The organism is Desulfobaculum xiamenense (genome assembly GCF_011927665.1).
In the GTDB taxonomy this organism is placed as follows: Bacteria; Desulfobacterota; Desulfovibrionia; order Desulfovibrionales; family Desulfovibrionaceae; genus Desulfobaculum; species Desulfobaculum xiamenense.
This window is the reverse complement of sequence record NZ_JAATJA010000002.1, coordinates 632,212-689,454: the sequence shown is the minus strand read 5'-3', so window position 1 is coordinate 689,454 and position 57,243 is coordinate 632,212. Positions and strand designations below refer to the sequence as shown.

Here is a 57,243-nt window from a genome sequence, read left to right as displayed (position 1 = left end):
TCGCCCGCCTCCACGGGATGACCGCCGGACACGCGGCACAGGGTGCCGAGGGGCCGATAGTCGCCATCCTCGCCGTGCATAAGTGTCACCACCAGTTCGGTCCCCTGTGCGAGGCCCAACTCGGCGGCGACCTCGGCCACCACCTCCACGCCGCCGAGGGTGCCGGAAAGCTGCTGGGGAGCGCCGTTGCCGTCGGCCTGCGCCTTGCGCGGCAGGGCCATGCCCCGCGCGAGATACTGCCCGTGAACCTTGAGAGTGCGTCCGTACATGGAATCCTCCTAGCGTTTGACGGCCACGCTCTTCTCCGTGGCGTCGAGGAAGTTGTAGCTAGTGACGATGGGCACGCCGTTCCACTCGGCGATGCGGCGGTCGACGTTACGGTCGCCGGGGGCCATCTGGAAGGCCGCGCCCTTGCCCGACTCGGCGAGGATGGACAGCACCTTGCGGTGGCAGAAGAGGTAGGTGTCCTTCTGCGCGCGGACCATGTCGAGCAGGTTATCCACCATCACCGGGGTGGGATGCGCGTCCGGCGTCACGTTGACCAGCGCTGCAACGGTGTGGGGATTGGCGATCTGCATGCCGAAGTAGCCCTTGAAGCGGATGCCGTAGCCCAGCACACCCTGCTCGTTCTCGTAGAGACCGCCGCCGTTGATGGCGCTGACGTTGAGCAGCCCGCCCTGCGTGAAGCCGCCGGGGCTGTACAGGCCGATGGTCTCGCCGGGCACGAAGCGCACCGCGAGAATGGACCAGCAGCCGTCGTCATGGCCGCCCGCGTCGATGACCGCGTCGCCGTCGAGGGCGTACTGGCGCAGGTTGCGGTACAGGATGGCCTTCTCGGCGTCGGCACCCAGCTTGCGCAGTGCCTTGGGGGTCTTCTTCGCGAAGTACTTGTCGCGCCCGCCAAAGGCGCGTGCCTTGTCCTCCGGGCAGAACATCCGCGCGCCCATGATCGAGAGGTCCACCTTGCGCAAGCGGGAATCCACGTCGATGGCGTCCAGCGGGGCGTCCATGTCCACGAAACCGCCGCCCGAGACCTCGGAAATCTCCTCGTAGACGTTCCACAGCGCGTGGGACGCCTCCTCGAAGGGAATCACGTCGAGGACCGGGGTCTCGCCCGTCAGCCAATCCACCTGCTGCGGCTGCTTCTTCGCGTAAGCCGCCGAAATCTCCCTCAGTGTGCCAGTGATGCTCATGCTCAAGCTCCTTTGCCGCCGAAGACCTCTTCGGCGAAGAACCGTTCGGTGGACATGCCGTCGCGAGCGGAACGGGGACCGCCGTCCCCACCCGCAAGGCTGTCCTCACGAAATGCCATTCCCACCTTGTGGAAGATGCGCAGCACCTCCACCTCGTCGCCGTGACGGTCGAGGAACGCGCAGGTCGCCTCGGCGTCGAGCCCGGCGGCCTGCGCGCTGCGCTCGAAGCCCCGCCGCGCGATGGCCGCGTTCTCCTCGGCGCGTGCGCCCCACAGCGCGGTCAACCGCTCGCGCCCCTTGGCGCGGCGCTCGTCCTCACGCCGTGCTTCGGCGTCGAGATGCCCGCCGACCAGCGCGTTGTAGCGGTCGGCCAGCCCCTGCGCCTGTGCCGGGGAAAGCCCCAGCTCGTGCGCCGCGCCACGGAACCACCCCACGAATTCGGGGTCGGGTTCCGTGCCCTCGGGCATGGTCAACTCGTAGCCGTCTGGCGTGTCGGGCACGCCGACCACCCGGCGCAACTCCGCATCGAAGCCCAGACGATCCTCGTCGGTGGCGTCCTCGGAGAGCGGGATCAGGCCGATGGTCTTGCGCCCCACCAAAGCGCGCGCATGCAGCAGGGACCGCGCCATGTCGGCGGGGGACCTGAACTCGCGCAGGCCGGGATGATCGCGCAGGGCGATGCGCTCGCCGCCGATCTCGCAGACGGCGTCCTCGGGAATGGCGTCCTCGATCCAATGGGAAGGTGTCTCGATGCCGTGTCCGTCGCCGGGGGCGGGGGAGGCTTCCATATTCATGGTCCATCAACTCCTTGCGTTGGAAAATTCTCGGGATCGTCGAAATACTCCACCAGTTGGAACAGGGTCATCCGCCCGTAGCGGAAGGCCACCTGCTCCGCGCTGCGCCACTCGCCGGGTCCGCGCGCCGGGGTCATGAAGCAGTGCGTGCGCAGGAAATCGCGCAGCACCCGGCCCGATGGCGTGGAAAGCGCCGTGCGGATGTGGGCATGCAATTCCCTCTCGGTCATGTTCGAACGCGCCATGGGCTAGCCTCCTAGCGTCTCCATGATGATTCTCGCCGGGCTGCCCGGTTCCGCGGCCCGCGACAGGGCCGGATAGACCGCAGCGGCGTCCAGTAGCTCCCTGCCGCGCTCATCCTGCGTCGCCTGCGCCTCGGCCTGCGCGCGCTCCTCCCGCAGGCGGCGCACCGCCGCGCGCGAGCGCATGCCACGTTGGGGAAATCCCCGGCTCTCCATGATCCGCCGCAGGTTCTCGTCGTGATCGAAGTTGTCGAGCACGGACGGAGCGAGGGCCGCCATGGCTCCGGCATCGCGGTAGGTCTGGAGCACAGACTGGGACCGCGCCTCCTTCTGGGCGAGCATGAGCGGACTCACGTACTCGGCCCGAAGCCGCATGCCGTCGAGTTCCGCCGGTGCGGGCGGCAGTTCGCCCCGTCGCAGGAGCAGGCGATGCAGCCTGTCGAAGAGCCGCGCGAAGTTCTCCTGCTGCTGATTGACCAGAAGCGGCCCCAAGAGGAACATCCGTTCACTGGCCAATTCCGCCACCTCCAGCGCGGTGGGGGCAGCGCCCTCGCGAACGCGGCTGCGGATGGTCATGAACAGGTCCACAAAGAACGCGGCGTTGATGTCCTGCCGCGTGGACTGCATGAGTTCCCACGAGAAGCGCGGGTCGCCGCCCACGGACAGCGGGCCGAAGTCCGCAAGGCTGTTACCCTCGGCGCGGCGGTAGTAGTTCATGGCCCGAGGCTCGAAGGAAAAACGCCCCACGAAGCCGTCGTCCGGCACGAGATAGGGCGGGGCCACCGCCAGTTGCCCGGCCTCAAGGATGAGCCGCTTCATCTCGTTGAGCATCTTCACGTCGGCCAGCGCCTCCGTGCCGGGGCTGGCCGAGTACGGCGTGCCGGGGAGTCTGCGAAAACGCGCCACCACGTACGGGAGTTCGTCGTATCCACCCTCGGAGACGAGATGCGCGTCGCCCAGCTCCACATAGTACGAGGCAAAGGGCAGGCAGTTTCCGGGCATGCGGGCGCTCCCCTGCGGCCTCGGAAACACGGCATGCAGCAGCGTGAATTCCTCGTTCTGCCGTTTCGTATCGGCCAGCGCCCGGCGCATGGCCTCGGACAGTGCGTCCGCGCCCCAGCGCCGCGCGGCGTCCGTCGCCCGCATCCGAAAACGTCGGAAGACCGTATCCACCTCGCCCTGCGCGTTCTCGGCGATGAACACCTCCGAGAGCGGCAGCGCCCGAAAGCGCACCCCGCCCGTGGGCGATTCGTCCACGTACAGGCACTGCCAGCCGAACAGTCCGGACTGGTGATAGGCCAGCGCCTGCTCGCGGTAGAATCCGCCCTCGGCCAGCACGGCGTAGAAGATGTCCTCCACGTCCTGAAGCCACGCGCGCACCGCCGGGCGGTCCGCGAGGTCCGCATCGTCAAGGGCGAGGGCGAACCAGCGCTGCGAGGGTGAACACGCCCCGGACAGCATGCCCGCGGCGAAGATGTCCGCCGCGCGCCGCGCCGTGGCGTCGAGGACGTCGGGCCGCCGCACGTCGCCCGAGCGGGCTTCGGCGAAGCCCACGTCCCCCTGCCCCATATACAGCGCCACGTCGTCCCACATGGCCTCGAAAGGCTGGCGCACGCGACGCACGTCCCCAAAGCGCCTGACGACCTCACGGGCGACGGCCGTGTCGTCCCCAACCGGAAAATCCGCCTGATGCTGCATGTGTCACCTATCCCAGCGTGGTCCTGCGCACGGCGACCCTGCTTGAATCGCCGAGAGGACTGGTTCTGATATTCACACCCTGCGCGCGACGCCGACGTTCGGCCTCCCTGCGGCGGGCCTCCTCCATGCGCCGTCTGGCCTCCTCTCCGGCGGCATCGGACATGGGAGCCGGTGCAGGCAGATCCGGCGAGGACGGCTTGGAAAACAACACTCCGCTCATGATTTCCTCCTTGTCGTTATGTGCGGGCGGGCGGCTTTCAGCGCGAGCGAGGGCCGAATCCGTCGCCCCTGCGCATGCCCCCGCCCTCCGCGAACTCCTGCCGTGCATGCAGCCCACGCACCGGCAACGCGAAGGTCAGCGCCAGCGCGTCCGCGAGGTCGGGGCTGCGTAGCCCGCGCCCGCGCATATCGTCTTTGGATTCGAGGATGAGCCGCCCCGAACTGTCGTAGGAATACGACGGGGCGACGAGGTCCGCGTGCAGGGCGTCGTCGTCTGGAATGTCGGCCTGTGTCGGCTCCAGCAGCCAGTCGCGCATCAGCGCCCACATCTCGGCCCTGCGGTTGGCGTAGCGGTCCGGGCGGCTCGCCGCGCTCCCGAAATTCACGGCCGTGATCCGCTGGCCGAAGCCCATTTCGCGCAGGCGATCCACAACGCCCGCCCCAAGCCCCCCGGCATCGACGAACATTCTGACCACGTACGGCTCGCCGCCTTCGAGGATGCGCACGCACTCCCCGGCCACCTGCATGGTGTCGCGCCGCACGAGTCGCCGCGCGCCGAAGGCCCTGCGTCCCTGCCGGAACATGACGCCCGTGGCGTCCGCACCGAACCTCGCGGGATCGACGCCGCACACCACCGGACCGCACGGCTCCGCGCAGGCCTTGCGGGCCAGCATCACCGCCTCGGGCGCGATGAAGGGATCAATGCCCGTGAAGCTGAAGGCCTCGGCCGCCGTGGCCGGATACTCGCGCCGAAACAGCTCCGGATCGCGCAGTTCGGCGATCTTGTTCCTGCGCCAGGCCACCTGCGCCACGTCCAGCCCGTGCAGGCGCATGTACTCGCACTCATCGGGCGTGGGCGCGAAGTCCGGCCCCGGCTCGCGTCGGTATTCCTCCTGCCAGAACCACGGGATGAACACCGGCCGAAACGGGCTTTCCCCGGCCTCGGCCCGCTGCCACTCGCAGTGGAAGAAGTCCCCCATGCCGTTGGCCGTGGATTCGAGGATGACCTCGGTTCCCGGCGCGTCGGGCACGGTCTGGAGCATTCCGGCGGCGTGCTCGGCGGCGTCGCGCCAGAAGGCGACCTCGGAACCATGCAGGAACTGCACGGTCTGCGAGCGTCCGGCTCCACGCGCGCCAGCCGTGGCCACGCGGTATCCGGAATCCAGCGCCGGAAAGTCGATCTCCCGGGCGTTGTCCTTGCCGCACACAGGGCGCACGGCCTCGGGGCAGTGCTCATAGAACCTGCGGGCCATATCCAACAGCCCGCGCGAGGCCTCCATCTCGTGAGCCATGACCAGCGCCCGCGCCCCGCGCCTGTGCGTCACCTTCCAAAAAAAGCGCGCGGCCACATAGGTAGAGCACCCCTGCTGACGTCCCTTGAGGACCAACGCGCGCACGCATCCCGTGGTCCTGCGCTGGTCCTCAAGGCAGCCATGCAGATAGGTCTGGGCGCGATTGAGCACCATGGGCGCAAGACCGTCGGCCTTGGTCCTGATCCACAGGCAACGCCCCGCGTAATGCGCGAGATCGCTCTTCAGCCGCCGCCGTATGTTTCGTTCACGCTCGGTCATTCCAGATCATCCAGACTTTCTTCGTGGGTTCCGCCCTTGGCGTCGGTCTTGTCGGAGAACATCTGCAGGTACTTGCCAAGCAGGCTAAGCGCCCGGTTGGCGTTCGAGGCGTCGAAGCGGAACTCGCCGCCCTCCTCGCCGCGTCCCTTTCCGGGCGTTGCGGGGACCACCTGCATGCAGCGTTCGGCAACCTCCTTGAGCCGCGCCGTGACCCACTGCCGGGTCACCATGTCGTGCGACGCCGCATCCTCGCGCAGGACATTGACGGCCTCGGCCACCGCCTCGTTGCGCAACAGCCGCCGCCCCGTGCTCCGGGCCGTACGCTCCCCGTATCCGGCCCTGATGGCGGCCAGCTCCTCGTCGCCGCTCACGGCGTATTCCGCCGCGAAGCGTTCCTGTCTCGTCGTGAGCATGCGTTCCCCCATCACATTCATTTTCTTCGATTTTCCCGTTTCCAGCCGCTTTTCGAGCATTGCCCCTTGCTAAAAGGAGAAAAATGATTAATTCTTTAAGTGCCTGGGACACAGGCGTTGCACGACGATCTTGAGAATGAACACATGCAGTACGCGACGTCCCCACCGTTCGGCATGGCCGACACGGGGGGAGTACGCAGGGGGCGACCCCATTAAACAAAAGTGCGTTCTTGATCGCGTCATCCGCGGTGCTCCCGGGCTTTCCCATGTCCGCACTACAACGCCAGCATGGCCGTTACGTTCAGTGCAGCATCTCGAACACAGCCCTCCCCACCAATCCAGCCAGCGCGGCCATGAGGCCAAAGACCACCCTTTCGAGGTTGCGGAGCTTTTCCGCATGCGTATGGCAGCGCCTCGTGCATTTAATCTCCGCCACATCCTCGGCGATGGCGCGCACGCGCTCGTCAATGCGGGCCAGCATGGTTCTGGCCTCGGCGTCCGTCGTCGTCACCGCTTCCCCCAGTTCATGCGCACGGCCCCCTTGTCGAAGGCCGAACGGCCGATGAAGTAATAGCCATAAATGCCGTAGCCCAGATCCGTCAGCGCCCCGAGCTTCTCCATGGGCACCTCGCTCATGAAGGTCCCGCCGACGATGGCCGCCGTGAACACCAACAGGCACAGCGGCCGCACATTCTTGGCGAGGACGGAATCGCTCGCCATGTCCGCCTGATGGCGGCGGGTGCGCTCGGCCTCCTGCCGCTCCTCGGCGTCGAGCTGACGTGTGCGCCAGTCGAGCAGCCGCTCGCGCTGGCGGTCCTCCAACTCACGAAGCCGCAAAAGCGTTTGCGGATCGGCCGTTGCGGCCAGTACCGCATCAGGCTCCGGCTCCACCCCGAGAAACGAGGCCACAAGCTGCCCAGCGGCACCGGCCACAGCCCCCATGGGCCCGCCAAGCGCCCCGCCCAGAATTGGTGCAGCCCCGGCGATAAATCGTCCCACATCCTTCCAGTCCGCCATGACACCCTCCTTGCGCGATGCGGCGCCGCGCTCCGGCTCGTCCAGTGCGCAAGAGCGCGGCGCCAAGCCGCCCTGGACGCGGCCCCCACGCCGCGTCGCAATACAGGGCTTGTATCAGCCCGGAATTTCAGGCTGTGGCAGGGATGCAGACTGTCTACCACTGTTCGTCGCCATCGCGCCCGTGCCTCCTGCCGGATGCCGTTCCAGGCTCGGCGGAGCGCACGGCGCGCTCGCGGGTGCGAAACACGTATTCGCAGGCCTCGCAGATGCGGATGCGCTCGACCTCGTCGTCTCCGCGATGGCGGCTACGGACCACTCTTGTGCGTTCGGTGCAGCGTGGGCAGTACATCACGACCTCCCCTGTTCGTTGTTGTTGAGCATGTGTGCCCCAAGGCTTCCCGGCAGCGCAGCCACATCCAGCGTGAAAGCAATGACGCCCGTCAGCATGTGACGAAACGCCGCGACGGACCGGCGCGACCCGATGATGCCGCGCACCCCGCCCACCACGCCCATCCGCTCGCCAAGCAGGATGCACCCGTGGGTGTCGGCCAGCGTGTTCCCGGCGTGGAAGAGAATGTCCGACCGCCCCGGAACGTCCAGCACCTCGAAGGTTTCGCCGAAACGCGCGGACACGCGCCCACGACAGGCGTAACGCCCGACGGGAATGCACGACACGTCGCGGCGGTTTCCGCGATCCGGCGGCTCCAGCGTCACGCCGCACACCCGCCCGTCCATCACCAGCACGCCGAAGGTCCCGGCAACACCGTCCTCCAGCCGTTCAAGCCGAAGCGTCGGCCCTTCCGATAGCATCATGTCGTCTCCTCCTCGTTCAGAATCCGATGACGGGATCGGCACCTGCCGCGTCTCCGCCGACCATCCCGCGTTCCCACGGGCACCCCTGCATCATGTATTCCGGCAGTTCGCCGCCCTCCTCGGCCTCGATCTCGCGCTCGACACGGTGCCTGCGCTCCATGCCCAGCTCCTCTTCGCGGTGACGGACGTTCAGTTCGCGCACTGTCGCCCGCGCCCGGTCCAGCCAGCCAGGGGGCGGCACACGGGCCAGCCCGAACGCCTCGAACACCCGCCCAAGCTCAAGCACCTCGGTCCGCCCACCGACGCACAGCCGGAACACAACCGTCGCGTCGGCATCCGAACGGGCATGCGGCAAGAGCCACGGAAGCGCCCCCGTCCGATGCGCACCGCCACACCTCCGGACAAGCCCCGTCGCACACATCTCAAAGCACAGCTGCATGCCCGCCACGGGGACCGGAACAAAGTCCAAGGCCTCGACATCGACACCCGCCATTTCTCTCCCCCCTTCCTGCCGATCTCCGTATTCACAGGCGAATTTCGCCTAACGGTAGACGTAACAAAACGTCTCGGTAGGCGCATTCCGCCTATTGCATTACCCGCGGAATCTTGGGATTATCCCAACATGCAAGAAGCCTTAGCCTTCACACAACAATTCCTCGAGGCCGTCGAGTCCGCCCGCATCGCGCTGGGCCGCAGCCACTCCGACATCGCCCGCGCCGCGTTTCCCGAACATCGCGACCCCGTGGGAGCCTACCGCAAAATCCGAAACTCCGGCCAGAATCTGCGCCTGCAGGACGCCTACCGTCTTGCCTTCGCCGTACAGCAGGACTTCCCGTCCCTGTGCTGGCGTGCCATGCAGGATGCGCGCTCCTCCTGAAACGCCGCATCCTCCCCTTTGGCCACCGCGCCGCGATGCGGCTGATGGCCGCGCCCCTTCACCACCTCTCCAACGCAAGACGCCACTGCGTCCCTTCACCCGACACGAGCGTGCTGCCCGGTCTTTCCGTGTGAACTTCACACACCTCATGCATTCACGCACGGATGCATCCACCTCGCCGAAGCACCGCATACCGGATGCAACAGCGCAGCACATACATAATGTTCAATGTATATTCATGCACATTATACACATGGGAAAACCTTAAAGCGTATGAAAAAGCCTTACGGAACACAAATTTGGCAACCGTGCATCAAATTTTACAAATATAGCTAGACTGTTGCATAACCATGGGCTATCCGATACACCGAATGGCACGGCATAACGCCCGCTACAAACGTGTTTATCTCGAACACACCTTCATTGCCCATATGGAGTCATGCATGATCGATACGACCGACACCGCCCCGGAAACCAAAGACCCGATATCCGAGCTGTTCGACATTGCTTCCGCTCTCCATTTCCTTCAAGACATCCTCGCCATGGCCGAAGTGATCGACACACAACCGAATCATGCGGGCGCATCCTATCTTATCGGACTTCTCGGCAATCGAACGTCGGACATTGCCACCCACCTCTGGGACAACGAAGTCCCCGCCCCGGCGACATCGCGAAATCCTCAAACGGCATCCGCAGGTTAGGCCCATCCCCGGCAAGCGGATTAGTCCTCACGGCAGGGCTGGTCACAGCCCCCACCCCACCCCAACACGCAATTCGCATCGTTCCTCGCCTAGGCTCGTCTTGACAGGTAGGCAAATACCGCCTACCTGTCAAGACATGAAAACCACTCTGCTCCTGCGAACCCGCTGTGCCCGACGCCGCTGGAACGACGACGAGATGCGCCAGTGCTGCGAAATCGACGGCCAGCCCTGCGCATCCGCGCCGAACGGCCTGCGCCCGGAAAAGACCTGCCCACTCTACGTCGCAAGCCGGTATCCCTGTCCGCATTGCCTCGGTTTGGATTGGACGAACTCGAACGCCCCGTGCATGCGCATCCTGCGCAGGGACGCGGCGGGCGGGCACCTCGTCTGCCCGGCATGCGGGCATGATGTCGATCTTGCGGAATACGCGGCGGAACTCGCACTGACGCTCCTCGACGCAATGCAAGACGCCCCGCGACGCCGCCCCCGAAGGGACGACGCCACGAGGCGTCTCGCGTGCGCTATCGGTGATGAAAAAGAAAATGGAGTTCGCGCCGGTCACCGCCCTCGCGGCACGGACCGACGACGCTGCGCCTACAGGCTGAAGGCGCGGTGGAAGACGATCTCCCCACGGGCAGGCGCATCGGAAAACGCCAAGGCGAGGACGAATTCGTCGGGAACGCCGCTCATGCCCAGTCCGGGCACGCTGCGGAATCCGAAACGCCCGTAGAAGACCGGATCGCCCACGAGCACGCAGCCATGCGCCCCCATCCGACGCAGGGCGTCCAGCCCCTCGCGGACCAGCATCGAACCGAGGCCATCGCGGCGGCAACGTCGGAACACAGCCAGCGGCCCCAACCCGTACCAGCCCTCGCGCCCAGCGACATCCACCGGAGAAAAGGCGACGTACCCGGCCACGCCAAGCTCATCCTCGACCACGAGGCCCAGCGTCAGGGCGTTATCCTCGCGCAGGCCCTCAACGATCAGATGTTCGGTCTGGTGGCTATAGGGATGATCGGCAAAGGCCTCAAGCAGCAGTTCGCGAATGGCCGCATGGTCCGAGGGGCGTTCCTCGCGAATGCGCACGCCGTGGGGCACGGGACGCATCCCGCCGAAGCGGTGCGAGCGCAGCGCCTCGACAATGGCGGTCACCTCGGCCTCAGAATACGACGCCTCCTCCTTCAGATTGCCCCAGACCGGCGCGGGCCAACAGGCATCGCCGGGATTGCGGCCGACGACGTGGATATGCAGTTGGCGCACCACGTTGCCGATGGCAGCCACGTTGACTTTGGCGCAGTCCATCTGCTCCTTGACGAAGGCGGATACGCGGGCGGCCTCGGCCATCACGGCATCGCGCGAGGCTTCGGGCAGGTCCAGCAGATCCTCCTCCTCGACCTCGGGAACAAGGATGAACCACGGCAGCGCCGCGTTTCGGTGCAGCAGGACGTGGCAGAGGGCATAGCGCCCAAGAACGTGGCAGTCCTTCAGCAACTGCGAATGGATGTGAAATGTCATGTTCGCTCCGCACCGGAACCGTCGCGCCCGGAAGCGGGCGGGAATCCCTCCGGTGAAATCCGCGCCACGCTACGCCACACGCCCGCGCCACGCAAGACGCCATACGCGGATCACGGTTCGTGCCGGGCGCATGCGAAGAATCCCCCCATCCGGCAGGACGGGAGGATTCTTGACATTCGGGAGGGGCGGACGGGGGGAGGAAGCGAGGCCTGACGCTCGGAGGTGGGACGGGCCGGTACGGGCGACCCTTTCGCCCCGCTTCCTGTCCGCTGGAGGGCTGATCTTCCCTCCCGGAATTCATTGCGCGGAGTGGGCCACCGCTTCGCTGGCGGGCGGATTCGCCGCGCCGTAGACGTCGAGGTCCAGCTCGTTCTCGCTTCTGGCCACCAGCACGGCGGTCATGGCGTCTCCGCTGATGTTGACCGTGGTCCGCGCCATATCGAGGATTCTGTCGATGCCCGCGATGAGGGCGAGACCCTCCATGGGCAGGCCAATGGCCGACAGGATGAGCGAGAGCATGATCAGCCCCGCGCCGGGCACCCCGGCCGTGCCGATGGAGGCCAGCGTGGCGGTGAGGACGATGGTGGCGAAGTTGCCCAGCGTGAGGTCCACGCCATAGGCATTGGCGATGAACACCGTGCAGATGCCCTGATAGATGGCGGTGCCGTCCATGTTGATGGTGGCCCCGAGAGGCAGCACGAAGCTGGCGATGGATGAGGGCACGCCGAGGTTGCGCTCGGTGCAGCGCAGGTTCGCGGGAAGCGTGCCAGAGCTGCTGGAGGTGGAGAAGCCCACCATCTGCGCATCAAGGATGCCACGGAAGAAATTCATGGGATTGAGGCGCGCCACGAGGGCCACCCCACCGCCGTAGACGAAAAGGATGTGCAAAGCGCTGCCCGCGAACATGAGCAGGATGATTTCCGCCAGCGGCAGAAGCGCGTCCATGCCGTAGCGGGCCACCACATTGGCCATGAGCGCGAACACGCCAATCGGCGCGAAGGCGATGACGATGGACGTCATCACGTACATGATATCCGCGAGGGAATGGCAGAATCGGCGCACCGGCGCGGCAGCCTCGCCCGCGATGTTCATGGACAGGCCCAGAAGCACCGCGAAGGCGATGATCTGAAGAATATTGCCCTCCACGAGGGATTGCAGCGGATTGACCGGCACGATGTCGAGCAGTGTGTCCACCACGGAGGGGGCCTCGCGCACGGCCTGTGCGGCCTGCGCGTGCAGGCCCATGCCCTGTCCCGGCCCGGCCAGCGTCGCCAGAGCAAGGCCGATGGACACGGCGAAGGCGGTGGTCACAAAATAGATGGCGAAGGTCCGCACGCTGATGCGCCCGAGCTTTCGCATGTCGCTCATGCTCGTCATGCCAGAGACGAGCGAGGCGAAGACGAGGGGGACGATGAGCAGCTTGATGCCCCTGATGAACAGGGTCCCCAGCGGCTCGACATACGGGGCCGCATCCGGGCAGGCCAGCCCGAAGGCCACTCCGGCAACCATGCCGATGAGTATTTTCATCCAGAGTCTCACATCATCCTCCCGTGTTGTTCCGCTACGGCGGGAAAGCCCCGTCCGGCGGGAGTTCGATTCCATGGGGCGCGGCCCGCCATTCCGGTAGCGGACCGCGCCCACCCCCAAGGGATTCCGAGGCGGCTACTTTTTGCCAGGGAAAAGCTTCTTGAAGGCGTGCAGCCCCATCTTGCGGCGCAGGAAGCCAAGCTGGTCCTGCAACGGCAGATGCTTGGGACACACGTCCTCGCAGGCCAGAAGGCCCATGCATCCGAAGATGCCCTGATCGGTGCCGATGACGTCGAAGTAGTCCTGCTCGGTGCGCTCGTCGCGCGGGTCAATGACGAAACGGGCGATGCGATTGAGGGCCACCGCGCCGAGGAAGTCGTCACGCATGCGGGCGGTACCGCAAGCGGCCACGCAGCAGCCGCATTCGATGCAGCGATCCAGCTCGTAGATGGCCTCGGCGTCGGCGTTGTCCATGCGCTCCTCGGGGGCCTCGGGGTTAAAGGCCTTGTCCGTATGGATCCACGACTCGATCTTGCGGTTCATGTCCTGGAACCACACGCCGGTGTCCACGGACAGGTCGCCGATGCACTTGAAGAACGGCAGCGGCAACAGCGTGATTTCCTCGGGCAGGTCCATGGTCTTGGTGTGGCAGGCCAATCCGGGGCGGCCGTTGATGACCATGGCGCACGCGCCGCAGATGCCAGCGCGGCAGCAGAAGTCGAACTTCATGGACGGGTCCTGCTCCTCGCGCAGCCTGTTGAGCGCGATGAACACCGTCATGCTTTCGGTCTCGTTGATCTCGTAGTGCCGCATGCTGGGCATGGAGCCCTCGACCTGCGGGTTGTATCTGAAAACGTTGAACTTGAGCGTCCTAGGCATGCTGGGTCTCCTTGTCGTCTGCGCTGATGATCTTGCCGCCGCCGTAGCCGCGATCTCCCGGAGGTATCTCGAAGACGCGGGACGCGGCCTCGTAGTCGAGGGTCGGAAGCGCCGAATCGGACTTCCATGTGGCGAGGGTACGCACCAGCCAGTCGCGGTCGTTGCGGGCAGGGTAGTCCTCGCGGGCGTGGGAACCGCGGCTCTCGCGGCGTTCCAGCGCGCCGTAGGCCACGCACAGGGCCAGACGCACCATGCCGGGCAGGTTCAGGGCCAACCGCAGCTCGTCGTTGGCGCCGATGCCGTCGGAGCGCAGGCCGATATTCGCAGTGCGGGCGTGAATCTCCTGCAGCTTCTTCACGGCGTTGGACAGGCCCTCCTCGTTACGGAAGATGCCCACGCCCTCCATCATGGTGTCCTGCATCATGCGGCGCAGTTCGTAGATGTTCTCCCTACCGCCGCCCTTCACCAGCTGATCGATGCGGGCCTGCTGGGTGGCGAGGAAGCCCTCGGCCTCGGCCATGCTGAAGGCATAGTCCGCGTTGCCGCCGCGCAGGAACTCGACGACCTTGCCGCCGACGATCTTGCCCGCGACCACCGTCTCGGACAGCGAGTTGCCGCCGAGGCGGTTGAAGCCGTGCATGTCCCAGCAGGCGGCCTCGCCAGCGGCGAACAGGCCGGACAGGCCGTAGGCCGCGCCGTCCTTGTCGGTACGGATGCCGCCCATGGAGTAGTGCTGGGTCGGGCGCACGGGGATGGGCTGGGTGATGGGGTCAACGCCCAGGAAATTGTTGCAGATCTCCTGCACCTCGCGGAGCTTGGTGGAGATGTGGTGCTCGCCGAGGTGCCGGATGTCGAGCCAGAGGTGGTCGCCGTAGTCGCTCGGCACGCCAAGGCCCTTGCGCATGTGCTCGGTCATGCGACGCGAGACCACGTCTCGCGAGGCCAACTCGGCCTTGGCAGGCTCATAGGCGGGCATGAAGCGTTCCATGTTGCGGTCCAGCAGGGTTCCGCCGTCGCCGCGACAGCCCTCGGTCACGAGGATGTTGGAGGGCACGACGCCCGTGGGGTGGAACTGCACGGCCTCCATGTTGCCGAGCGGCACCAGACCGGTGTCCAGAGCGATGGACTGGCCGCCGCCCTCGCAGATGACCGCATTGGTGGACTCGCGGTAGATGCGCCCGAAGCCGCCAGCGGCGATGACCGTGGCCTTGGCGAGGTACACGAGCAGCTTTCCGGTGCGCAGGCAGCGCACGATGGCGCCCTTGCAGCGCTCGCCGTCGTGAATCAGCGCGATGGCCTCGGTGCGGTCATGAACCTCCACGCCCTTGTGCATGGCGCGGTTGTCCATGGTGAACAGCACGGCGTGGCCGGTGCCGTCGGAGGTATAGCAGGTGCGCCACTTGGCGGTGCCGCCGAAGTTGCGGGCGGTGATGAGGCCCGCATTCTCGCGCTTCTCGGTCTTGGAGAATTTCTTGCCACCCTGGAAGTAGTCGTCCTTGCCCGCGACGATGCGGTTCCACGGCACGCCCCAGTAGGCCAGCTCGCGCATGACGATGGGCGCGGTTTCGCAGAACAGGCGGGCGACCTCCTGATCGCAGCCCCAGTCGGAGCCCTTGACGGTGTCGGCGAAATGGACGTCCGGGCAGTCGCCCTCGCCCATGGCGCAGTTGCCGAGGGCGGCCTGCATGCCGCCCTGCGCCGCCGCGGAGTGGGAGCGACGCGCGGGGACGATGCTCAGGCAGATGGCGCGGAATCCGGCCTCGGCGGCCTCGATGGCCACGCGCTCGCCGGCCAGACCGGCACCGATGCACAGGACGTCTGTATGGATGATGTCGTACATTCTCTCTCTTCTCCTAGAGGCTGACCGTCGCGAAGGTGAACAGCGTGACGAGACCGATGGCGAGGAACGCGCCGGTGATCGCGTATTCGAGCATCTGGAAGCGCTTGCGGCCACGACGGCCCACGAATCCCCACTTCACGCCGATGCGGTAGAAGCCGATGCCCACATGCAGTTCGGCCATGGGCAGGAGCACGAGGTAGAACCAGAACCATCCGCCCTCCTGAATGCGCTGGGCGCTCTTGGCGGTGGTGATGGGCAGGTTGGTGAGAATGGCCCACAGGTGCACTCCGGCCATGACGAGGATGATCATGGCGGTCACGGCCTGCACCACCCACAGCCAGGTGTCCTTGTGGCGAAGCATGCGGGCCTGATTCCACATGCCCTTCTGCTGCACGCTCGTGACGGGAATCTTGCGGATGGCCAGCGCGAAGTGGACGAGGAAGACCACGCCGATCATCGGGCCGCCGATCTGGGCCATGTAGGTGTATTCGAGAAACGCCGCCAGCGCGTCGAAGACGCCGGTGCCGAGGTTCACGCTGGCTACCAGCAGCATGTGGCACCACATGAAGACAATGAGGGCCGCTCCGGTGAGCATCTGCACCCAGTCCATGTAGGCGGAGGTGTTGCCCCGGATCGACGCGGGCATGGAAAGTTCGGTCTGCATGACAATCTTCCTCGTTGGAACCTATGAAAGTTGAGACGAGCCGAGGTGCGGCGTCCGGCAGGAGGCATGGCCGGACGCCGCAGGGCAGGTCTGGTTAGAACATGACTCCGGCAAGCATGAAGCCAATGGCGATGGAGCCGACGGTGGCCACGAGGCCGGGCAGCATGAAGCTGTGGTTCAGCACGTACTTGCCGATATGGGTCGTCCCCGTGCTGTCGAAGTTGATGGCCGCGACCACGGTGGGATAGTTGGGGATGAAGAAGTATCCGTTCACCGCGGGGAACATGGCGATGAGCGCCGGGGCGGGGATGCCGAGCGCGATGCCGAGCGGCATGAGCGCGCGCACCGTGGCCGCCTGCGAAAAGAGCAGGATGGACAGGGCGAACAGCGCGATGGCGAAGGTCCACGGGGCGGCGGTGACCATCTCCTGAATGTTGCCGCTCAGGAACTCCATGTTGCCGCTGAAGAAGCTGTCGCCCAGCCACGCAATGCCGAAGATGGCGATGACAGCCTGCACGCCCGCACCGAACACGCTGCCCTGCGTGAGGGTCTTCACGTCCACGCGGCTGATGAGCAGGATGAGCGCGGCCACGGTCAGCATGATGATCTCGATGGCGCTGGCCATGCTCATACGCTCGATCTCGCCGCCCACGTTCCACGCGGGACGCAGCTCGGGGCAGGAGCCGAAGAGCACGATGGTCATGGTGCCGAGCAGGAAGAGGCCCACGGAAATCTTGGCGTAGCTCGGAACCTTGCGCGTCTCGACGTTCTCGCCGGAGTTGGCCCGCTCGATGGCCTCACGCAGCTTGGGATCGCCGAGCCTGCGCAGGTATTCGGGGTCCTTCATCAGGTCCTTGCCCATGTGGTTGACGATGAACGCGCCAAGCATGCAGGCGATGAAGGTGGACGGCACGCAGACCATCATGATGTCCGAAAGCTGGATTCCGGCGCTGGCGGTGAGGCCCAGCAGGGCCACCGTGGCGGCGGAGATGGGGCTGGCGGTGATGGCCTGCTGCGACGCGATAACCGCGATGGACAGGGGCCGCTCCGGCCGGACCTTGGTGCTGCGCGCCACCTCGGCGATGACCGGTAGCACGGAGTAGGCGACGTGCCCGGTGCCCGCGAAGAACGTGAACACGTAGGTCACCATGGGGCCGAGGAAGGTGATCTGGTTCGGATTGCGACGCAGGATGCGCGCCGCGAGGTCCACGAGGTAGTCGAGGCCGCCTGCGGCCTGCAACGCGCCAGCGGCGGTGACCACGGCCGCGATCATGAGCATGACGTTGATGGGCGGTGCGGTGGGCTGCACGCCGAAGAAGAAGCTCAGGATGGCCAGTCCCAGGCCGCCCATGACGCCGAGTCCCACTCCGCCGAGCCTTGCGCCGATGAAGATGGCGCCCAGTACGATTGCGAGCTGTATCCAGAACACGTCCATTACTCCCTTGTCTTGTGGTTGAATCCTCATCCTTCCCGACTCGGCGGGCGGGCCTCCCGACATGGCCCGCCCCGCCGCGGGACCGGCCTGTGGCCGGTCCCCTGTCGCGTGTGAGGGCTAATTCCTGATGAAGCGGGGGTGCATCATGTTCTCGGGGGAGAGAATCTCGTCGAGCTTCTCCTTGCTCAGCACGTTGTGCTTGAGCACGAGCTCGTAGACGGAGCCGCCGGTTTCCAGCGCTTCCTTGGCGATGCTCGCGGACTTCTCGTAGCCGATGATGGGGTTCAGGGCGGTGACGATGCCGATGCTGTTCTCCACCAGAGCGCGGCAGTGTTCACGGTTGGCGGTGATACCGCTCACGCAGCGATCCTGCAGCACGAGGCATGCGCGACGCAGCATGTCCACGCCCTGGAACAGCGCATTGGCGATGACGGGCTCCATCACGTTCAGTTCCAGCTGGCCGTTCTCGGCGGCGAGGGTCACGGTCACGTCCTTGCCGATGACGTCGTAGGCGACCTGATTGACCACCTCGGGGATGACCGGGTTGACCTTGCCGGGCATGATGGAGGAGCCAGGCTGCATCTTGGGCAGATTGATCTCGTTGAAGCCGGTACGCGGGCCGGAGGACAACAGACGCAGGTCGTTGCAGATCTTGGAAAGCTTCACGGCCACGCGCTTGAGCACGCCGGAAATCTGGACGTACGCGCCGGTATCCCACGTCGCTTCCACAAGGTTGGCGGAGGTGGTGAAGTCGATGCCGGTCATATTGCGCAGAGCGGTGGTGGCGATGCGGGAGTAGTCGGCCGGGGCATTGATGCCGGTGCCGATGGCCGTCGCGCCGAGGTTGATCTCGGTGATGAGCTGGCGGGCCTCACGCACGCGAATGATGTCCTCGCCGAGGGTGGTGGCGTAGGCGGCGAACTCCTGACCAAGGGTCATGGGCACGGCGTCCTGCAGCTGGGTGCGGCCCATCTTGAGCACGTCCGCGAACTCCGCGCCCTTGGCGGCAAAGCCCTTCTGGAGGTAGCCCATGGCGTCCATCAGGGTGGTCAGCTTGTTGTAAAGCGCCAGCCTGAAGGCCGTGGGGTAGGCGTCGTTAGTGGACTGGGAGCAGTTCACGTGGTTATTGGGATGGCAGTACTGGTACTCGCCCTTCTCGTGGCCCATCAGCTCCAGCGCGCGGTTGGCGATGACCTCGTTGGCGTTCATGTTGGTGGAGGTGCCAGCGCCGCCCTGAATGCAATCCACGGGGAACTGCTCGTGCAGGTTGCCGGCGATGATCTCGTCGCACGCGGCGCAGATGCCCTTGGCGACCTCGGCGGGGATGACGCCAAGCTCCATGTTGGCCTGCGCGGCGGCCTTCTTTACGTAGGCCAGCGCCTCGATCATCTCCGGGCAGGAATTGATGGAGCAGCCGGTGATGTTGAAGTTCTCCACGGCGCGAAGGGTCTGCACGCCGTAGTAGATGTTTGCGGGAATTTCCTTTTCGCCGAGAAAGTCGTGTTCGATACGGGTCTTCATGTGTGCAACCTCATGTTGTTGTGCTGAAATTCGTTGGCGGACGGGCCTTCGTCGCTTTCCCCGCTCGCTTGTTCCCGTAAGAACAAATTCGGTGCCAAAACGTGCCCACGCCGACAAATGCCCGCCACACAAGGATTTCCGATCACGGTTCCATTTTTTGACCGCGATCGAAGGGGTATGCGCAAAATTATGGCTTTTCAGACGGTTGTCGAATTAACCCACCAAAATCAGCGTGTTACACACAGGAAGTGCAAAACGTTATGGTATAACCTTCGCTATTCCCCTTGAAACACTCTGATTTATTCGAAAGCGAACTCCGCCCAAACATCACGAGACTCGGCCCGAAAACGCGAAAAGGCCCGGAAGCACCAATGTGCTTCCGGGCCTTTTCGCGTAGCGATTCGCGGCCGACGGCTACGACTTGAGCTGCTTGAGCCGCTTGCTCAATGCGGGCTGGGAAATGCCAAGCATGCGCGCGGCGAGGGTCTGGTTGCCCTTGGCGCGCTCCATGGCCTCCTCGATGAGCAGGACCGTGCTCTCGGCGATGGTCGGCAGCGGCTCCAACCCAGCGAAAGGCCGCGCGCCGCCTCCCGCGAGGGCGGACTCGTCAACGAGTTCGTGCTCGCGCCGCATGGCCTTGAGAAAGCTCTGCATGGAAAGCACCTTGGCCTTGTGCGTGCTCACGGCGTCGAAGACCATACCCCGCAGTTCGCGGACGTTCCCCGGAAAGGCGTAGGTGGACAGATGCACCGGCAGTTCCTTGGGAATGGCGGGCTTGCGCTTGCCGAACTCCGCCGCGGCCTCTTCGAGGAACCTGTCCAACAGCACCGGAATGTCGGCCTTGCGCTCGCGCAGGGGCGGCACATGCACATGATGCGCGCACAGCCGGTAGAAGAGGTCCTTGCGGAACTCGCCACGCTGCACCTTCTCCGGAAGGTCCTGATGAGTGGCCACGACCACACGCGCCTGCATGAGCTTTGGCCGGTCGCTGCCGAGGGGGAAATATTCGCCCTCCTGCAACAGCCGCAGAAGCTTCACCTGCGATTGCAGGCTCAGATCGCCGATCTCGTCGAGGAACAGCGTCCCGCCGTAGGCCTGCTCGATCATGCCTGCCCGCGCCGTGGCCGCGCCGGTGAAAGCTCCGCGCTTGTGCCCGAAAAGCGTGTCCGAAAAGCTGGTGTCGTCCAGCCCCGCCACGTTGACCGACACCAGCGGGCCCTTGCGCCCGCTGACCTGATGGACGGCCTTGGCCACGAGTTCCTTGCCCACGCCACTCTCGCCGGTGACGAGCACAGGCTGCGAGCTTGCGGCCACGGCCTCCACGTACTGGAACACCGCGAGCATGGTCGGTGACACGGAAGCGATGTCCTCAAATGCCTCCGGGTTCTCCAATTCACCCGACAGAATGCGCTGACGCATGCCGTCGTTGACGCTCTGCATCTCGCGGGTGCGAATGGCGTGCAGCACGCCCTTGGTGATGTGCTCCTGCGCGTCGGTCTTCACGAAGTAGTCGAAGGCACCCTGCTTGATACAGCGCACGGCGGTCTCCAACTGGTTCAGACCGCTGATGACGATGACCTGAATGTCCTGGTGCTGCTCGCCGATCAGCGTAAGCAGTTCCTCACCGCCGAGGCCGGGCATAGTCAGGTCCAGCAGGATGAGGCCGATGCCCCCTTCGTCAAGGATGTCCATGACCTGCCGGCTATCCGCACAGGTTCTGATATTGCTGATGCCCGCGGAGCGTTCGAGGGTCAGGCGCAGGCTGCGAAGCCATGCGAGTTCGTCGTCCACGAGCAGAATTCCGAAGGATGGATACGGTGTATTGTCGATCTTGATCATATGCGTGCTCCATCGGGCTGCGGGCCAGTCGAGGCCGAAGCTGCCCCGGCCTCGCTGTCATCGGTCATGGCGGGTAGCGACAGCGTAACCGTGGTGCCCTTTCCGGGCGTGGACTCGAAGTCCAGCGCGCCGAAATGCTCCTTGACGATTCCCGCCGACACGGACAGCCCGAGCCCGGTACCGCCGGACTCGCGCTTGGTGGTGAAGAAGGGATCGGTGATGTTGTCGAGATGCTTGGCCGAAATGCCGACGCCCTCGTCGATCACCTGAAGGGTGACGGCATTGATGCCCTCGTCGTAGCTGGTGGCCACGGTGAGTGCGCGGCTCGTGTCCGGCAGGGCCTGACACGCGTTGAGAATCAGATTGACGACGACCTGCTGAATGCGCCGCGAGCTACCGAAGACCGGCGGCAGGTCCGATCCCAACGACAGGGTGAAGGCGTTGGTGGACTTTCGGATGGCGTTGTTCACCAGCCGCAGTGACGCTTCCACCACGTGGTTCATGTCGAGGCGTTCCATGTCGGCCTGCTCGCCCTTGCGGGAGAAATCCTTGAGGTCATGGACGATATGCTTGATGCGCTGCGCCCCTTCCATCATGTCGGTCAGCATCTGGGGAATCTCGTTACGCATGCGCGAATACGGCAGCCCGCCCATGAGGAAATCGCCGTTCTCCTCGTAGTAGACGTCAAGCACCTCCAGTGCGTCCTCAAAGGAATCGAGCATGATGGGGAGGTTCATGAGCATCGTCCCATTGGGATTGTTGATCTCGTGAGCGATGCCCGACGCCATCACGCCGAGGGTGGCCATGCGGTCGGAATGGATGATGACCTTCTGCTTGCGCTCCAGTTCCTTCTTGGCCTCGAGGTGGCGGGCAATTTCCAGTTGCAACTCGTGCGTACGCTCGGCCACCTTGCGCTGGAGCATCCGCGACCAGACGAGACTGCCAACGAGAATGAGCAGCAGCGGCACGAGGATGAGCGCGCCGTAGCGAAAGACATCGGCCCATGAAATCTTATCCGGCTCCGGCACCACCAGCCACTTTTCGCACAGTTCCGCATAGGTGCCGTTGGCCTTGAGCATTTCGAGACCGCTGTTCACCAGCTCCAGAAGCTGCTCCTTGTCCGGGGTGGTGGCGTAGCAGTAGCGCTCAAGCGAAATGGGCGTCCCCACGGGGCGAATGCCCTTGAGGCCGTTCATCTGGATCATGTACTTGCCCGCGGTCTTGGAGACCAGCGCGAAGTCGCCGTGTCCGGCGGCGAGGCGGCGCAGGGCGTTCTCATGATTGTAGGCCGGGGACACGCTGATGCGCGGGTAGAAGCGCCGCAGCATGTCAAACATGGCTCCGCCCTCCTCCACGAGGACGGCCCGTCCCGCCATATCGGCAAGCGACGCGGCCATGGGCGAATCCTCGCGGGCGAAGATGGAGTATTCCACCGTGGTGTAGGGGTCCGAGAAGCGGATTTTCTGGGCGCGCTCCGCGGAATGCGAAATGCCCTGCAACACGTCGATCTCGCCCTTGTCGAGGGCCTCGCGCATGTTCTGCCACAGGCCGAGGCGGATCTGGACATTGATCCCGGTCACACGCGCGAGGGCACGGGAAAGCTCGACGTTGAAGCCGTTCGGCTCGCCGAGCGCGTCAAGGAATTCGTAGGGCGGATAGTGCAGATCTCCGCCGATGGTGATGGTCAGGCGTTCGGGCGCGGTGGCGTTGGTCGAGCAGAAAGCATCCCGCGCAGGCGGCAGGACGGCGCAGAAGACCACGGCCAGACACGCCACGCACAGGCGCAGAGCGCCGCGAGTGATGTCGTACATGGCACGATCCCAGAACCCGGCTTCCGCCGGGATGACGTTATGTTGGATGGCGCCGCACTATTTCGACCTCGGACGGGATGACGAAGGCACGACGAGGAAGTGTCGGGAAAGCAGCCGCGAGGGACAAACATCGCCCCAGGCCCGGTGCAGGCTCGCGAGTGGACGCTCACAGCCGCCTTACTGCGGATAAATGGAAATGACAAGACTTTGTGAAAGCGGGCACGAGAGAACGCTGTTCCCCCTGACTTACACCCACCCACCTATTGCGCGAAACCTATTGCGCGAAACCTATTGCACCCACCAAAAACAGTTCCGAGCCTATTTTCTCATCACGAAAACATCACAAAAGTTTCGGTTGATGAATCCTTTTTATCGATGTATCGAAACAAACGTCTATCATATGGTAAAATTATTCTCGTATTTACGCGAAATTATGAGCAAACGAACTTATCCGAGGAGCTTATGCACAGAAAAATAACAGAATTTTTCCTTGTTATTGCCATAGTTCTTTTTACTAACACATACGCATTTGCGACACCTGTTTATTACGCAGGGTTTGCATTCCTCGGTGACCACCAGTTTATTTCAAGCAACTATCCTTATACAGGCGTAATAATTAAAGAGCTTGACGCCGAAAGATCACTACTTGAAACTTCACTCATCAAAAAGGCTCAAACTGTAGACAACAAGAATATCGAATTACAATTTACAAGCCTTGGAGATCTGAAACATGGCGAAAGCATCTCGGTAGCTATTGCACTAGACTGGGAAGACGTCTCTACAGAACAGCTTGAGGACAACCTCTTCAAGACAGTATACAACCTGCACGGGCAAATACTGCTATTCGATTTCTCAAAAATGGAAATCATAGCATGCTATCCTTTCGGTACTCGCGTTACGGATTCCTCGGATACAGAACCCACTGAAGATAAAAAACTTGGGATAATCAGAAATCTGTACCTCGGTAACATCGGCGGAATCAACTTCTTCGACGAAGCATGCACCGCACTTTCCCACGTACGGCTGAACACGGGAGACGCCATCTGCACATTCAAGGTGCAAAACGTCACTCTTGAGCAAAAAGCCGAGGATTTCTGGGCAAGCCAATCAAACGGCACCCCCATCGCCGCGTACAAGACCTTTGTCGCTCAGCAGTTCAGTTCGGCATTTTCAAAGAATCTCAACGCAAGCATCCTCCCCTACACCAAGGGCCAAGCCATCGGCGGAAAGATGGCGGGCCGTTTCGCAAACGGTGACGTCTTCCAATTGGATATCCCCGAAGCGGACTACCCCATCGAACTAACCATTCGCGGTTTCAAGAAAGTCAAACTCGACGAGAATGTCACCGGAACATCCTGGGCATACGGATGTTTCGCCAGACTTCGAGTCGATTCCATCCTGCAGGAATCCATGGTGGACACGAAGCTCAAGAATGCAGCCGTAAAAATCGTTCCAAAAAGCCAAGCAACTGCATCCGACTTCTCGGCCTTCCAGGAAAGCCTGCTCAGCCTGTTCAACAAGACGACGCAGGAAATTCATGAACAGGACGGAAAATGGCTCAAGAATTCGGCTGAGGGCGAGAAGACACGAAAACAGTTCGAGGAATTCGAGAAAACCATCCAAAAGTGCATGTAGGTTCACAATGAAAACGCTTCTTCAATTCTTCATCATCGCGCTACTGATTGCAGTTCCGGGCATAAGCTTTGCCGAGACATCCTCCATCGGCTCCGCACGCATCACATATGAGAAGCACGCCTTCTCGAAGGAGCCGACCAAAGAGGTCAAGAGTAAGGCTCTGGAAGATGCAAAGCTCAGCGCATGGAAACGCTACGTCTCGAAGTTCAGCAAGCCGAAGTACAAGTTGTACTCCGACAATGAAAACGCCTTCACCGGTGCCATGGACACCTACATTTCTAGCTGCAACATTCTTGAAGAAAAGACGGACACGGACAACCTCGTCTATACCGTTGGCGTCAAGATCACCATCAATGACGTCGCAGTAGAGACGAAGCTCTCCGAATTCTCCGCAGCAGGATCGAACGCGACTGGCGAAGGCAGCCTCTTTAGCTTCGTATTCCTCGCCCGTGAAACGAGCTCCGTAAAAAGCTTCAAGGACAAGGAAACAAGTGTCGAGATGTCCCAGGAAGTCGGCACTGTCGAAGAATCTGCGGCCAGCCACGGCGGGAGTGCTGCCGAAGCGGTCAGCAAGGAATCCATGAAGAAGACCGTTACCGGTGGAAACGTCGAGAAGAAGGCCGACAAGATCGCCTACACCGTTTCGAGTTCAAGCGACGTCGATTCGGCAATGAATGAAATTCTCTCCCCCGCAGGATTCGAAGTCGTCGACTATCGCGACGTGCTGAGTGAATGCGGTGGGGCGGATTTCAACACCATCAAGGACGAATACGCTTGCGGTAGCGAGCTCTCCAACGAGACGCGCCGCGAGGCCATCAACGGCTGCCGGATGTGCGAAATCCAGTTCTTCGCCACAGGAACGCTGGATGTCGGCATCAACGACATCGACCCCGTCAGCGGAATGAAACGCGTCTACGTCTCCGTCAACGCCAACGTCTGGAACATTTCCGGTCGGCTTCCTCGCAAGGTCGCAGCCGTGGGTCCCATACAGTACGCGGGACTCGGCCCCGATGCCGTCGTCGCCAAGCGCAACGCCCTGCGCAAGGCGGCTGCAGAAGCAGCCACCACCATCGTGGACCAGATGAACGCCAAGAAAATCAACTAATCGAGGAAAACCATCATGAAGAAACTCATCACGCTCACTATCGCAGGACTGCTGCTCGTCGCACCGACCCACCGTGCGCTCGCATTCAACCTCCCTTCCGTGGGCGCGGCCAATCCTTTGGCATCCACGGAAAAGCACGACACGCAGGCGCTGAGCAGCGAACAGGAATCCATCAAAAAGGATCTGGTCGCTGCACTCTCCGAGCTGCTGGACGCACAGAACCAGATTGCCGTGGCCGTTCAGGACAAGGAAATGGCGGCTCAAACAAAAGTGCTGATCGATACCCTGCAATCGGGCAACGTCCAGGACGAGGACGTCGAACGCGCGGTGGCCACCACCGAGGAAAACGACAAGAACATTCAGGAAAAGCAGAAAAGCTACAATTCCCTCGACGCGGAAAGCAAGAAGAAGCTGGCCGAGGCACTCGTCCCATATGCCAAGGGTAGCGCACTGACGGTCAAGGTCGGCAAGGACTTCGCCCAGTGGATATCCAAGGCGAAGGACGCCCTTGCCGAAGCCGCCCCGACCGCGCTGTGCTCCCTCAAGTCGAAGTTCGATTTCGGCATGAACGTGGGTCCCAAGATTCCGACGCTGGGCAGCCAGATGGCTGGCACGACAGGCGAGCTCATCGCCTTCTGCAAGAGCAACGATCTTGAAGTATCCAATGCCGAGGACGCCCTCGGCGACCTGTAACAGTTCGGCGGTCGTCGAAACGCCACCGGCTTCGGCGGCCGCCATCCCCCTTCGAGGTTACGATGATCAGAAGAATCTTTTGCGCGTTGCTCGTGGCCCTCTTCTGCCTGCCCGCTCTGAACGCGCACGCAAAGGTCGAAATGGTGACTGCTCACGGCGAAGGCGAAGGCGAATCAGCCAAAGCGGCACTGTATGACGCCCTGACGCAAGCCATCAGTCAGGTAAACGGGATGCAGATGGCATCCGAGTCTGCCGCCTCATTCTCTTCAGTCAAGACTGACGCCACCGTAGCCGTCAACGGAAGGAAGGCCAACGTTTCCGCAGAAATGTCACAGGAATCCTTCCAGCAGGACGTCGCAACCAAAACAAAAGGACTCGTCAGCAGCTACACGATTTTGTCATGCAACGAGGACCCTGCCCGTCCCGGAATTTGGCATGTTGCCGTAGACGCACAAATCGCCAAATACAAGGCGTCCCCCGAAAGCAACCGGATGCGCCTTGCCGTGATCCCTTTCCGTGTAGCGGCAAAGGCCGACGGATCCGCCCAGTTTGCCGAAACATACGGACACAACCTTACGAGCTATCTGACCCAAACTCGTCGTTTTGCCATTCTTGACAGAGACTTCCTTGCCGAACATCAGAAAGAAGTCGACTTCCTCAAGCAAAGCGACGCCCCCATGCAAGAGATGGCCAAACTCGGCAACACCCTCGGTGCAGACTTCATCGTTGTCGGACAGGTGAATCAGATTGTTCGGGACGCATGGTACAAGACCATGAAGAGCACCGGGCGCAAATTCCCCGAATGCAAATACGGCACTGAAATTTCCCTCAGGGTCATCGATGTTGCGACAGGCCAGGTCACTTATTCGAAAGTCTTCAGCAACATCAAGACAGCAGAAGGCAATCCCCCATCCGCAGCACAGATGGCTCAACAAGCCGCCAGCGCCATGGGCGCACAGCTCATTGAGGCCATCGCGCCCGTCCGCGTCGTCTCGGCATCTGGAAAATCCGTCGTCCTCGGCCAGGGCGGCGACACGCTCCGCAATGGTCAGAGGCTGCGCCTCATCAAACTGGGCAAAATGCTGACGGATCCCTACACCAAGGAAGTACTTGGAGCCGAAGAAATTGAGGTCGGCACCCTTGAAGTTGTGGATGTCCAACCCAAGACCTCCCGCGCCAACATCATCAAGTGCTCCGCAAATATCGAACAGGACTTCCAATCGAGCCGGTTCATTGTCCGCCCCATGAAGGCAAATCCGGGGCAGGCCCAGCAGGCCGCAAAGAAAAAGTTTGAAAACCGAAAGGCGGAAATGAAGAAAAAGACCGCCGACTTCAAAAAGCAAACCGAAAACGACTGGTAGCAACATGCAGCTGCCTGCGCCAGAAACACATCATAAAGGCCCTGCCCCCCGCGTGATGCCTCGGCATCTGTATGCAGCGGTGATCGCCATCCTTCTCTGCCTTGCGGCGGGGGGGGCAGGGCCATTGCACTCCGCCCGACGAGGCGATGAACCTCGCTGGCGAATACAGACGGACACTGTCCGAACGCTCACAAGGCACCTATCAACTTCAGGAGTGCACCTGTTTCATCATCGAAATCCCCGCCGCCAGACAAACAAAAACCCGACGAGAACTGCACAATGCAGCTCTGATTGAATTTCGGAAGCTCATTCGAAAGCATATCGCCAGCACAGCATTGCCCTCTTTTCGAACGGATCAAGGCATTTCCGCGCGACTCAACACGCTCCTCACGCGAGAATGGGAAAGATCGACGCGCCTGCCCTCCGCACTCACGACATCTGGCCACATCCTTGAGGACTCGCTTTCACGGGGAACCTACCGATACGCAATCGCCATTCCCACCCGAGAACTCAACTCCTTGCGCCAAGAGGCAAAGTCCAAACAAGACAACCCACAGGCGCTACTCGCCGCAATCACGTCCGAGGCCGTACGACACCGCGATTTCAAAACCCTCGCGTGCATCCTCTGGGAATCTGGTCTGCACCAGCTCGCCGCGCGTTGTGCCCTCCAGGACATGAACAGTGCACAACACACTGTAAACTATACCTTCCACCCCAACGCATTCGAACAACGCAGAAGCCTCCGCGCACTCCTGGAGGGCCATCTGCAACCGAATGACGACATACTGGAACTCCTGCCCGGCTGCCACGAAGTCCTCGAACGAATTGCAGAACGAACTGACATCCCGGAGCAGGCATTTGCCCTGCTTGAATTGGCGCTGGCCGACAGTGGGCAGGCGCACTCCAAACTTATCAACAAGATGATCGCGCTGACCGGAAACGACCGCGACTTTGCCAGCCTTGCTCGGACATCGCCCCATGCACCAGACGGCAACGTATTCACGACTGCATACACCTCACTTGGGGGGCTACGCTTCGGAGACGACATATCCAGCGCATCCACGTCCGAATTCGACGAGGCAAAACGGCTCTTCCACGCAGGGACCGACCTCCCCGCCACGAAACGCCTCCTCCTCAAGTCGCTTGAGTCCTCTCCCGCGAACCGCGAGATCTGGGACTATCTCGGAGCCATCCTCATGGCTGAACGCCAATGGCGAGAAGCCATTTTCACGTATCTCGAAATGCTCCACTTCAACCCGCTCGACGCCGAAACACTGGGTCATCTTGCACAGGCCCACATCGAACTCGGGCAAACTGAAACCGCTCGTCGCATCATCGCCTTTGCCCACAACGCAAATCTCGATCGCGACAATCCGACTTTGCTGAAAATCTCTTCAAAATTTAGGAGCTGCACGAAATGAAACCAGCAAGGAATCTCGTCCTCGGCTCGATTCTCTGCCTGCTCACACTCGGCTGCGTCTGGCCCTGTACAGCCGAATGCGTCGAATACACGCCCAATGACGCGACTCAGAGCACAGAACTTCAGGTCACCCAAAAAATCACCGAAGCCCAAGCGCCGGAAGTCGTCCCCCAGAAAAGTATCCGGGACATGGTTGACGAGTACCTTGAGCGCTCCGGCGTTTACGAAGGATGGAATGAAGACAAACAAGTTTACGTTTCAATCGGTGAAGCGGCCTTCGACTCCGAGGACCCGTCATACGACGACACGTTCATCACAAAGCGTTCACTGAAGAGCATGGAGGCGGTTCTCGACGGAAAGTCCCGCATCATCGAATTCATTCGCACCGAGATGAGTGTCATGGATGAAGCGAGCACCCCCGGCACAGATCTCAATGCTCTCTTCAAGGAAGAGCTCGACAAACTCGAACGCAAGATGGAAGCGCAGCGCGCTCGCGTCGCGAAATTACTGGCCGAGGTCGATGCCTCGGAGGCCAACGTACTGCAGGGAATCACCTTCGGCGACCGCTTCAAGGCGCTCATGGATGCGGCGATCAAAAAACTTGACGGCAAGTACTCAAGCCAACAAATCGCCGATGAAAAAAAGAAGAGATACGAGGAAGTCAAAGCTCGCTACGCCGAAGCGCAAAACGACTACCAACGCATAGAATCGGAACTCAAGACGCGCAAGGGCGCAAAGCAGGAAACGCTCTCTAGCAAGGTCGAAACCATGTCCTCCATGCCCCTATTGGGAGCCACGACCTGTGCCCAGTTCGAAGCGTGGGATGAAACGGAACAGCGCTATCGTATCGCCATCATCACGCTATGGAGCAAAAAGATGGAATCCGTGGTCCGCAGTTTTCTCAAGGGCGAGCCCACCCCTGTTCCTCCCGGCAAATGCACATTGAGTCAGTGGGTCAAGGGCAACAATTGGGCAACGTCCACTGGCGGCCGCCGTTTTCGCGACAATCAGGGACAGGTCCACTTCATCGGCATCGGCGCAGCAGCCGTCGGCGGCTCGGCAAGTTCGGAAAAACGGGGACGCGGCATCGCCGAACAAATTGCCAAGAAGGAAGTGGCCACGGCCATCTTTGCAGACGTAAGCTCGCACAAGGTCGCCGAGCAGATGATGGAAACCTATTCGGGAACCGAACACGACACATCGGCCGCCGCGGAAAGCTATGCATCCACGCTGAAGCAAAGCATCGAAGGCCGGCACATAAACGGAATCCAAAGGATATACGGGAATGTACTCAAGCACCCGTTGTCCGGTCAGAATATCTACGTCGCGATTTATGCCGCCAGCGGAAGCTCTGCCCGCGACGCCTTGTTCATGGAAGAATCCAATTACATTTCACGAATACTGGACATCAAGGCGCAGCAAACGGCGAAGGGAACCAAGGCAGGACACGAAGAGGCTATCGACCGGGCGGAACACAACACATCCGCATACACGACAGCGAAAACAACCAGCGCAACCGGTGATCAAACGGCCGCAGGCGGAAACAACCCCACACAACAAAACCATCAGGCTCCTGCAGGGAGTTCTCCAGCCAACGGTGGAGCATACAGCGGAGCAGGCCAGGACGACATGGTCTGGTAATTCCTCAGCTTCAACCCCCATGGTCCGCGCCGCAACAGGCGCAGACCATGGGGGTTCCCTTCCGTCAGCGACAACGAAATGCAGCGCGGCCTTCAAAGCTTGGAGTTGTACCGCGAAACGCACGCCCCATCGACAGGTGCAACCGCAACTACGCTTACGCACTCCCCGTCGGCGCAGATGCACCCTGAAAACAGCGCCCAAACGCCAACGCCCAAAAATCCCATCGAAAAATACAACAAAGGCCTACAGCTTGATTCGAAACCGTAGGCCTTTCCTGCTTAAATTTGAAGAAAGGGAACAGACAACTCAATCGTATTTTTGTTCGAAGTCCTTCATAATTTTAATATAACCTGGAATATGTCTAATACCCTTGGGCACATTTATTTCCACACCGATTCTAATGTACCCAGCTTTCCCAGCATTTTCATACTCTTGCTTTGTTTCAAACCAAACGTATCCACCTTCATCCCCCAAAAAAGCCGGAAACGCTTTTAGAGGATGAAACCACGCCCCTCCATCACGCCATGCCCCATGCTCTACCTTCAAATGATGCCGCGCCGCAAACGCTCTCCATGTATCCTTTTTCTTACCCATTAGAACACGACTCCTATGTTTCCGAAGCAACATATAAAGCCGCATCATATCATAATACACACAAAGCATACGTTGGATAGACAGAAACTGCCCTAATGAAAATACAAAAGGGCCACGGCGTATGCCGTGGCCCTTTGCAATCTTGGCGGAGAGGGAGAGATTTGAACTCTCGATAGGGTTCCCCCTATACACCCTTAGCAGGGGTGCGCCTTCAGCCAGCTCGGCCACCTCTCCAAGGAAACGTCGCCACGGATTCCGTAGCGAACGGACGTCTCGAATATGTGCTTCGGGGCCGGTTTGTCAAGCAGAGTTCGCAAAAATTTGTCGGCAAGGATTCCATGCGCATGCCTTTTCGCCGGATCCAGCCTTCGCCTGCGCCCGTCCTCGGCTCCGGGATGCGGGACTCGCCGCCCGTGCGTCCACAAAGCCCTTGAACTCACGCCGAAAGGCGTTACACTATGCGATGTTACTCCACGGACACATCGTCCGCAACCCATTCATCAGCAACACACAGCCCACACAGGAAGCGCGCCGTGAAATGCAGCGAATGCGGCCACGACCTCATGGTCGCCATCGTTCCGTCCGGACTGGGTCGGATTCTCAACATGCTTCCCTACGCGCCCTATCGCTGCGTCCGCTGCGGCAACAGCGACTGGCGCGTGTCCGGCGGATACACGCCACAGACGGCGTTGCTGTTCACTCTTGCATGGCTCATCGCCGCCGCGGGCGGCGTACTCTGGCTGACCGACTCACTCAACGCGCCGCTCGCCACCATCGAACGCCTCATCACGCACTACACGGCCCCCGCGCCGCAGCCCATCTCTCAGCCCACGCTCCCCATCGCCGAGGCCCCGGCCCACGTTGCGGACGCCGCGCCAGCCCCGAAACAGCCCGCCGCCAAGACATCACCGGCTCGCCCCGCCCAGCCGGATCACTCGGCGTCGCCCCCGCTCGCCCCCCCAGCAGCCGAGCCTGCCGCCCCATCTGCCACGCCGACGCGCCACGACGCCCTCGGCGTCACGGAAACCACACTGGCGGACGCCCCCGCGCCCATCGCTTCCGCCCTGCCCAACGATGATGACATTCTGCGCGGCATCGCCATGCCCGGCCAGTCGGCGTCGCCATCCGGCACCGCCCCGGTGCCCCCATCCCCGCGCCACATCGCGACTCCCGAACCGCCAGCCCGCTCCATGCAGGCTCCAGCCCCTGTGGCGACAGCGCCAGCCCCCACACCCCTCGCCTCCAACACGACCCGTACGGCGCAAGCACCCAAGCCGCTCCCGACAGCGCCCCCGGCGACGCAGAAGGCCGCGCCAGCCGTTCCGGCCAGCCCAACGCAACGCCCAAAGCAGCCGACCAGCCCCGCCGTGGCCACCACTATCGCCAGCGCCGACGGCGCGCGCGTCGTCACCATCACCCTGCGCTCGACAGCCCCCATTGAAAGCGTCCGGTCCTATCTCCTCGCCGATCCTCCCCGGCTGGTGGTGGATCTCCCCGGTACGTGGGAATACCGGGGTGCCACGCGCATTCCCGTGGACAAAGGCATCGTCCGCGCCGTGCGCACCGGCATCCATGCCGACAAGCTGCGCGTCGTGCTCGACCTCACGGCTCCGCCGTCACGCAAACCGACCGTGCAGAAAAGCGACGACGGACTCTCCATCCTTGTCCCACCATCCTCGTAGCCGCCGTCAACGCCATTCGCCCTCTTCAGGGCATCCGTCGCCCCAAGCTTTTTCCGCAGACGCAACCCCCTGTTCCGACATGCAATCCGCTTGTTTCCCAAAGGCTTCTCGCCCTTCTCCATCCACGGCTCTTGACATTCATTCTCATTGAAACTAGTTCTCAACTCATGTGGAAACGCAAGTGTCATCGCAACCTCGCAGGTCGTTCTCTGTGCGACTATCCAGGCGGAAGCCGAGTGACCATCTCGGAAATCCGGGTCTGCCCGCGCGAGCGCTGCCGCGTGCTGGCCATGGGCCTCACGCCGGGCACCGTCGCGGAGATCTGTTCCAATGGTCCCGGCTCGTGCTGCCTGCGCGTGCGGGACTGCGACCTCGTCCTCGGAGACGGCATGGCCCGGCACATTCTGGCCACGCTCGTATCCGACATGGATTCCCGGACCGCCTGACGCCATGTTTCCACGCCTTTCGTCCCCTCTGCGCACCGGAGCGACCCGCTCCGAGCGAACACCCCCGTCCGGGGAAAAGGCTCCCCCCGCTAGGCCCGCTAGGCCCGCCAGCTCAACACGGCACCACAAGCCGTAGCACGGCATCTTATCGTTTTCGCCCGAATCCTCGCCACGGCCAGCAGGCCGCAGTTCACAGCCCCCAAGGAGCGCCCGACATGGGTACCATCATCAATATGCGCCAACTTCAGGTCGGCCAGAAGGCCATCATCCGCACCGTCGGTGCCAGCGGCGAGCTTGGCCGCCGCATCCGCGACATGGGGCTCGTCCCCGGAACCGAGGTCGAGGTGACCGGCCGCGCCCCGCTGCGCGACCCCGTGGCCCTGCGCATGAAGGGCTTCACCCTCTCGCTTCGCAACAACGAGGCCGACCACATTACCGTCGAAATCGCGGAGTAGCGCATGACCGAGACCATCCGCCTCGCCCTCGCCGGCAACCCCAATGCCGGAAAGACCACCATGTTCAACGCCATCACCGGCGCGCGCCAGCATGTGGGCAACTATCCGGGCATCACCGTCGAGAAGAAGGAAGGTCAGGCCTCGGTCAACGGGACCCGCTTCCAGGTCATAGACCTCCCGGGCACCTATTCCCTCACCGCCTACACGCAGGAAGAGATCGTCGCGCGAAACGTGCTGGTGGACGAACGCCCCGACGTGGTGGTGAGCGTGCTCAACGCCTCGGCCATCGAGCGCAATCTCTACCTCGCCGTCCAGATTCTGGAGATGGGCATCCCGGTGGTCCTCGCCCTGAACATGATGGACGAGGCCCGTCGCCATGGCATGACCATCGACTCCGCCCGCCTGTCCGAACTGCTGGGCCTGCCCGTACTGGAAACCGTGGCCCGCACCGGCGAAGGCGTGGAAACTCTGCTGCGTCGCACCGCCGAATTCTCTCGGCAACGCGGCGGCAGGTGGGAACAGCTCGTCATCTCCTACGGCCCGGACCTCGACCACGCGCTTGGCGAGATGACCGCGCTCATCGAGGCCGAAGGCTTCCTTGCCGAGCGCTATCCCGCGCGCTGGCTGGCGCTCAAGTATCTGGAGGGCGACGAGGAGATCGTCGCCAACGGCCGCGCCGCCGGAGAGCTTTCCGCCCGCCTCGAAGCCATGGCCGCCGACGTCGCCGACCACTGCCAGAAGACGCTGAAGACTTATCCCGAGGCCATCATCGCGGACTATCGCTACGGCTTCATCACGTCGCTGCTCAAGCAGGGCGTGCTCACCCGTAGCACGGACCACCAGCGCATCGACTTTTCGGACCAGCTGGACCGCGTGCTCACGCACCGCTTCCTCGGGCCGCTCGGCATGTTCGGCGTGCTGCTCGCCGTCTACAAGCTCACCTTCTCCCTCGGCGAAATCCCCATGGGCTGGATGGAAGCCCTGTTCGCATGGATGGCGGACACCGTATCCGCCACGCTGCCGGACGGTCTGCTCAAGTCGCTTCTCGTATCCGGCGTCATCGACGGCGTGGGCGGCGTACTGAGCTTCGTCCCGCTCATCCTGCTCATCTTTCTCTTCATCTCTTTCCTCGAAGACTCAGGATACATGGCGCGCATCGCCTACATGCTGGACCGCGTGTTCCGCATTTTCGGCCTGCACGGCTGCTCGGTGATGCCCTTCATCGTCTCCGGCGGCATTGCCGGCGGATGCGCCGTTCCCGGCGTCATGGCCGCGCGCACCCTGCGCAGCCGCCGCGAGAAGCTCGCCACGCTGCTCACCGCGCCATTCATGACCTGCGGAGCCAAGCTGCCGGTGTTCATCCTGCTCATCGGGGTGTTCTTCCCGCGCCATCAGGCCCCGGCGCTGTTCCTCATCACCCTCGCCGGATGGGCTTCCGCCCTCGTGGTGGCCCGCATCCTGCGCTCCACGGTCATCAAGGGCCCAAGCACGCCGTTCGTCATGGAGTTGCCGCCCTACCGCTTCCCCACCGTCCGCGGCATGATGATCCACACATGGGAACGCACGTGGCAGTACATCAAGAAGGCCGGAACGGTCATTCTCGCCATTTCCGTCCTGCTGTGGACCATGATGACCTTCCCCGGCCTGCCCGACGACGAGGCCGCCCGCTTCGACGCCGCCTCCGCCGAGGTGGCCGCGCAGTTGGCCGAGGCCACGCCGGGTTCGTCCGCGGAGATGGTCCTTGCCGGACAGCGCGACCGCATTGAGGGCCAGCGCGCCGAAGCCGCGCTTCGCACCTCCTTCGCCGGACGCATCGGCACTGCCCTTGAGGGCGTGTCGTCGCTGGCGGGCTTCGACTGGCGCACCAACATCGCCCTCGTGGGCGGCGTGGCTGCCAAGGAAGTCATCGTCTCCACGCTGGGCACGGCATATTCGCTGGGTAGCGGCGATTCCGCCTCGGCCTCCCTCGCCGAGCGCCTGGCCATGTCCCCGGAGTGGTCGCCTCTGCGGGCCACGGCACTCATGCTGTTCATCCTGCTCTACGCCCCCTGCTTCGTGACGCTGGTCGCCATCCGCGGCGAGGCGGGATCGTGGAAATGGGCGCTGTTCTCCCTTGCCTTCAACACCGCTTTCGCCTTTGCCGTATCCGTGGCCGTCTATCAGGGCGGCAGGCTCGTCGGCCTCGGCTGAGCCATCCGCACAGAAGCACATCACGCGCCCCGTCCGGCACTGCCGGGCGGGGCGCTTTCGCTTGCGCCTCCCGCCTGATGACGCAACGACCACCACACACGACGCACCGCGCATGATGGGCGCACATGATGGGCGCACATGATGGGCCATGCTCCACGCCGCCTTGCCAAAGCCCTACCACGGGGGTATGGATGAGACACACCCTCAACCCACACGGACCATGCGCTCGCAGCTTCAGCAATTCCGCCACAGCCTGCTGTTCAAGATCATCCTTTCGGTCGGTCTGACGCTTCTGCTGTGCGTGTCCGCGTGGTCCTACTTCAGCATCCGTTTCCAGCGCGAAAACACCATGCGCACCATCGTGGACGGCTCCGACCGCCTGTCGGACACCACGCGCCTCGCGCTGCACTACGCCATGCTCCACAACTCGCGCGACGACATCCGCCAGATCGTGCGCAACACCGGCCGCCAAAAGAGCGTGGAAGTGGTGCGCATCTACGACAAGACGGGCACCATCCAGTTCTCCAGCCGCTCCACCGAGGAAGGTTCTCGCACAAACATCCGCAACGAGGCCTGCCACGTCTGCCACAGCAACGAACCGCCGCTCACGCGCGTTCCGCTGGAGGACCGCACCCGCATCTTCACCGCCGCCGACGGCGCGCGCAGCATCGCCGTGCTGACTCCCATCTACAACGAGCCGACCTGCTCCGGACCGCCCTGTCACTTCCACCCTGAGGACACCAAGGTCCTCGGCGCGCTGGACATGGTGATGTCCCTCAAGCAGGCCGACGCGGTTCTCGCCAATTTCGAGCTGAACTCCATGGCCATGGCCGCCTTCGTGTTCCTCGCCACGTCGTGGATCATGATCTTCATCGTGCTGCGCTTCGTGAAGGAGCCGGTGAAGCAACTCATCGCAGGAACGCGGCTCATCGCGGCCGGTCGGGAGATTCCTTCCGACACGCTGGACATGGAGGACGAGATGGGGCAGCTGGTGGCCGCGCTGAACCGCATGGGGCGCGACATCACCGCCAAGCAGTCCGAGCTAAACAAGCAGCGCGACCTGTACCGCGCCTTCTTCGACAACGTGCCCTGCCTCATCACCGTGTTGAGCAAAGATCTCCGGCTTATCGACTTCAACCGCGAATTCGCGGACCGCTTCAGCCCCAAGTCGGGGGACTTCTGCTACCACGCGTGGAAGGGACGCGACGAACGTTGCGAGCACTGCCCCGTGCAGGACACATTCATCGACGGCCGCTCCCGGTGCAGCGAGGAATCCGGCGTGCACCCGGACGGCTCGCCCGCGCACTGGATCGTGACCACCCAGCCCATCCGCGACGAGAACGGTACCATCGTGGCCGCCATGGAAATGTGCCTCGACATCACCCAACGCCGCACGCTGGAACAGCGCCTCGAAAAGTCGGAAAAGAAGTACCACGACATCTTCAACCACATCCCGAATCCGGTCTTCGTGCTCGACGCCGAAACCCTCGCAATCATCGACTGCAACGACGCCGTAGGCCGCGTCTACGAGCAGACGCGCGCGCAGCTCGCCGGGCGACCGTTCCCGGACCTGTTCGCCGACGGTGAGGACGCCACCTTCGGCGAACGCCTCAAGGCCTTCCGCCCCATCAACCGCGCACGCCACCGCACGGCCTCGGGCCGCATGATCTACGTGGACATCATGGCCTCGCCCTCGGAACTGCCCGAGCGGCGAATCATCCTCGCCATCACCCGCGACATCACCAAGCGCCTCGAAACCGAGCAGCAACTCATTCAGGCCGGGAAAATGGCCACCCTCGGCGAGATGGCCACCGGCGTCGCCCACGAGCTCAACCAGCCGCTGACGGTCATCCAGACCATCGCAAGCTACCTGCTACGCAAGGTCCGCAAAAACGAAACCGTGGACCATGCCGCCATGACCGAAATGGCCGAGGGCATCCGCGCCCATGTGGAACGCGCCTCCAAGATCATCACCCACATGCGTGAATTCGGCCGCAAGTCCGACATCCGGCGCGAATGCGTGGACGTCAACGCCGTGCTCGAACGGGCCTTCGAAATCTTCGACCAGCAGCTCCGCCTGCGCTCCGTCGCCGTGGAACGCGACCTCGCGCCGGACCTGCCCCGCGTCATGGCCGAGCCGAACCGGCTGGAGCAGGTGTTCATCAACCTGCTGCTCAACGCGCGCGACTCCATCGAAGCCCGCACGGCCGAAGATGCCAACGCCCCCCGGCGCATCACCCTGATCACGAGGCATACGGGCGACAGCGTCGAGATCAGCATCGCCGACACGGGCACCGGATTCGCCGACGCCATCGCGGACCGCCTCTTCGAGCCCTTCTTCACCACCAAGGAAGTCGGCCGCGGCACCGGACTCGGGCTGTCCATCAGCTACGGCATCGTCACGGACTACAACGGCAGCATCCGCGCGCAAAACGCCCCGGACGGCGGCGCGCGCTTCATCATCAGCTTCCCCGTGGCGCAAGACGACGATACGCCGTCCCCGGCCTGACCGCCCCCTCCCCGCACACGCTTCCCGCCCACGTGGTACGCGCCGCTCGCAGCCACAGCCGCAACGTCGCACGCCGCATCTCCACTCCATCCAGAGCCTCCTTTCGCGCTAAATCCTTGTTGACTAGTAGGATATTATAACCTACTAGCCCGGTATGCTTTCGGATACGCGGTGCGGCGTCAGTCCGGAGCGAATATTGGGTTGCGACCACGGCCCACAGGAGGCCCGGGTGCAAAGCGCCCGGGCGAAGGAATGCGCCATGCGCCTGACTACGAAGAGCCGATACGGGACGAAGCTGCTGCTGGACATCGCCCTGCACAGCGAGGATGGACCCGTTCGGGTCTGTGACATTTCACGGCGTCAGGGCATCTCGGTGAAGTATCTTGAGAAGCTCATACGCACGTTGAAGAACGGAGGGTACATCGAGAGCAAGCGGGGGCCCCGAGGTGGGCACCTCATCGCCATGCCGCTCGATGCCATTTCCGTGGGAGCCATCGTCCGCATACTGGAAGGCGAACACCCTCTCGCCATCTGCGGAGACGACGACCCCCACGCCGGCGACGAATCCTGCCTCACCCGCAGGATATGGATGGAGGCCGGACGGGCCATGTTCGAAAAGCTCGACTCCATCACCTTCGCGCAACTCGTCGAAGAAGCGCGCAAATGCACGAAAACGCACTGCTGCCTGCGGGATGCTCCCGCCCGGCGCAATGCTTGAGGCCAAGGGGTATCTCCCCCTTGGCCTTTTTTTCGTCCTGTCGTCCGCTTGACACTTTCAGCACAAATCCCTCGCCAAATCTAGCTTTGCGCCGCCATTTCGGCACCCTGCCGTCCGGAGTTCCCTACTTGACTGGTAGGGAAAGATTCTATACCTTCGCGGTATGTTTTACGCTTTTTTAGGCGTAACTTGCTGTAATTCAAGCATTTTTCCGGTCCGCTTTCGGCACGACTTTGCTTTGCCGGGGAAATGCTCAAGGGGGTCCCCCTCTTGAAAATGCGCCATTTTTCGCAAAGGCCCGCACGCCACCGCGGGGATGGTCCGGCTCTGGTACGGGCGCACGCCACACGCCGCCCGAATGGTCTCAACGCTCAGCCGTGGTCGCTGGTACGGAACATCAGCCAAGTTTGATGAGGGGCAACAACATGATGAAGGGAAGATCCCTGTTGCGATGGGCTGGAATGATCGTCTTTCTCGCCGCCTTCTCCGTTTGGGGAATCGAGGCCGGCGCGGTTTCCAAGCCCGCAACACCCAAGGAGAAGCGCGCCGACCTTCTGGTCATCGACGCGCTCGCCTCATATGGGGAACTGGACGAGAAACCCGTCCCGTTCTTCCATGACAAGCACACCGAAGCGCTGGCGCAGCAGGGCAAGGATTGCGCCTCCTGTCATGAGAAGGACGCCGACGGACGCATGTCCACAGCTTTCAAGCGGCTGGCGAACGTCTCGCTGGACGCCGACAAAGCCGTCTATCACGACAACTGCATCGGCTGTCACTCCGATCAGGCCGCCGCAGGCCTGAAGACCGGACCCACCGACGCCCAGTGCCGCAGCTGCCACCGCGAGGCACCCGCCGCCGCAGGCCGCGTGTCCGCTGGCTTCGACACCTCGCTGCACTACCGTCACGTCGCCTCCAAGGCCATCCCGGCAGCCGAGGGACAGGACGCCAACTGCGCAGCCTGCCACCACGTCCTCGACAAGGCGACCGACAAGCTCGTCTACGCCAAGGGCGAGGAAGGCTCCTGCCGCTACTGCCACGAGGAAAAGGCCACCAAGGACGTGAAGTCCATCCGTCAGGCAGCCCACGCCGCCTGCGTGACCTGTCACCTCGACGTCAAGGCCACCAAGGCCGAGACCGGCCCCGTGACCTGCGCCGGATGCCATGACTCCACCACCCGCACGGCCATCAAGAAGGCCGAGGCCCCCGAGCGCCTCATGCGCGGACAGGCCGACGCCGTCCTGCTGACCATTCCCGGCGAGAAGGCCGCCAAGGCCGACAAGCCCGCCGCCATGGCACCCGTGGCCTTCGACCATAAGGCCCATGAGGCCTACGTGGACAACTGCCGCTCCTGCCATCACAAGGCCATCGAATCCTGCAGCAAAACCTGCCACACCCTTGAGGGCAACGAGAAGGGCGGCTTCGTGACCTTCGAGGCGGCCATGCACAAGAAGGATTCCGACCGGAGCTGCATCGGCTGCCACAACGAGCGCAAGACCGACAAGACCTGCGCTGGCTGCCACACCGTCATGACCTCCGCCGAAACCGATCCCAAGAACTGCGCCACCTGCCACGTGGCCCTGCCCGAGCACGCGGGAACCAACCCCGCCCGCTTGAGCGACGAGGAGAAGAAGGCTGCCGCCTCCATGCTCATCGCCGCCCGCAAGCCTCACGCAGGCATCTACGAGGCCAAGCTCATCCCCGAGAAGGTCACCATCGACGGCCTTGTGGACCAGTACGAGGGAGCCGAGTTCCCCCACCGCAAGATCGTCGACGCCATGTTCGCCAAGATCCAGGACAGCGACCTTGCAGGCACCTTCCACACCGACAAGGGCACCTTCTGCCAGGGCTGCCATCACAACAGCCCCGCCTCGGCCACTCCGCCGAATTGCGCCAGCTGCCACAAGCAGGGCGTGAACGATGACGCCTCCGTGAAGCCCGGCCTCAAGGCCGCCTACCACAGGCAGTGCATCGGTTGCCACGAGGCAATGGCCGTGGAGAAGCCCAAGGCCACCGCGTGCGTGGAGTGTCACAAGGAACGCAAGAAGTAGGACCGGATTCCAAGACGAGGTATTCGAATATGGCTATTGATCGTAGAAAATTCCTGGGGCTGGTCGGCGCTGCCGGCGTTGCCGCCACGCTGGGCACCGAGGCCCACGCCGCGGGCAACGTCCACTTCGACGGCTACCCGGACAGCATGGGCGTCCTCTTCGACGCCACCGAATGCATCGGCTGCCGCAAGTGCGAGGAGGCCTGCAACAAGGTCAACGAACTGCCCGCGCCCGAGAAGCCCTTCGACGACATGAACGTGCTCGAAACCGAGCGCCGCACAACGGACAAGGCCCTCACCGTGGTCAACAAGTACCAGCCCGAGGGTTCCTCGCGCCCGGTGTTCCGCAAGATCCAGTGCATGCACTGCAAGGAACCCGCCTGCGCGTCGGCCTGTTTCGTCAAGGCCTTCAAGAAGACCCCCGAAGGCGCAGTGGTGTACGACGCATCTCTGTGCGTGGGCTGCCGCTACTGCATGATCGCCTGCCCCTTCAACGTGCCCGCGTACGAGTACGACGAGCCGCTGACCCCGCGGGTGATGAAGTGCACCATGTGTCATCCCCGCATCCTCGAAGGCAAGCTGCCCGGCTGTGTCGAGGCCTGCCCCAAGCAGGCGCTGACCTTCGGCAAGCGCGAGGACCTTATCAAGCTGGCCCGCAACCGCATCGAGGCGCACCCGGGCCGCTACATCGACCACATCTACGGCGAGACCGAGATGGGTGGAACCAACTGGCTCACCATCTCCGGCTCCCCCTTCAACGAAATCGGCATGCGCGAGGACCTCGGCGTGACCAGCGCTCCCGAGATGACCTCCGGCGCGCTGGCGCTGGTGCCCATGGTCACCGGCCTGTGGCCGGTGCTGCTCACCGGCGTCTACGCCATGAACAAGCGCCGCGACAAGATCGCCGAGGAAGAGAAGGCCGAGGCCGTCTCCAATGCGCTGCGCAGGGCCGCCGATCAGGCCGAATCCAAGCTCCGCAGCGAGCTTGAGAAGGCCGACGTGGCGCACAAGCGCAAGATCGAGGTCAAGGTCAAGAAGGCCGTCGAAGACGCCCTCGCCTCCACGGCGAAGGACAAGAAAGACGAGGAGGAAGCCTAAATGTCCGCTGAAGTCAAAAGCGCCGGCAAATCGGCATTGACGCCGTTCACCGTCGTCGCCGGCATCATCGTCATCATCGGGCTCATCCTCTCCGGACTTCGCTTCGTGGGCGGCCTGAGCACCATCACCAATCTGGACAACAACTACCCGTGGGGCATCTGGATCAGCTTCGACCTGCTCTGCGGCGTCGCGCTGGCGGCGGGCGGCTACACCACCTCCGCGGCCTGCTACCTGTTCGGCATGAAGCGCTACCACTCGGCGGTGCGTCCCGCGCTGCTGACGGCTTTCCTCGGCTACGCGCTGGTCGTCTTCGCCCTGCACTACGACCTCGGCCGTCCGTGGCGGCTGGTCTACCCCATCTTCTACTCGCAGGGCACCTCGTCCCTGCTGTTCGAAGTGGGTCTGTGCGTGTTCCTGTACCTGAACGTGCTCTTCATCGAGTCCACCCCCGCCGCCTTCGAGTGGCTGGGCTTCAAGAAGATCAGGAACGTCGTGGTCAAGCTCACCCTGCCCCTGACCATCATGGGCGTTGTGCTCTCCACCATGCACCAGAGCTCGCTTGGCGCGCTGTACCTCATCGCCCCGAGTAAGGTGCATCCGCTGTGGTACTCCATTTACCTGCCGCTGTTCTTCTTCATCAGCTCCATGTTCGCCGGCATGTCCATGGTGCTCTTCGAGTCCACGCTGGCCCACAAGGCCTTCCATCACCTGATGGACGAGGAGCACAAGCGCGAGAGCGAGGGCGTGGCCCTCGGCTTCGCCAAAGCCTGCTCGTGGATCATGATGGGCTACTTCGTGATCAAGTTCCTGGCGCTGGCCGTGGAAAACAAGTGGGGCTACCTGTTCACCAGCTGGGGCATGTGGTGGTGGGTCGAGATGATCGGCTTCATCGTGATGCCCGCACTGGCCTACGCCATCGGCGCTCGCGAGAAGAACCTGCCGCTCATCCGCAAGACCGCCCTGTGGACCGTTCTGGGCATCGTGCTGAACCGCTTCAACGTCTCTCTCGTGGCGTTCAACTGGTACCTGCCGTCCTCCCAGAAGTACTTCCCGACTCTCTCCGAGATCGGCATCTCCGTGTTCGTGGTGACCATCGGCGTGCTGGCGTACCGCTTCATCGTGACGCACATGCCCATCTTCTACGAACACCCCGAATACAAGAGCGGCCACTAGCCCGCGAAACAAGGGAGTTTCGACATGGAACAGATGTTCTACACCCTGCACGACTTCATGGTCTACTCCAAGGGCTGGGCCTACACCCTCATGGGAGCGGCTCTCGTGTTCTACCTCGGCTACTGGCTCTTCCTGACCGGCCGCGACGAGGCGCCGAGGAAATACTAACGATCAGGGAAGGCGCGTCGCGCCCTCCCACCGATACGTCAAGGAGAGACTCGAATGTATGAGTTCCTGACCGGCCCCATGCTGTGGGTCACGTTCACCGTCTTCATCCTCGGGTGCATCTACCGGGTGGTCTGGTACTTCCGGGGCCTCGACTGGAAGCTCGACCGCGTGGCCTACAAGGCCGACATGGGTCTCGGGCTCAAGTGGGCATGGAAGTCCATCTACCACTGGCTGCTGCCCTTCGGCACCTTCAGCTGGCGCCGCAAGCCCGGCATGATGTCCCTGTTCTTCATCTTCCATGTGGGCATCGTCTTCGTGCCGCTGTTCCTGGAAGCCCACACCGTCATCGCGCGCGAGCATCTGGGCATCAACTGGCCCGCCATGCCCGCAGGCCTTGCCGATGCGCTGACCGTGGCCATGCTGGCCGCTGGCGTCATGCTCATCCTGCGCCGCATCCTCCTCGCCGAGGTGCGCGTGCTGACCACCGCCAACGACTACCTGATGCTCGCCATCGCCATGGCCCCCTTCATCACGGGCATCCTGTGCCGCCTGCACGTGCCCGGCTACGAGGGCTGGCTTCTGGCGCATCTGGTGTCCGGCCACGTGATGCTTCTGGCCATTCCCTTCACCAAGCTGTCGCACATGGTGCTGTTCTTCTGCTCCAGAGCCCAGCTGGGCATGGACTTCGGCATCAAGCGCGGCGGCGAACGAGGCCGCGGCCTCGTCTGGTAAACAACCTCGACCCGTTGGGTAAGGAGCAAACACATGCCTGAAGGGAAATTCTGCAACAAGACCCCGATTCAGACGGAAGAGGCCCTGCTGAGCCTTCTGTCCGACACGCGGGGTACCCAGTACTACGAGGAAATGAAGTCTCTGGAGGTCAACAAGGAAGACCTCTGGAACCGCATCCAGAAGACCTGCAAGTCGCGCATGCGCACGTGGCTCGACATCTGCGCTCACTGCGGCCTGTGCGCCGACTCCTGCTTCCTCTACCTCGTCAACGACCGTGACCCCGAACAGGTGCCCAGCCGCAAGATCCAGAGCATGTTGCGCACCATGATCGAGAAGAAGGGCGACGTGACCACCGAGTTCATGATCGAATGCATGAACACCGCATGGTCCAAGTGCACCTGCTGCTCGCGCTGCGCACAGTTCTGCCCCCATGGCATCGACATGGGCCAGATGAACAGCTACATCCGCGGCCTTCTGTTCTCGCAGGGCTTCGTGCCGTGGGAGATGAAGATCGGCTCCGGCATGCACCGCGTCTACCGCGCGCAGATGGACGTGACCACCGAAGACTGGGTGGAAACCTGCGAGTGGATGGCCGAGGAGAACGAAGAGGAATGGCCCGGCCTCGAAATCCCCGTGGATAAGGAAGGCGCGGACATCATGTACACATGTAACGCCCGCGAGCCGAAGCACTATCCCGAGGATCTCGCGGAAGCCGCCATCCTGTTCCACATCGCCGGAGAGAACTGGACCGTGCCGAGCGAGGGCTGGGAACAGACCTCGCTGACCATGTTCGCTGGCGACTGGGAAGGCGCGAAGATGCAGGTGGACAACGTCTACGCCGCCATCGAGCGCCTGAAGCCCAAGCGCGTCATCGGCACGGAATGCGGCCATGCGCACCGCGCCACCGTGGTCGAGGGCCCCTACTGGGCGGGCCGCGCCAGCGGCAAACCCCCGGCACCCTACATCCACTACGTGCAGTGGGTGGCCGAGGCCCTGCGCACCGGCAAGCTCAAGATCGACCCGTCCAAGCGCATCAAGGAGCTTGTAACCCTGCAGGACTCCTGCAACTATGTACGTAACCACGGTCTGGCGGAAATCACCCGCGAGATCATGTCGTACATGGTCGAGCCCGGGTACTTCGTCGAGATGACCCCGTGCAAGGAGTACAACTACTGCTGCGGTGGTGGCGGCGGCTTCAACGGCATCGGCCGTTACCGCCAGCAGCGCAACAAGGCGCTCCAGACGAAGCGCGATCAGATTCTCGCCACGGGCGCGAAGCTGGTCATCTCGCCCTGTCACAACTGCTGGGACGCAATCCGCGACCTGGAGGAAGAATACGAGATCGGCATCAGATGGTCGTTCCTCAAGCCCCTGCTGATCGGCATGGTTGAGATTCCCGAGCATCTGCAGCCCAAGGAATAGCTGGCAAAGGCGCATCAATGGGGGAGCATTTCGCTCCCCCCTTCTCCAAAGCAAGAGGTGGCCTATGTTCAAGAAGATTCTGTTCGCGACTTCCGCAACCCCCGCGTGCGACCATGCCGCACGAGTCGCCTTCGAACTGGCGAAGCGACACGGGGCAGAACTCATAGCCTTCCACGTTCTGGGCATTCCCACCCGCGCATTCAGCCAGGTGGTCAAGGATGTCCGTACCGGCGAGGAAGTGACCCTCGATGACGACTACCTCGATTCGGTCAAGGACGAGATCAAGAACTTCTACCTGAAGCAGTTCGACGAGTTCGACAACGCCCGCATCGAAGTCGCCACCGGCTGGCCGCACCGCGAGATTCTTCGCATGGCCCGCGAAACCTCCGCAGACCTCATCATCATGGGCGCAAGCGCCCGCGAGGATTCCCCCTACTACCGTTACGGCATTCCCGGCAGCACGCTCCAGCGCGTGGCCAAGGCCGCCCGCTGCCCCGTGCTCACCGTCAGCCGTCCCTCGGCCTCCTACTGGGGCGGATTCTCCAGCGTGGTCTTCGCCACGGACTTCTCCGCTCCGGCCAAAAACGCCTTCGGCTTCGCAGCATCCCTCGCCCGCGACCTCGACTGCGAACTCTCCATCTTCCACGCCCTCGACATCTCGGCCATGGCCGCAGGCAAGGTCATGGATCAGGAGGAGATCGAGGACGCCCTCATCGCCGCGCGGCGCAAGATGCATAGCGAATACGCCTCCAAGCTCGGCGAGTTCAAGAAGGTCAACGTCGAAGCGTGGGAAGGCGTTCCCTACGTGGAAATCGTCAAGTACGCGCGCGAGCGGCAGGCCGACCTCATCGTCCTGGCCCACCACATCCGCGAGACGGACGCCGAGCGCGCCCGCATCGGCAGCACCATGGAACAGGTCATCGTTCGCGCCAACTGCCCCGTGGTCAGCGTGAACCGGCCGGACAAGGTTCAGGATCTCTAGCACCGCACACGTCACAACTCCGGCGGACCCGCCGGACAACGCGAAGCGAGGAAAGACATGGCCAAGAAGATTCTCATCATCGACGATGACCCGAACATTGTCTCCTATCTGACCGACATCTTCACCGACAACGGATATGAAACGTGTACGGCAGGCGACGGCTCGGAAGCCATGGACGTGGTGCTCGCCGAGAAGCCCGACCTCATCACCCTCGATCTGGAAATGCCCAACGAGTGGGGTCCGCGCTTCTACCGCAAGCTCTCGCAGGAACCCGAGTACAAGCGCATTCCCGTCATCGTCATCAGTGGCCTTGCCGGGAACAAGTACGCGGTGCCCAAGGCCATCGCCAGCCTGACCAAGCCCTTCAATCCCGACGAACTCATCTCCATCGTCAGGCAGACCATCGGCCAATAGCCGTGGTAGGGTAGAACCGGAGCGACGAATACGTCCCAACGGGACTTCATACCGGGAGGTACGATATGCCGAAGAAGATCATGGTCGTGGACGACGATCCCGCCATCGTGGACTATCTGGTCAGCCTCTTCGAGGACAACGGCTACGCCACGTGCAGTGCCATCGACGGAGCCGACGCGCTGGACATCATCGGCAACGAGATGCCCGATCTCATCACCCTGGACCTCGAAATGCCGAACGAATGGGGTCCCCGGTTCTACAGGAAGTATTCGCAGGACCCGGCACTGGCCGACATTCCGGTCATCGTCATCAGCGGGCTTTCCGGCATCCACCTCGCCATTCGCAAGGCGGTCGCCACCATTCAGAAGCCCTTCGATGCCGACAAGGTCATTGCCATAGTCAGGGAAACCATCGGTGCCTAGGCACCGGAACACCCATAGGGCCGCCTAGCGGCCCCAAGGCGGCAGGACACTGCCCGCAACGAGTCGTCATCGGCGGCGCGGCGGGGGGGCCAACCTCCGCCGTGCCTGCCTTCTCACGGGGAACCGGATCACCCCGGTTTTCTGTCGGGCCTCACCAGCCCTCTTCGCGCTCGTGTGTCGGCTAAATCCCTACCATTTTACACGGAATGCCGCCTCGCGGCTCGGCACCAGCCAACCGCAACCCGGCCCACGCCCTGGACGCGACATGAAGAAACAACTGCTGCTCGTGGACGACGAACCCGGAATACGAACCTTTCTCGGCCTGTCCCTCACTGACCTCGGTTATGAGGTGCTCACCGCAGAAAACGGACCGGACGCCCTACGCGTCTTCGACGAGGCTCACCCGCCCATCGTGCTCACGGACATCAAGATGCCCGGCATGGACGGCATCGAGCTGCTCAAGGCCATAAAGGCCAAAAAGCCCGACGCGGAGGTCATCATGATCTCCGGCCACGGCGATATGGACCTCGCCATTCAGAGCCTCAAGTTCGACGCTGCGGACTTCGTGACCAAGCCCATCAACGACGAGGTGCTCGAAGCTGCGCTTGGCCGCGTGGTGGAAAAGATCACCATGCGCGAGAAGCTGCACGAGTACACTGTGAACCTCGAACGGCTGGTGGAGGAGAAGTCCGCCCGCGTGGTGGAGCTGGAGCGTCAGGTGGCAGTGGGACAGGTGGTGGACGGGCTGGCCAGCGCCATCCGGGGCATAACGGACCTCGTGGACGACGGCGACACCTTCAACGCCATGCCCTGCTTCATCTCCGTCCATAACGCCTACATGGAGATTGTAGCCGTCAACCAACTCTACCGCGCCAAGCTCGGAGACATGGTGGGCCGCAACTCGTGGGATCTCTACGCCGACCCCAACGCCAAGGACGCAGGCTGCCCCGTGGGGCGCACCTTCGCCACGGGCCGCGGCCAGCGGGCGCGCATGACGCTTCGCACCCCGGACAACGGGGAGATTCCGGTCATCGTCCACACGGCTCCCATCCTCGATCAGGACGGCGAGGTGGACCTCGTGCTGGAAATCACCGTGGACGTCACGGAAATCAAGCGCCTGCAGGAAGAACTTCGCGCCACCCGCGAAAAGTATCAGGTCCTCTTCGACGAGACGCCCTGCTTCATCTCCGTGCTGGACCGCCAGTTCCGGACCACGGCCTCCAACCGTCTCTACAACGAGCTTTTCGGCGGCGAACCAGGCCTGCCCTGCCATCAGGTCCTCGCCCACCGCGACGCCCCGTGCGACAACTGCCCTGCGGCGCGGACATTCTCGGACGGCCAAACCCACCAGCGCGAAACGGTCATCACCTCGCGCGACGGCAGGCAGTACAACGTGCTGGTCTGGACCGCCCCGCTACGCAACGATAAGGGCGAGGTGGCGGAGGTCATGGAACTCGCGGCGGACATCACGCAGATCCGCGAACTGCAGGACCATCTGGCCTCGCTCGGCCTCATGATCGGGTCCATGAGCCACGGCATCAAGGGCATGCTCACCGCGCTGGACGGCGGCATCTACCGCGTGGAATCGGGCATGCGCCGCGACGACCGCGACAAGATCGCCTCCGGCTGGGAGACGGTGAAGGACCTCACCGGACGCATCCGGAGCATGGTGCTGCAGATGCTGCACTACGCCAAGAATCGCGACCTGAACTGGGAGCGGGTGGACGTTGCGGAATTCTACGACGCCGTGGCCGCCCTCGTCGAGCCGAAGGCCACCAAGACTGGTGTGCGCTTCGTGCGCGAAACCGATGGCGAGCCGGGATTCATCGAAGCCGACGCGCACGTGCTGTCCGCCGCGTTTGTCAACTTTCTCGAAAATGCCGTGGACGCCTGCGTTTCCGACACGACAGGCGACAAGGAACATGCCGTGACCTTCGGCCTCACAGCAGAACCACAGCGCATCCGCATCACCATCTCCGACAACGGCACAGGCATGGACCGCGAAACGCGCGAGAAGCTCTTCACGCTGTTCTTCTCGTCCAAGGGCTGCCGAGGCACTGGGCTTGGCCTCTTCGTCTCGGACAAATCCATCCGCCAGCACGGCGGCGACATCGCTGTCGATTCCCAGCCCGGGCAGGGCACCACGTTCACCATCACCATCCCCCGCAGGCTCCCGCCCGAGGCCAAGGCCTGCGAAACGCCCTGCCAGTGACGCACCATCGAGCACAAAAAAACGCCGCCCACATGGGCGGCGTTTCTCGTTACTGAATACGAGGCGGACCGGGGCGGCGGGCTAGTGCCCGCCCTTCTTCCTGCGGCAATCCGCGCAGAGGCCGTAAAGATACATCTCGTGCCCGGTCAGCACGAATCCGTGCTCCTCGGCCAGACGCTCCTGCAACTCCTCGATCTTCTCATCCACCACGGAGAGGGCCTTGCCGCATTCCTCGCAAATGATGTGATCGTGATGGGAGTTACCATATTTCTGTTCATAGCGCGTTACACCGTCGCCGAACTTCACTTCCTTGGCGAGGCCCGATTCGGAAAGCAGCTTGAGCGTCCTGTAGACGGTGGCCTGCCCGATGGACTTGTCGAATCTCTTGACGATGGTATACAGATCCTCGGACGCAAGATGCCCCTTCTCGCGCAGGAAGATATCCAGAATCAGCCGACGCTGCGGCGTCATCTTCAGATTCTTGCGGGAGAGGTAGTCGGAAAAGACTTCTAGCGGCTCTTTCATGCTTCGTCCCCTGATCGGTTTACCGCATTTATTCAAGCCTCGGGAGTTCTGTCAAGTTCGCTCCCCCGCGCACGGAGTCCCCATGACCATTCCCGGCCCCATCATCGACATCACCCTCGCCCTCGGGCGCGAGGACGCACCATGGCCCGGCGACAGGCCCTTCGCCCTCGAAGGCGTCCCCACATCCCCTTGCGGCGGGCGCACATCCACGCTGACCATGAGCGCCCACTGTGGCACGCACATCGACACTCCGGCCCACGTCATGGACGCTGCCCGCACCCTCGGGGACTACGCCCCGGCGGACTTCCTCCTGCCCGCCATCGTCGTGGACGTCGGGGACGCTGCGCTCGTCACGGCACAACTGCTTCAAGACGCCGCCATCCACCCCGGAGACGCCGTACTCCTGCGCACGCGCAACACGCGCCACGGTCTGCCCGGAGACCGCATTTTCCGCACGGACTTCACGGCCCTCGCCCCAAGCGCCGCACGCCTCATCGTCGAACGCGGCGCACGCCTCGCGGGCATCGACGGCCCATCGGCAGACCCCTTCGACGCCGAGGACCTGCCCGCCCACCACATTCTTCTCGGCGCAGGCCTGCCCATCATTGAAAATCTGAATCTCCACGCGGCCACGCCCGGTCGCTACATCCTGTGCTGCCTGCCTCTGTCCATTCCCGACGCCGAGGCATCGCCCGTGCGCGCCGTGCTGTGGCCCGACACACCCCGCTGATCCGACAGAAAAGGCCCGGTCCGCACATGCGAACCGGGCCTTGAAGCATGACGCGCACAGCGCACAGCTAGAGGATGTTCTTCACCTCAAGCCCGGCAGCGCTGGCGGCGAGGGCGTCGCCCGAACCAATGACCACGGTGGAGCCGGTGCGCCCCACGGAGGCCAAAAGCTCGCCGAAGGCATTGAAGTCGGCGAGGGTGGTGCCCAGAAGCTCGTCGCGCATGGTCTGACGCATCTCCGGCGTGTCGCCCATCAGCAGCCGCGCCATGGCCACGTAGCCCTGCGCGTCGGGCAGCAGGTAGGTATCCACTTCGCCCACCGCGCCGATGATGCTCTTGACCAGTTCCTCGCGGTCCATGCGCAGGGTGCGGAAGTACTCGCCAGTGCCGTTGAACACGTCGATGGTGGTGTCGAGGTTCGGGTCGCGGTAGGACGCGAAGGCCATGGTGCGGCCCGCGCGGTCCAGCGAACTGAACGCGCCGTACGCGCCACCCTGCACGCGAACGCGGTCCCACAGGTAGCCCATGCGGGCGTGACGGTTCACGGCCAGATGCGCCCCGCTGAACTCGTAACCAGCCTGCGCGAGGTCCACGATGCGGCCCACGTAATTGACCTGCGCGGGAATGGCCAGTCCCTCGGCCTCGGGGAAGGTGCCCGGCAGCCACTGCGCCATTTCGGAACCGGATTCCGGCAGCGCGGCGACGAAGGACGAAAGCCCGTCCACCACACCGGGCAGATCATGCCCGGCGGCGGTGACGTTGAGCAGAAGCCCCCTGCGGGACACCACGGCCCTGCGGATGCGCTCCAGCCGCTCCAGCACGCCGTTCCAATCCGCGTCGATGTCGCGAATGAGCTGGCGCGCGTAGGTCAGGGCGCTCACGCCGCCCATCAATTCGCCCAGCCATCCGGCCATGCCGTGGCGGGCGCGCAGACGGGTGAGCGCAACCATGTGTCCGGCGGGAATGAGCCGTTCCTCCAGCCGCGCCTTCTCCTCAAGGGCCATGAGGCGGAAACGCTCGCGGTCCTCGAAGCGCGCGGTCAGCAGCACGTCGCGCAGGATGTCGAGCATGTCGCCAGTGTTGGCAGCCATAGCCTTGCCGCGCAGGAACAGACGGGCCACGAAGCCCTCACGGTCCAGCGTATCGGCCACGAAGGTCTCCGGCTCGATGCCGCCGGTCTTGCGGGCCACGCGCATGGTCAGGCTGGCGAAGTCCTCGGTCTGCGTCCCCATCTCGAACAGGGCGCGTCCGAAGAGCGGCACCAACGGCAGGTCCTCCTGCGCCACGCAGCCAAGGTCGAAGCCTGCGTCGAGGTAGACGATACCCTGCGCGGGCAGGTCATGCAGCAGGGTGCGCACGCCGCCCACCTCGCGCTCCTCGGTGGGGATGATCTTCTCCTCGCGCGCGATGTCGTCGAGGGACAGGGTGGGGATGGTGGCCAGCGCCTCGGGGCTGTCCGGACGCTCCTGCGCCTCGCGAAGTTCGCGGGCGGTGCGGATCACGGTCTCGATCTCCTCGGGCGTCATGGCTGCCTTGCGCGCGGCGAGCTCCTCGCGCTCGCGGCGGTCGCGCTCGGCGGCGAGGCCGTCCTTCGGCTCAAGGACCACCGTGGTGCGGTGCGCGTTGTCCAGCAGGAACGAGCGCACCAACTCGGAAAACACGGGCCTGCCCGCAGCCAGATCGGTCTTGAGCGCACGAAGCGAAGCCTCGAAGGCCAGCGGGACGAAGGGATCGCCGCCATGCAGCCACGTGGTCAGCGACATGAGCATGAGCGACAGCCCACGCGGGAAGCGCCCGGTGTTCTGCTCGCGCAGGTCGAATTCCACGCTGTTCATGGCGGCCTCGACCATTTCGATGCTGGGGCCGTTGTCGGCCATGTCGCGCAGCACGTCGAAGATGATACCTTCGGCCTCGGCCACGTCCTCGGCGTCCATGCCCTTGAGACCCACGGAGAAGGACATCTGACGCAGCTCGTCCTCAAGGCCCACGCCGGTCAGATCCTCGCCGAGGCCGGACTCCATGAGCGCACGACGCAGGGGCGAGGACGGCAGGCCGATGAGGATATGCTCCAGCACTTCGAGGCGTAGGGCGAGGTCGCGGTCGAAGGTCTCGGGCAGAAGCCAGTTCACGGTGAACATGGTACGCGCGTCGTCTCCACCCGCATAAGGGATGTCGATCCGGCGGGGATTTTCGATGCGCGGCTGCACCTCTACCTCGGAATCCACGGTTATGGCGTCGTAGCCATCGAGGGCGGCGGCGAGAATCTCCAGCCGCCTGTTCTCGTCGTCATCGCCATAGAACCAGAACCGCGCGTTGGACGGATGGTACAGCGTGCGGTGGAAATGCAGGAACCGCTCGTGGGTGAGGTCCGGGATGCGCTCCGGGTCGCCGCCGGAATCGAGACCGTAGGTGGTGTCCGGGAACAGGCCGCGCTGGGAATGCTCCTGAAGCAGGCCGTCCGGGGAGCTGTATGCGCCCTTCATCTCGTTGAACACCACGCCCTTGCGGGTCAGCTCGCCCTCGGGGGAGTCGAGCTCGTAGTGCCAGCCCTCCTGCCGGAACACGCTCTCGTCGATGCGCGGGTGGAACACAGCGTCGATGTAGACGTCCACGAGGTTATAAAAATCCTGCAGGTTCGTGCTGGCCACGGGATAGCAGGTCTTGTCCGGGTAGGTGAAGGCGTTGAGAAAAGTTTGCAGCGAGCCCTTGAGCAGCTCCACGAACGGCTCCTTGACCGGGTACCGGTCCGACCCGCACAACACCGAGTGTTCGAGGATGTGCGGCACGCCGGTGGAGTCGCGCGGGGGCGTGCGGAAGCTCACGCCGAAGACCTTGTTCTCGTCGGGGCAAATCAGGCTCATCAGTTCGGCGCCGGTGCGCGCGTGGCGAAACAGCCGGGCCTTCACCCCCACTTCGGGGATTTCCTTCTCAACAAGCAGCTCGAATCCGTGTATCATCGTCATTGATTCCTCCCGCTACGCGCCATGGGCAAGGCGGCAGTCGTTATCTTTCAATTTCGGGCACAAGGGGTGTTCTACATGAGCTTGCCCACAAATAAAACCGTCAACCGTGCACGAGGCCGCGACCGGACCGCTCCCCTGCGCAACGCCCCACGCGACACACAACGTGAAGGACGGTGCCAGCGATGAACGAGGAACTGCTCTCCAACGCCGTCGCCATCGCGGACAGGCGCTTCGCCCATGTCGATACCGCGCATCCAGCCATGAGCGCCATCTACAGGCTGGCCTGCCGCCACATCGCCACGGCCCTCGAAGGTGGCATAGAGCTGCCGCTCTTGCCGATGCCGCCCATGGACCCGCCAAGCATCCCGGAGCAGGCGATTGACCCCTTCGACCTGTTGCGCGGCGACCTCACCCTGCCGTCCCTGCCCTCGGTCTATGCCGAATTGCAGGCCGTCATCGCCGACAAGGACTCCTCGGCGAGCGACGTGGCAGGCGTCATCAGCCGCGACACGAGCCTCACGGCCTTTCTGCTGCGGCTGGTCAACAGCGCATTCTACAGCTTTCCCTCACAGATAGACACCATTTCCCGCGCCGTGGCCGTCGTGGGCACCAGCCAGCTTTCGACGCTGGCGCTCGGCACGTCGGTCATGCGCATGTTCACCGGCATTCCAGAGGCCCTCGCCAACATGGAGGAGTTCTGGCGGCACAGCATCCGCGTGGGCATCATCGCACGCAGTCTGGCCCGCGCCGCGGGCGGCGGGGAGCCGGAACGCTTCTTCGTGGCCGGACTGTTGCACGACGTGGGACGGCTGGCCATGTGCAAGCTCATCCCCGAGCGCTTCGCGGCCGTCATCGCCTACGCGGACGAACACCACGCCCTGCTCCACGAGACGGAACGCGGCGTGCTGGGGTTCGACCACGCTACCCTCGGCGGCATGCTGTTGCGCAAGTGGAACCTGCCGTTCACCCTCGTCAGCGCGGTGCTCAACCACCACGCCCCATCGCAAGCCGAGCAGGACGGCCACAAGACGACCATCATCCACCTCGCGGACATCATGGCCCGCGGCCTCGACACGGACCCCGGTCCCCGCGTCTACGTTCCGCCGCTCGACACGCAGGCGTGGAGCGCACTGGAGCTCGACCCGGACCAGCTTGCCGAGGCCTTCCATTCCTGCACAGAGCAGATGGACGCGACCCTGCGCGCGCTGGCCGGTCTGCACACCTGCTGACGTAGCCACCACAAACGACGACGGCCCCGAACGCCAAAGCGCCGGGGCCGTCGCATCGGGTCGCCCTCAACCCGACATCACGCCATGAAATCCGCTGAACCGGAATCGTCGAACATGGCCAGCGCCAGTTCCATTTCACTATCGAATCTGTTGTGGACAGCGGCCTGCACCTGTCGCGTGGAGGAGCCGAACTGTCCGCCGCGCTCGCGGTAGACCTCCTTGATGAGGGCACGGCCGAAGTCGTCGGGAGCGCTCTCGCGGGCGCTGTCCACGGCCCGCGCGAAAATGCGCGCCGAACCCGATGCGCCATGCTGCACCGCCGTGCTCCACAGCACCTGCGCCAGCACGCCGCCCTCGCCAGCGAAATCAAGCCCCGTCATCTGCGCCACCTTTCTGGCGGCGGGCATAAAATGCGTCGTGCGGATAAACTCGTGCTGCAAGTCGGCGAAGCGGTCCGGCTCGCGCGCGGCGATGCCCCGCCACGCATCCGGCACGCCTCCGCTGCGCGACCCGGTATCGGGATTGCCCGCGGCACGCAATTCAGCCGCGAACCCCGGCTCCCGGCGGTCGAGGAAGGTCAGAAATTCTCCAAAAGTCCCGGTGCGCGAGGCTATCTGATACATGCCGTAGGACGTCCCACCCACGCGGTCATGCCCCACCGCGCCGGGGTCCCCACCGGACTCGAAGCGCGCGGCCAGCAGTCCGGCCAGCTTCGCGGCCTCACCGCTGCCGTAGGCACGCCGGACCATCTCCGCATGACCGGCATCATGAACCGGTGACGTTTTCCCGACATGCCCTGCCGCGCTGGCCATAGTCTGCCCCGGCGACTGCGCTGGCGAAGCGATCACCGTCGGCTCCTCGGCCTTGGGCGAAATCACGGCCGCATGCGCACCAGAAGGCTTCAATACGCGTCCCGTCCCGGCGATTCCCCGCCCGGACAGCGCGCCACCCGATGCCAGTGCGGCATCCCGCCCGCCATTCATGGCTTCGAGCACCGTGGCCAGCGCTCCCGCACCGCCCGGCAGTCCGGACGCAAGCGTCCCCCCACCAAGCCCGGCGAGCCCACCAGCCCCGCCCTTCGGCGCAAATTCCGACAGAGAATCCATAAAAAGCGCGGCATCGCCAAGCCCGGCCAGTTCCCCGGCCTCGCGCCCGGCGTCAGCGCCGCTCATCGCGCCGAGAAACTGCCCGCCCAGCATGAGCTGCGCCTCGATTCCCGAAAGCTTCGACGGTCCCCCCGTCATGATGCCCCGCAGCATGGTCGCGAAAGGATCGCCTGCCGCGCCGCCCATGTCCCCACGGGTCCGACGCAGTTCGGCCACCTTCTGCAATGCCGCCAGCTGACTGGAAATACTACTTAAATTTACCATGCTTCCACCTCGACAACGACTGTCCGCCAAAAAGACGACACACGTGGTGCCGCTGCGAAAGCAGCAAGAACCATGCCCGGCTTTCCGTCCTCGACAACAGCGCGGAACCATTTGCCCTTCCGGTCCCCTTTCCTGTACTCTTGCCCCACGAAACCCACAGGAGCATTACGACATGATCACCAGAGACGCGGCCCTCGCCCTCGTCAAGGCCCAGAATCCCGAACTCCATCTCGTGCACCACGCCGTGCAGACAGAAGCCGTCATGCGCGCCCTCGCCCCGCGCTTCGACGCCGACCCCGAGCTGTGGGGCACGACCGGCCTGCTGCATGACCTCGACTATCCCATGACCAAGGACACGCCGGAGCGCCACGGCCTCGTGGCCGCCGAGATGCTCGCGCAGGAGCTGCCCGCCGAGGCGCTCCACGCCATCTCCGCCCACAACGAGGAATGCACCGGCGTTGCCGCGCAGGCCCCCTTCGATTACGCGCTTCGCGCCGCGGAGACCGTCACCGGACTCGTCTCGGCCGCCGCGCTGGTCCGTCCCACGCGCATGGAGGGCATGCAGCCCAAAAGCCTGCGCAAGAAGATGAAGGACAAGTCCTTCGCCGCCAACGTCAGCCGCGAACGCATTCAGGAATGCGAACGCCTCGGCATGGACCTCTCGGACTTCCTCGCGCTGTCCATCGCCGCCATAGCCGACGTCGCCGCGGAAACGGGCATCGCCTGACGCCCCCGTCGG

At 63.3% G+C, this 57,243-nt stretch carries 53 protein-coding genes and 1 tRNA gene (1 of these 54 only partly in view); 27 read left to right on the top strand and 27 right to left on the bottom strand.

Annotated elements, in window-relative coordinates; genetic code table 11:
* The 13 genes from GGQ74_RS10960 to GGQ74_RS10900 form a co-directional block, all read right to left on the bottom strand.
* Window positions 1-269: the 5' portion of a hypothetical protein gene (locus tag GGQ74_RS10960; RefSeq protein ID WP_167941583.1), read on the bottom strand. Its footprint begins 121 nt before the window's first position; only the first 269 of its 390 coding nucleotides appear in the window; it begins with the start codon at window positions 267-269; the stop codon falls past the left edge of the window.
* A 9-nt stretch (window positions 270-278) separates the two neighbouring features.
* Window positions 279-1,193 carry a major capsid protein gene (locus GGQ74_RS10955; RefSeq protein ID WP_209280160.1) on the bottom strand — a complete coding sequence of 305 codons (915 nt, stop codon included), beginning with the start codon at window positions 1,191-1,193 and terminating at the stop codon, window positions 279-281.
* 2 nt (window positions 1,194-1,195) lie between these two features.
* On the bottom strand, window positions 1,196-1,987 hold the full coding sequence (locus tag GGQ74_RS10950; RefSeq protein ID WP_167941582.1) for a hypothetical protein: 792 nt from the start codon (window positions 1,985-1,987) through the stop codon (window positions 1,196-1,198).
* A complete protein-coding gene (locus GGQ74_RS10945; protein WP_167941581.1) occupies window positions 1,984-2,232 on the bottom strand; it encodes a hypothetical protein in 249 nt (82 codons plus the stop codon). The genes GGQ74_RS10950 and GGQ74_RS10945 overlap by 4 nt, the downstream gene beginning before the upstream one ends.
* A 3-nt stretch (window positions 2,233-2,235) precedes the next feature.
* Window positions 2,236-3,927: a portal protein gene (locus tag GGQ74_RS10940; protein ID WP_167941580.1), complete on the bottom strand. Its 1,692-nt coding sequence runs from the start codon at window positions 3,925-3,927 to the stop codon at window positions 2,236-2,238.
* 7 nt (window positions 3,928-3,934) lie between these two features.
* Window positions 3,935-4,147 (bottom strand): hypothetical protein, encoded by a 213-nt coding sequence (locus GGQ74_RS10935; protein WP_167941579.1) that lies wholly within the window; start codon window positions 4,145-4,147, stop codon window positions 3,935-3,937.
* A 37-nt stretch (window positions 4,148-4,184) separates the two neighbouring features.
* Window positions 4,185-5,717 (bottom strand): terminase large subunit, encoded by a 1,533-nt coding sequence (locus GGQ74_RS10930; protein ID WP_209280159.1) that lies wholly within the window; start codon window positions 5,715-5,717, stop codon window positions 4,185-4,187.
* Entirely contained in the window at window positions 5,714-6,130 is a 417-nt protein-coding gene (locus tag GGQ74_RS10925) for a terminase small subunit (protein ID WP_167941578.1), read from the bottom strand. Before GGQ74_RS10925 ends, GGQ74_RS10930 begins: the two co-directional genes overlap by 4 nt.
* Window positions 6,131-6,431: 301 nt before the next feature.
* Entirely contained in the window at window positions 6,432-6,641 is a 210-nt protein-coding gene (locus GGQ74_RS10920) for a hypothetical protein (RefSeq protein ID WP_342448615.1), read from the bottom strand.
* Window positions 6,638-7,147, bottom strand: coding sequence for a hypothetical protein (locus GGQ74_RS16190; protein ID WP_209280158.1), 510 nt, complete (start codon window positions 7,145-7,147; stop codon window positions 6,638-6,640). Before GGQ74_RS16190 ends, GGQ74_RS10920 begins: the two co-directional genes overlap by 4 nt.
* A gap of 154 nt (window positions 7,148-7,301) precedes the next feature.
* On the bottom strand, window positions 7,302-7,499 hold the full coding sequence (locus GGQ74_RS10910; RefSeq protein WP_167941577.1) for a hypothetical protein: 198 nt from the start codon (window positions 7,497-7,499) through the stop codon (window positions 7,302-7,304).
* The gene (locus GGQ74_RS10905; RefSeq protein ID WP_209280157.1) at window positions 7,496-7,960 is read right to left on the bottom strand and encodes a DUF5675 family protein; all 465 of its coding nucleotides are present in this window, start codon (window positions 7,958-7,960) and stop codon (window positions 7,496-7,498) included. The genes GGQ74_RS10910 and GGQ74_RS10905 overlap by 4 nt, the downstream gene beginning before the upstream one ends.
* A 16-nt stretch (window positions 7,961-7,976) precedes the next feature.
* Window positions 7,977-8,453, bottom strand: a complete 477-nt coding sequence (locus GGQ74_RS10900; protein ID WP_167941576.1) for a hypothetical protein — start codon at window positions 8,451-8,453, stop codon at window positions 7,977-7,979.
* Between the two features lie 129 nt (window positions 8,454-8,582).
* On the opposite strand from GGQ74_RS10900, the gene GGQ74_RS10895 reads away from it, so the two are divergent.
* Entirely contained in the window at window positions 8,583-8,837 is a 255-nt protein-coding gene (locus GGQ74_RS10895; protein WP_167941575.1) for a hypothetical protein, read from the top strand.
* Window positions 8,838-9,280: 443 nt separating this feature from the next.
* Window positions 9,281-9,538: a hypothetical protein gene (locus GGQ74_RS10890; protein ID WP_167941574.1), complete on the top strand. Its 258-nt coding sequence runs from the start codon at window positions 9,281-9,283 to the stop codon at window positions 9,536-9,538.
* A 594-nt stretch (window positions 9,539-10,132) separates the two neighbouring features.
* Here GGQ74_RS10890 and GGQ74_RS16185 read toward each other — a convergent pair.
* The 9 genes from GGQ74_RS16185 to GGQ74_RS10840 form a co-directional block, all read right to left on the bottom strand.
* On the bottom strand, window positions 10,133-11,053 hold the full coding sequence (locus GGQ74_RS16185; protein ID WP_209280156.1) for a GNAT family N-acetyltransferase: 921 nt from the start codon (window positions 11,051-11,053) through the stop codon (window positions 10,133-10,135).
* Between the two features lie 297 nt (window positions 11,054-11,350).
* Window positions 11,351-12,592, bottom strand: a complete 1,242-nt coding sequence (locus GGQ74_RS10875; RefSeq protein WP_342448614.1) for a dicarboxylate/amino acid:cation symporter — start codon at window positions 12,590-12,592, stop codon at window positions 11,351-11,353.
* Between the two features lie 123 nt (window positions 12,593-12,715).
* Window positions 12,716-13,459, bottom strand: coding sequence for a fumarate reductase iron-sulfur subunit (locus tag GGQ74_RS10870; protein WP_167941572.1), 744 nt, complete (start codon window positions 13,457-13,459; stop codon window positions 12,716-12,718).
* Window positions 13,452-15,299, bottom strand: a complete 1,848-nt coding sequence (locus tag GGQ74_RS10865; RefSeq protein ID WP_167941571.1) for a fumarate reductase flavoprotein subunit — start codon at window positions 15,297-15,299, stop codon at window positions 13,452-13,454. The genes GGQ74_RS10870 and GGQ74_RS10865 overlap by 8 nt, the downstream gene beginning before the upstream one ends.
* A 13-nt stretch (window positions 15,300-15,312) precedes the next feature.
* Window positions 15,313-15,963: a succinate dehydrogenase/fumarate reductase transmembrane subunit gene (locus GGQ74_RS10860; protein WP_167941570.1), complete on the bottom strand. Its 651-nt coding sequence runs from the start codon at window positions 15,961-15,963 to the stop codon at window positions 15,313-15,315.
* A gap of 94 nt (window positions 15,964-16,057) precedes the next feature.
* Window positions 16,058-17,392 (bottom strand): anaerobic C4-dicarboxylate transporter family protein, encoded by a 1,335-nt coding sequence (locus GGQ74_RS10855; protein ID WP_167941569.1) that lies wholly within the window; start codon window positions 17,390-17,392, stop codon window positions 16,058-16,060.
* Between the two features lie 123 nt (window positions 17,393-17,515).
* Window positions 17,516-18,919 (bottom strand): aspartate ammonia-lyase, encoded by a 1,404-nt coding sequence (aspA, locus tag GGQ74_RS10850; RefSeq protein WP_167941568.1) that lies wholly within the window; start codon window positions 18,917-18,919, stop codon window positions 17,516-17,518.
* Window positions 18,920-19,333: 414 nt separating this feature from the next.
* Window positions 19,334-20,758, bottom strand: coding sequence for a sigma-54-dependent transcriptional regulator (locus tag GGQ74_RS10845; protein ID WP_167941567.1), 1,425 nt, complete (start codon window positions 20,756-20,758; stop codon window positions 19,334-19,336).
* Window positions 20,755-22,569: a transporter substrate-binding domain-containing protein gene (locus GGQ74_RS10840; protein WP_167941566.1), complete on the bottom strand. Its 1,815-nt coding sequence runs from the start codon at window positions 22,567-22,569 to the stop codon at window positions 20,755-20,757. The genes GGQ74_RS10845 and GGQ74_RS10840 overlap by 4 nt, the downstream gene beginning before the upstream one ends.
* Window positions 22,570-23,031: 462 nt before the next feature.
* Here GGQ74_RS10840 and GGQ74_RS10835 point away from each other — a divergent pair, with 462 nt between their 5' ends.
* The 6 genes from GGQ74_RS10835 (at window position 23,032) to GGQ74_RS10810 (ending at window position 30,424) form a co-directional block, all read left to right on the top strand.
* The gene (locus GGQ74_RS10835) at window positions 23,032-24,204 is read left to right on the top strand and encodes a hypothetical protein (protein ID WP_167941565.1); all 1,173 of its coding nucleotides are present in this window, start codon (window positions 23,032-23,034) and stop codon (window positions 24,202-24,204) included.
* Between the two features lie 7 nt (window positions 24,205-24,211).
* Entirely contained in the window at window positions 24,212-25,309 is a 1,098-nt protein-coding gene (locus tag GGQ74_RS10830; protein ID WP_167941564.1) for a hypothetical protein, read from the top strand.
* Window positions 25,310-25,324: 15 nt separating this feature from the next.
* Window positions 25,325-26,002 (top strand): hypothetical protein, encoded by a 678-nt coding sequence (locus tag GGQ74_RS10825; protein WP_167941563.1) that lies wholly within the window; start codon window positions 25,325-25,327, stop codon window positions 26,000-26,002.
* Window positions 26,003-26,064: 62 nt separating this feature from the next.
* Window positions 26,065-27,363, top strand: coding sequence for a CsgG/HfaB family protein (locus tag GGQ74_RS10820; RefSeq protein ID WP_167941562.1), 1,299 nt, complete (start codon window positions 26,065-26,067; stop codon window positions 27,361-27,363).
* A gap of 146 nt (window positions 27,364-27,509) precedes the next feature.
* A complete protein-coding gene (locus GGQ74_RS10815) occupies window positions 27,510-28,784 on the top strand; it encodes a tetratricopeptide repeat protein (protein WP_167941561.1) in 1,275 nt (424 codons plus the stop codon).
* A complete protein-coding gene (locus GGQ74_RS10810) occupies window positions 28,781-30,424 on the top strand; it encodes a coiled-coil domain-containing protein (RefSeq protein ID WP_167941560.1) in 1,644 nt (547 codons plus the stop codon). Before GGQ74_RS10815 ends, GGQ74_RS10810 begins: the two co-directional genes overlap by 4 nt.
* 306 nt (window positions 30,425-30,730) lie before the next feature.
* Here GGQ74_RS10810 and GGQ74_RS10805 read toward each other — a convergent pair whose 3' ends face one another.
* The gene (locus tag GGQ74_RS10805; RefSeq protein WP_167941559.1) at window positions 30,731-31,018 is read right to left on the bottom strand and encodes a hypothetical protein; all 288 of its coding nucleotides are present in this window, start codon (window positions 31,016-31,018) and stop codon (window positions 30,731-30,733) included.
* A gap of 143 nt (window positions 31,019-31,161) precedes the next feature.
* Window positions 31,162-31,252, bottom strand: a tRNA-Ser gene (locus GGQ74_RS10800).
* A 299-nt stretch (window positions 31,253-31,551) separates the two neighbouring features.
* On the opposite strand from GGQ74_RS10800, the gene GGQ74_RS16505 reads away from it, so the two are divergent.
* The 16 genes from GGQ74_RS16505 to GGQ74_RS10720 all read left to right on the top strand — a co-directional run bounded on the left by GGQ74_RS16505 (window position 31,552) and on the right by GGQ74_RS10720 (window position 49,688).
* Window positions 31,552-32,700, top strand: a complete 1,149-nt coding sequence (locus GGQ74_RS16505; RefSeq protein ID WP_167941558.1) for an AMIN domain-containing protein — start codon at window positions 31,552-31,554, stop codon at window positions 32,698-32,700.
* Window positions 32,701-32,867: 167 nt separating this feature from the next.
* Window positions 32,868-33,146 (top strand): FeoA family protein, encoded by a 279-nt coding sequence (locus GGQ74_RS10790; protein WP_167941557.1) that lies wholly within the window; start codon window positions 32,868-32,870, stop codon window positions 33,144-33,146.
* A gap of 215 nt (window positions 33,147-33,361) precedes the next feature.
* Window positions 33,362-33,601: a FeoA family protein gene (locus GGQ74_RS10785; RefSeq protein WP_167941556.1), complete on the top strand. Its 240-nt coding sequence runs from the start codon at window positions 33,362-33,364 to the stop codon at window positions 33,599-33,601.
* A gap of 3 nt (window positions 33,602-33,604) precedes the next feature.
* Window positions 33,605-35,791: a ferrous iron transport protein B gene (gene feoB, locus GGQ74_RS10780; RefSeq protein WP_167941555.1), complete on the top strand. Its 2,187-nt coding sequence runs from the start codon at window positions 33,605-33,607 to the stop codon at window positions 35,789-35,791.
* 220 nt (window positions 35,792-36,011) lie between these two features.
* Complete coding sequence (locus GGQ74_RS10775) at window positions 36,012-38,300, top strand: PAS domain S-box protein (protein ID WP_167941554.1); 2,289 nt, start codon at window positions 36,012-36,014, stop codon at window positions 38,298-38,300.
* 259 nt (window positions 38,301-38,559) lie between these two features.
* Entirely contained in the window at window positions 38,560-39,018 is a 459-nt protein-coding gene (locus tag GGQ74_RS10770; protein WP_167941553.1) for an RrF2 family transcriptional regulator, read from the top strand.
* A 425-nt stretch (window positions 39,019-39,443) separates the two neighbouring features.
* Window positions 39,444-41,066, top strand: a complete 1,623-nt coding sequence (hmcA, locus tag GGQ74_RS10765) for a sulfate respiration complex hexadecaheme cytochrome HmcA (RefSeq protein WP_167941552.1) — start codon at window positions 39,444-39,446, stop codon at window positions 41,064-41,066.
* Between the two features lie 35 nt (window positions 41,067-41,101).
* On the top strand, window positions 41,102-42,163 hold the full coding sequence (gene hmcB, locus GGQ74_RS10760; RefSeq protein WP_167941980.1) for a sulfate respiration complex iron-sulfur protein HmcB: 1,062 nt from the start codon (window positions 41,102-41,104) through the stop codon (window positions 42,161-42,163).
* On the top strand, window positions 42,164-43,336 hold the full coding sequence (gene hmcC / locus GGQ74_RS10755) for a sulfate respiration complex protein HmcC (RefSeq protein WP_167941551.1): 1,173 nt from the start codon (window positions 42,164-42,166) through the stop codon (window positions 43,334-43,336).
* Between the two features lie 24 nt (window positions 43,337-43,360).
* On the top strand, window positions 43,361-43,504 hold the full coding sequence (gene hmcD / locus GGQ74_RS10750; protein WP_167941550.1) for a sulfate respiration complex protein HmcD: 144 nt from the start codon (window positions 43,361-43,363) through the stop codon (window positions 43,502-43,504).
* Between the two features lie 54 nt (window positions 43,505-43,558).
* Window positions 43,559-44,236 carry a sulfate respiration complex protein HmcE gene (gene hmcE, locus GGQ74_RS10745; RefSeq protein ID WP_167941549.1) on the top strand — a complete coding sequence of 226 codons (678 nt, stop codon included), beginning with the start codon at window positions 43,559-43,561 and terminating at the stop codon, window positions 44,234-44,236.
* A gap of 33 nt (window positions 44,237-44,269) precedes the next feature.
* A complete protein-coding gene (gene hmcF / locus GGQ74_RS10740) occupies window positions 44,270-45,658 on the top strand; it encodes a sulfate respiration complex iron-sulfur protein HmcF (RefSeq protein ID WP_167941548.1) in 1,389 nt (462 codons plus the stop codon).
* Between the two features lie 64 nt (window positions 45,659-45,722).
* Entirely contained in the window at window positions 45,723-46,640 is a 918-nt protein-coding gene (locus tag GGQ74_RS10735) for a universal stress protein (protein WP_167941547.1), read from the top strand.
* 57 nt (window positions 46,641-46,697) lie between these two features.
* Window positions 46,698-47,054 (top strand): DVU0259 family response regulator domain-containing protein, encoded by a 357-nt coding sequence (gene divK, locus GGQ74_RS10730; RefSeq protein ID WP_167941546.1) that lies wholly within the window; start codon window positions 46,698-46,700, stop codon window positions 47,052-47,054.
* A gap of 65 nt (window positions 47,055-47,119) precedes the next feature.
* Window positions 47,120-47,476 carry a DVU0259 family response regulator domain-containing protein gene (divK, locus tag GGQ74_RS10725; protein WP_167941545.1) on the top strand — a complete coding sequence of 119 codons (357 nt, stop codon included), beginning with the start codon at window positions 47,120-47,122 and terminating at the stop codon, window positions 47,474-47,476.
* A gap of 265 nt (window positions 47,477-47,741) precedes the next feature.
* Window positions 47,742-49,688 (top strand): hybrid sensor histidine kinase/response regulator, encoded by a 1,947-nt coding sequence (locus GGQ74_RS10720; protein ID WP_167941544.1) that lies wholly within the window; start codon window positions 47,742-47,744, stop codon window positions 49,686-49,688.
* 81 nt (window positions 49,689-49,769) lie between these two features.
* Here GGQ74_RS10720 and GGQ74_RS10715 read toward each other — a convergent pair whose 3' ends face one another.
* Window positions 49,770-50,213, bottom strand: coding sequence for a Fur family transcriptional regulator (locus GGQ74_RS10715; RefSeq protein WP_167941543.1), 444 nt, complete (start codon window positions 50,211-50,213; stop codon window positions 49,770-49,772).
* A gap of 82 nt (window positions 50,214-50,295) precedes the next feature.
* On the opposite strand from GGQ74_RS10715, the gene GGQ74_RS10710 reads away from it, so the two are divergent.
* Window positions 50,296-50,943: a cyclase family protein gene (locus GGQ74_RS10710; protein WP_167941542.1), complete on the top strand. Its 648-nt coding sequence runs from the start codon at window positions 50,296-50,298 to the stop codon at window positions 50,941-50,943.
* Between the two features lie 67 nt (window positions 50,944-51,010).
* Here the strand turns inward: GGQ74_RS10710 and GGQ74_RS10705 are convergent, their stop codons facing one another.
* Window positions 51,011-53,905 (bottom strand): insulinase family protein, encoded by a 2,895-nt coding sequence (locus GGQ74_RS10705; protein WP_342448613.1) that lies wholly within the window; start codon window positions 53,903-53,905, stop codon window positions 51,011-51,013.
* Between the two features lie 182 nt (window positions 53,906-54,087).
* Here GGQ74_RS10705 and GGQ74_RS10700 point away from each other — a divergent pair, with 182 nt between their 5' ends.
* Window positions 54,088-55,134 carry an HDOD domain-containing protein gene (locus GGQ74_RS10700; RefSeq protein WP_167941541.1) on the top strand — a complete coding sequence of 349 codons (1,047 nt, stop codon included), beginning with the start codon at window positions 54,088-54,090 and terminating at the stop codon, window positions 55,132-55,134.
* A 77-nt stretch (window positions 55,135-55,211) separates the two neighbouring features.
* Here GGQ74_RS10700 and GGQ74_RS10695 read toward each other — a convergent pair whose 3' ends face one another.
* Window positions 55,212-56,504 (bottom strand): VgrG-related protein, encoded by a 1,293-nt coding sequence (locus GGQ74_RS10695; RefSeq protein ID WP_167941540.1) that lies wholly within the window; start codon window positions 56,502-56,504, stop codon window positions 55,212-55,214.
* 172 nt (window positions 56,505-56,676) lie between these two features.
* Here GGQ74_RS10695 and GGQ74_RS10690 point away from each other — a divergent pair, with 172 nt between their 5' ends.
* Window positions 56,677-57,231 carry an HD domain-containing protein gene (locus GGQ74_RS10690; RefSeq protein ID WP_167941539.1) on the top strand — a complete coding sequence of 185 codons (555 nt, stop codon included), beginning with the start codon at window positions 56,677-56,679 and terminating at the stop codon, window positions 57,229-57,231.
* Window positions 57,232-57,243: the final 12 nt, after the last annotated feature.

Excerpts from the sequence above, each read along its gene's own strand:
- GGQ74_RS10955 (WP_209280160.1), bottom strand. The coding sequence starts at position 1,193 with ATGAGCATCACTGGCACACTGAGGGAGATTTCGGCGGCTTACGCGAAG.
- GGQ74_RS10950 (WP_167941582.1), bottom strand. The coding sequence starts at position 1,987 with ATGAATATGGAAGCCTCCCCCGCCCCCGGCGACGGACACGGCATCGAG.
- GGQ74_RS10945 (WP_167941581.1), bottom strand. The coding sequence starts at position 2,232 with ATGGCGCGTTCGAACATGACCGAGAGGGAATTGCATGCCCACATCCGC.
- GGQ74_RS10940 (WP_167941580.1), bottom strand. The coding sequence starts at position 3,927 with ATGCAGCATCAGGCGGATTTTCCGGTTGGGGACGACACGGCCGTCGCC.
- GGQ74_RS10935 (WP_167941579.1), bottom strand. The coding sequence starts at position 4,147 with ATGAGCGGAGTGTTGTTTTCCAAGCCGTCCTCGCCGGATCTGCCTGCA.
- GGQ74_RS10930 (WP_209280159.1), bottom strand. The coding sequence starts at position 5,717 with ATGACCGAGCGTGAACGAAACATACGGCGGCGGCTGAAGAGCGATCTC.
- GGQ74_RS10925 (WP_167941578.1), bottom strand. The coding sequence starts at position 6,130 with ATGCTCACGACGAGACAGGAACGCTTCGCGGCGGAATACGCCGTGAGC.
- GGQ74_RS16190 (WP_209280158.1), bottom strand. The coding sequence starts at position 7,147 with ATGGCGGACTGGAAGGATGTGGGACGATTTATCGCCGGGGCTGCACCA.
- GGQ74_RS10905 (WP_209280157.1), bottom strand. The coding sequence starts at position 7,960 with ATGATGCTATCGGAAGGGCCGACGCTTCGGCTTGAACGGCTGGAGGAC.
- GGQ74_RS10900 (WP_167941576.1), bottom strand. The coding sequence starts at position 8,453 with ATGGCGGGTGTCGATGTCGAGGCCTTGGACTTTGTTCCGGTCCCCGTG.
- GGQ74_RS10895 (WP_167941575.1), top strand. The coding sequence starts at position 8,583 with ATGCAAGAAGCCTTAGCCTTCACACAACAATTCCTCGAGGCCGTCGAG.
- GGQ74_RS10890 (WP_167941574.1), top strand. The coding sequence starts at position 9,281 with ATGATCGATACGACCGACACCGCCCCGGAAACCAAAGACCCGATATCC.
- GGQ74_RS16185 (WP_209280156.1), bottom strand. The coding sequence starts at position 11,053 with ATGACATTTCACATCCATTCGCAGTTGCTGAAGGACTGCCACGTTCTT.
- GGQ74_RS10870 (WP_167941572.1), bottom strand. The coding sequence starts at position 13,459 with ATGCCTAGGACGCTCAAGTTCAACGTTTTCAGATACAACCCGCAGGTC.
- GGQ74_RS10865 (WP_167941571.1), bottom strand. The coding sequence starts at position 15,299 with ATGTACGACATCATCCATACAGACGTCCTGTGCATCGGTGCCGGTCTG.
- GGQ74_RS10860 (WP_167941570.1), bottom strand. The coding sequence starts at position 15,963 with ATGCAGACCGAACTTTCCATGCCCGCGTCGATCCGGGGCAACACCTCC.
- aspA (WP_167941568.1), bottom strand. The coding sequence starts at position 18,919 with ATGAAGACCCGTATCGAACACGACTTTCTCGGCGAAAAGGAAATTCCC.
- GGQ74_RS10845 (WP_167941567.1), bottom strand. The coding sequence starts at position 20,758 with ATGATCAAGATCGACAATACACCGTATCCATCCTTCGGAATTCTGCTC.
- GGQ74_RS10840 (WP_167941566.1), bottom strand. The coding sequence starts at position 22,569 with ATGTACGACATCACTCGCGGCGCTCTGCGCCTGTGCGTGGCGTGTCTG.
- GGQ74_RS10835 (WP_167941565.1), top strand. The coding sequence starts at position 23,032 with ATGCACAGAAAAATAACAGAATTTTTCCTTGTTATTGCCATAGTTCTT.
- GGQ74_RS10830 (WP_167941564.1), top strand. The coding sequence starts at position 24,212 with ATGAAAACGCTTCTTCAATTCTTCATCATCGCGCTACTGATTGCAGTT.
- GGQ74_RS10825 (WP_167941563.1), top strand. The coding sequence starts at position 25,325 with ATGAAGAAACTCATCACGCTCACTATCGCAGGACTGCTGCTCGTCGCA.
- GGQ74_RS10820 (WP_167941562.1), top strand. The coding sequence starts at position 26,065 with ATGATCAGAAGAATCTTTTGCGCGTTGCTCGTGGCCCTCTTCTGCCTG.
- GGQ74_RS10815 (WP_167941561.1), top strand. The coding sequence starts at position 27,510 with ATGAACCTCGCTGGCGAATACAGACGGACACTGTCCGAACGCTCACAA.
- GGQ74_RS10810 (WP_167941560.1), top strand. The coding sequence starts at position 28,781 with ATGAAACCAGCAAGGAATCTCGTCCTCGGCTCGATTCTCTGCCTGCTC.
- GGQ74_RS10805 (WP_167941559.1), bottom strand. The coding sequence starts at position 31,018 with ATGGGTAAGAAAAAGGATACATGGAGAGCGTTTGCGGCGCGGCATCAT.
- GGQ74_RS10790 (WP_167941557.1), top strand. The coding sequence starts at position 32,868 with ATGTGGAAACGCAAGTGTCATCGCAACCTCGCAGGTCGTTCTCTGTGC.
- GGQ74_RS10785 (WP_167941556.1), top strand. The coding sequence starts at position 33,362 with ATGGGTACCATCATCAATATGCGCCAACTTCAGGTCGGCCAGAAGGCC.
- feoB (WP_167941555.1), top strand. The coding sequence starts at position 33,605 with ATGACCGAGACCATCCGCCTCGCCCTCGCCGGCAACCCCAATGCCGGA.
- GGQ74_RS10775 (WP_167941554.1), top strand. The coding sequence starts at position 36,012 with ATGCGCTCGCAGCTTCAGCAATTCCGCCACAGCCTGCTGTTCAAGATC.
- GGQ74_RS10770 (WP_167941553.1), top strand. The coding sequence starts at position 38,560 with ATGCGCCTGACTACGAAGAGCCGATACGGGACGAAGCTGCTGCTGGAC.
- hmcA (WP_167941552.1), top strand. The coding sequence starts at position 39,444 with ATGATGAAGGGAAGATCCCTGTTGCGATGGGCTGGAATGATCGTCTTT.
- hmcC (WP_167941551.1), top strand. The coding sequence starts at position 42,164 with ATGTCCGCTGAAGTCAAAAGCGCCGGCAAATCGGCATTGACGCCGTTC.
- hmcD (WP_167941550.1), top strand. The coding sequence starts at position 43,361 with ATGGAACAGATGTTCTACACCCTGCACGACTTCATGGTCTACTCCAAG.
- hmcE (WP_167941549.1), top strand. The coding sequence starts at position 43,559 with ATGTATGAGTTCCTGACCGGCCCCATGCTGTGGGTCACGTTCACCGTC.
- hmcF (WP_167941548.1), top strand. The coding sequence starts at position 44,270 with ATGCCTGAAGGGAAATTCTGCAACAAGACCCCGATTCAGACGGAAGAG.
- GGQ74_RS10735 (WP_167941547.1), top strand. The coding sequence starts at position 45,723 with ATGTTCAAGAAGATTCTGTTCGCGACTTCCGCAACCCCCGCGTGCGAC.
- divK (WP_167941546.1), top strand. The coding sequence starts at position 46,698 with ATGGCCAAGAAGATTCTCATCATCGACGATGACCCGAACATTGTCTCC.
- divK (WP_167941545.1), top strand. The coding sequence starts at position 47,120 with ATGCCGAAGAAGATCATGGTCGTGGACGACGATCCCGCCATCGTGGAC.
- GGQ74_RS10720 (WP_167941544.1), top strand. The coding sequence starts at position 47,742 with ATGAAGAAACAACTGCTGCTCGTGGACGACGAACCCGGAATACGAACC.
- GGQ74_RS10715 (WP_167941543.1), bottom strand. The coding sequence starts at position 50,213 with ATGAAAGAGCCGCTAGAAGTCTTTTCCGACTACCTCTCCCGCAAGAAT.
- GGQ74_RS10710 (WP_167941542.1), top strand. The coding sequence starts at position 50,296 with ATGACCATTCCCGGCCCCATCATCGACATCACCCTCGCCCTCGGGCGC.
- GGQ74_RS10705 (WP_342448613.1), bottom strand. The coding sequence starts at position 53,905 with ATGACGATGATACACGGATTCGAGCTGCTTGTTGAGAAGGAAATCCCC.
- GGQ74_RS10700 (WP_167941541.1), top strand. The coding sequence starts at position 54,088 with ATGAACGAGGAACTGCTCTCCAACGCCGTCGCCATCGCGGACAGGCGC.
- GGQ74_RS10695 (WP_167941540.1), bottom strand. The coding sequence starts at position 56,504 with ATGGTAAATTTAAGTAGTATTTCCAGTCAGCTGGCGGCATTGCAGAAG.
- GGQ74_RS10690 (WP_167941539.1), top strand. The coding sequence starts at position 56,677 with ATGATCACCAGAGACGCGGCCCTCGCCCTCGTCAAGGCCCAGAATCCC.